Origin of the sequence: Vibrio sp. McD22-P3, from assembly GCF_021568915.1 — a bacterium.
Lineage (GTDB): Bacteria > Pseudomonadota > Gammaproteobacteria > Enterobacterales > Vibrionaceae > Vibrio > Vibrio mediterranei.
This window is the reverse complement of sequence record NZ_JAKGTN010000010.1, coordinates 115,344-173,014: the sequence shown is the minus strand read 5'-3', so window position 1 is coordinate 173,014 and position 57,671 is coordinate 115,344. Positions and strand designations below refer to the sequence as shown.

49 protein-coding genes and 3 tRNA genes (1 of these 52 only partly in view) are annotated in these 57,671 nt (G+C 43.3%); 20 read left to right on the top strand and 32 right to left on the bottom strand.

Going from position 1 to position 57,671, the window contains the following annotated elements:
* The first annotated feature begins 218 nt into the window (after window positions 1–218).
* Entirely contained in the window at window positions 219–2,234 is a 2,016-nt protein-coding gene (rnb, locus tag L2W36_RS13700; RefSeq protein WP_236110279.1) for an exoribonuclease II, read from the top strand.
* Window positions 2,235–2,316: 82 nt separating this feature from the next.
* Here the strand turns inward: rnb and L2W36_RS13695 are convergent, their stop codons facing one another.
* Window positions 2,317–2,664, bottom strand: a complete 348-nt coding sequence (locus tag L2W36_RS13695; protein ID WP_006069662.1) for a DUF3024 domain-containing protein — start codon at window positions 2,662–2,664, stop codon at window positions 2,317–2,319.
* Window positions 2,665–2,848: 184 nt separating this feature from the next.
* Here L2W36_RS13695 and L2W36_RS13690 point away from each other — a divergent pair, with 184 nt between their 5' ends.
* Window positions 2,849–3,664 (top strand): phosphate ABC transporter substrate-binding protein, encoded by an 816-nt coding sequence (locus L2W36_RS13690; RefSeq protein ID WP_236110278.1) that lies wholly within the window; start codon window positions 2,849–2,851, stop codon window positions 3,662–3,664.
* Between the two features lie 164 nt (window positions 3,665–3,828).
* Window positions 3,829–4,149, top strand: a complete 321-nt coding sequence (locus tag L2W36_RS13685) for a heavy metal-binding domain-containing protein (RefSeq protein WP_006069660.1) — start codon at window positions 3,829–3,831, stop codon at window positions 4,147–4,149.
* 53 nt (window positions 4,150–4,202) lie between these two features.
* On the opposite strand, the gene pulA is transcribed toward L2W36_RS13685, so the two are convergent.
* From pulA to L2W36_RS13640, 9 genes are all read right to left on the bottom strand, one after another.
* Window positions 4,203–7,835 carry a pullulanase-type alpha-1,6-glucosidase gene (pulA, locus tag L2W36_RS13680; RefSeq protein WP_236110311.1) on the bottom strand — a complete coding sequence of 1,211 codons (3,633 nt, stop codon included), beginning with the start codon at window positions 7,833–7,835 and terminating at the stop codon, window positions 4,203–4,205.
* A gap of 426 nt (window positions 7,836–8,261) precedes the next feature.
* Complete coding sequence (locus tag L2W36_RS13675) at window positions 8,262–8,705, bottom strand: CopD family protein (RefSeq protein ID WP_236110277.1); 444 nt, start codon at window positions 8,703–8,705, stop codon at window positions 8,262–8,264.
* Between the two features lie 189 nt (window positions 8,706–8,894).
* Window positions 8,895–8,968 (bottom strand) — tRNA-Cys (locus tag L2W36_RS13670).
* Between the two features lie 31 nt (window positions 8,969–8,999).
* Window positions 9,000–9,086: transfer RNA gene (locus L2W36_RS13665), tRNA-Leu, on the bottom strand.
* 321 nt (window positions 9,087–9,407) lie between these two features.
* Complete coding sequence (locus tag L2W36_RS13660; RefSeq protein WP_006069657.1) at window positions 9,408–9,653, bottom strand: hypothetical protein; 246 nt, start codon at window positions 9,651–9,653, stop codon at window positions 9,408–9,410.
* 204 nt (window positions 9,654–9,857) lie between these two features.
* A tRNA-Cys gene (locus L2W36_RS13655) sits at window positions 9,858–9,931 on the bottom strand.
* 181 nt (window positions 9,932–10,112) lie between these two features.
* Window positions 10,113–11,558, bottom strand: a complete 1,446-nt coding sequence (gene viaA, locus L2W36_RS13650; protein WP_171393435.1) for an ATPase RavA stimulator ViaA — start codon at window positions 11,556–11,558, stop codon at window positions 10,113–10,115.
* A 101-nt stretch (window positions 11,559–11,659) separates the two neighbouring features.
* On the bottom strand, window positions 11,660–13,321 hold the full coding sequence (locus L2W36_RS13645) for an ATPase RavA domain-containing protein (protein ID WP_236110276.1): 1,662 nt from the start codon (window positions 13,319–13,321) through the stop codon (window positions 11,660–11,662).
* Window positions 13,322–13,496: 175 nt separating this feature from the next.
* A complete protein-coding gene (locus L2W36_RS13640; RefSeq protein ID WP_236110275.1) occupies window positions 13,497–14,990 on the bottom strand; it encodes a VWA domain-containing protein in 1,494 nt (497 codons plus the stop codon).
* Window positions 14,991–15,212: 222 nt separating this feature from the next.
* On the opposite strand from L2W36_RS13640, the gene L2W36_RS13635 reads away from it, so the two are divergent.
* The 3 genes from L2W36_RS13635 (at window position 15,213) to L2W36_RS13625 (ending at window position 17,214) form a co-directional block, all read left to right on the top strand.
* Complete coding sequence (locus L2W36_RS13635) at window positions 15,213–15,731, top strand: NUDIX hydrolase (protein ID WP_236110274.1); 519 nt, start codon at window positions 15,213–15,215, stop codon at window positions 15,729–15,731.
* A gap of 10 nt (window positions 15,732–15,741) precedes the next feature.
* Complete coding sequence (ltaE, locus tag L2W36_RS13630; protein ID WP_236110273.1) at window positions 15,742–16,749, top strand: low-specificity L-threonine aldolase; 1,008 nt, start codon at window positions 15,742–15,744, stop codon at window positions 16,747–16,749.
* A 147-nt stretch (window positions 16,750–16,896) separates the two neighbouring features.
* Entirely contained in the window at window positions 16,897–17,214 is a 318-nt protein-coding gene (locus L2W36_RS13625) for a c-type cytochrome (RefSeq protein WP_236110272.1), read from the top strand.
* Here the strand turns inward: L2W36_RS13625 and L2W36_RS13620 are convergent.
* Window positions 17,200–18,057: a LysR family transcriptional regulator gene (locus L2W36_RS13620; RefSeq protein WP_236110271.1), complete on the bottom strand. Its 858-nt coding sequence runs from the start codon at window positions 18,055–18,057 to the stop codon at window positions 17,200–17,202. The two genes, L2W36_RS13625 and L2W36_RS13620, sit on opposite strands and share 15 nt — an antisense overlap.
* A gap of 118 nt (window positions 18,058–18,175) precedes the next feature.
* Here L2W36_RS13620 and L2W36_RS13615 point away from each other — a divergent pair, with 118 nt between their 5' ends.
* Window positions 18,176–18,547, top strand: a complete 372-nt coding sequence (locus L2W36_RS13615; protein WP_006069649.1) for a YybH family protein — start codon at window positions 18,176–18,178, stop codon at window positions 18,545–18,547.
* A 72-nt stretch (window positions 18,548–18,619) separates the two neighbouring features.
* Here the strand turns inward: L2W36_RS13615 and L2W36_RS13610 are convergent, their stop codons facing one another.
* Window positions 18,620–19,360 (bottom strand): sulfite exporter TauE/SafE family protein, encoded by a 741-nt coding sequence (locus L2W36_RS13610; protein ID WP_006069648.1) that lies wholly within the window; start codon window positions 19,358–19,360, stop codon window positions 18,620–18,622.
* Window positions 19,361–19,741: 381 nt separating this feature from the next.
* Here L2W36_RS13610 and hpfG point away from each other — a divergent pair, with 381 nt between their 5' ends.
* Both hpfG and hpfH read left to right on the top strand, forming a co-directional pair.
* Window positions 19,742–22,273 (top strand): (2S)-3-sulfopropanediol dehydratase, encoded by a 2,532-nt coding sequence (hpfG, locus tag L2W36_RS13605; RefSeq protein WP_236110270.1) that lies wholly within the window; start codon window positions 19,742–19,744, stop codon window positions 22,271–22,273.
* Window positions 22,274–22,344: 71 nt separating this feature from the next.
* A complete protein-coding gene (hpfH, locus tag L2W36_RS13600) occupies window positions 22,345–23,310 on the top strand; it encodes a (2S)-3-sulfopropanediol dehydratase activating enzyme (protein ID WP_236110269.1) in 966 nt (321 codons plus the stop codon).
* Here the strand turns inward: hpfH and L2W36_RS13595 are convergent.
* The 4 genes from L2W36_RS13595 to L2W36_RS13580 all read right to left on the bottom strand — a co-directional run bounded on the left by L2W36_RS13595 (window position 23,307) and on the right by L2W36_RS13580 (window position 26,217).
* The gene (locus L2W36_RS13595) at window positions 23,307–23,654 is read right to left on the bottom strand and encodes a DOPA 4,5-dioxygenase family protein (RefSeq protein WP_236110268.1); all 348 of its coding nucleotides are present in this window, start codon (window positions 23,652–23,654) and stop codon (window positions 23,307–23,309) included. The two genes, hpfH and L2W36_RS13595, sit on opposite strands and share 4 nt — an antisense overlap.
* Before the next feature lie 114 nt (window positions 23,655–23,768).
* Window positions 23,769–25,061: a DEAD/DEAH box helicase gene (locus tag L2W36_RS13590; RefSeq protein WP_236110267.1), complete on the bottom strand. Its 1,293-nt coding sequence runs from the start codon at window positions 25,059–25,061 to the stop codon at window positions 23,769–23,771.
* 162 nt (window positions 25,062–25,223) lie between these two features.
* Window positions 25,224–25,556, bottom strand: a complete 333-nt coding sequence (locus tag L2W36_RS13585; protein WP_038227010.1) for a YnfA family protein — start codon at window positions 25,554–25,556, stop codon at window positions 25,224–25,226.
* A complete protein-coding gene (locus L2W36_RS13580; RefSeq protein ID WP_236110266.1) occupies window positions 25,549–26,217 on the bottom strand; it encodes an isochorismatase family protein in 669 nt (222 codons plus the stop codon). The genes L2W36_RS13585 and L2W36_RS13580 overlap by 8 nt, the downstream gene beginning before the upstream one ends.
* A 183-nt stretch (window positions 26,218–26,400) precedes the next feature.
* On the opposite strand from L2W36_RS13580, the gene pncB reads away from it, so the two are divergent.
* Window positions 26,401–27,636: a nicotinate phosphoribosyltransferase gene (pncB, locus tag L2W36_RS13575; protein WP_236110265.1), complete on the top strand. Its 1,236-nt coding sequence runs from the start codon at window positions 26,401–26,403 to the stop codon at window positions 27,634–27,636.
* Window positions 27,637–27,658: 22 nt separating this feature from the next.
* Here pncB and L2W36_RS13570 read toward each other — a convergent pair whose 3' ends face one another.
* Together L2W36_RS13570 and L2W36_RS13565 are read right to left on the bottom strand one after the other, a co-directional pair.
* Window positions 27,659–27,874: a TIGR02450 family Trp-rich protein gene (locus L2W36_RS13570; RefSeq protein ID WP_006069640.1), complete on the bottom strand. Its 216-nt coding sequence runs from the start codon at window positions 27,872–27,874 to the stop codon at window positions 27,659–27,661.
* A 94-nt stretch (window positions 27,875–27,968) separates the two neighbouring features.
* Window positions 27,969–28,553, bottom strand: coding sequence for an acyl carrier protein phosphodiesterase (locus L2W36_RS13565; RefSeq protein WP_198558980.1), 585 nt, complete (start codon window positions 28,551–28,553; stop codon window positions 27,969–27,971).
* A gap of 250 nt (window positions 28,554–28,803) precedes the next feature.
* Here L2W36_RS13565 and L2W36_RS13560 point away from each other — a divergent pair, with 250 nt between their 5' ends.
* Window positions 28,804–29,412, top strand: coding sequence for a YitT family protein (locus tag L2W36_RS13560; protein WP_124942163.1), 609 nt, complete (start codon window positions 28,804–28,806; stop codon window positions 29,410–29,412).
* Here L2W36_RS13560 and L2W36_RS13555 read toward each other — a convergent pair.
* From L2W36_RS13555 to L2W36_RS13540, 4 genes are all read right to left on the bottom strand, one after another.
* Window positions 29,409–30,443 (bottom strand): HlyD family secretion protein, encoded by a 1,035-nt coding sequence (locus L2W36_RS13555; protein ID WP_198558982.1) that lies wholly within the window; start codon window positions 30,441–30,443, stop codon window positions 29,409–29,411. The genes L2W36_RS13560 and L2W36_RS13555 overlap by 4 nt on opposite strands.
* Before the next feature lie 14 nt (window positions 30,444–30,457).
* Entirely contained in the window at window positions 30,458–31,774 is a 1,317-nt protein-coding gene (locus tag L2W36_RS13550) for a glycosyltransferase family 2 protein (protein ID WP_198558983.1), read from the bottom strand.
* Entirely contained in the window at window positions 31,767–33,101 is a 1,335-nt protein-coding gene (locus tag L2W36_RS13545; protein ID WP_236110264.1) for a diguanylate cyclase domain-containing protein, read from the bottom strand. The genes L2W36_RS13550 and L2W36_RS13545 overlap by 8 nt, the downstream gene beginning before the upstream one ends.
* Before the next feature lie 107 nt (window positions 33,102–33,208).
* A complete protein-coding gene (locus L2W36_RS13540) occupies window positions 33,209–33,778 on the bottom strand; it encodes a dioxygenase family protein (RefSeq protein ID WP_124942167.1) in 570 nt (189 codons plus the stop codon).
* A gap of 171 nt (window positions 33,779–33,949) precedes the next feature.
* On the opposite strand from L2W36_RS13540, the gene L2W36_RS13535 reads away from it, so the two are divergent.
* Window positions 33,950–34,675 (top strand): HAD-IIB family hydrolase, encoded by a 726-nt coding sequence (locus tag L2W36_RS13535; protein WP_062461329.1) that lies wholly within the window; start codon window positions 33,950–33,952, stop codon window positions 34,673–34,675.
* Between the two features lie 71 nt (window positions 34,676–34,746).
* Here the strand turns inward: L2W36_RS13535 and ptsP are convergent, their stop codons facing one another.
* From ptsP to dhaK, 3 genes are read right to left on the bottom strand one after another with little or no spacing between them, the layout of a single operon-like run.
* Window positions 34,747–37,143 carry a phosphoenolpyruvate--protein phosphotransferase gene (gene ptsP, locus L2W36_RS13530; protein WP_236110263.1) on the bottom strand — a complete coding sequence of 799 codons (2,397 nt, stop codon included), beginning with the start codon at window positions 37,141–37,143 and terminating at the stop codon, window positions 34,747–34,749.
* Between the two features lie 2 nt (window positions 37,144–37,145).
* Window positions 37,146–37,781 carry a dihydroxyacetone kinase subunit DhaL gene (dhaL, locus tag L2W36_RS13525; protein WP_006069634.1) on the bottom strand — a complete coding sequence of 212 codons (636 nt, stop codon included), beginning with the start codon at window positions 37,779–37,781 and terminating at the stop codon, window positions 37,146–37,148.
* 15 nt (window positions 37,782–37,796) lie between these two features.
* Window positions 37,797–38,855, bottom strand: coding sequence for a dihydroxyacetone kinase subunit DhaK (gene dhaK / locus L2W36_RS13520; RefSeq protein ID WP_236110262.1), 1,059 nt, complete (start codon window positions 38,853–38,855; stop codon window positions 37,797–37,799).
* Between the two features lie 349 nt (window positions 38,856–39,204).
* Here dhaK and L2W36_RS13515 point away from each other — a divergent pair, with 349 nt between their 5' ends.
* The 5 genes from L2W36_RS13515 (at window position 39,205) to L2W36_RS13495 (ending at window position 44,758) form a co-directional block, all read left to right on the top strand.
* Window positions 39,205–40,290, top strand: a complete 1,086-nt coding sequence (locus L2W36_RS13515; RefSeq protein ID WP_236110261.1) for a glycerol dehydrogenase — start codon at window positions 39,205–39,207, stop codon at window positions 40,288–40,290.
* Window positions 40,291–40,413: 123 nt separating this feature from the next.
* The gene (locus L2W36_RS13510; RefSeq protein WP_236110260.1) at window positions 40,414–40,977 is read left to right on the top strand and encodes a TetR/AcrR family transcriptional regulator; all 564 of its coding nucleotides are present in this window, start codon (window positions 40,414–40,416) and stop codon (window positions 40,975–40,977) included.
* Between the two features lie 233 nt (window positions 40,978–41,210).
* Window positions 41,211–43,175 (top strand): hypothetical protein, encoded by a 1,965-nt coding sequence (locus L2W36_RS13505; RefSeq protein WP_236110259.1) that lies wholly within the window; start codon window positions 41,211–41,213, stop codon window positions 43,173–43,175.
* 254 nt (window positions 43,176–43,429) lie between these two features.
* Window positions 43,430–44,059 (top strand): heme-binding beta-barrel domain-containing protein, encoded by a 630-nt coding sequence (locus L2W36_RS13500; protein ID WP_236110258.1) that lies wholly within the window; start codon window positions 43,430–43,432, stop codon window positions 44,057–44,059.
* 327 nt (window positions 44,060–44,386) lie between these two features.
* Window positions 44,387–44,758, top strand: a complete 372-nt coding sequence (locus tag L2W36_RS13495; protein WP_006069628.1) for a hypothetical protein — start codon at window positions 44,387–44,389, stop codon at window positions 44,756–44,758.
* Window positions 44,759–44,853: 95 nt separating this feature from the next.
* Here L2W36_RS13495 and L2W36_RS13490 read toward each other — a convergent pair whose 3' ends face one another.
* On the bottom strand, window positions 44,854–46,038 hold the full coding sequence (locus L2W36_RS13490; RefSeq protein ID WP_236110257.1) for a MalY/PatB family protein: 1,185 nt from the start codon (window positions 46,036–46,038) through the stop codon (window positions 44,854–44,856).
* 68 nt (window positions 46,039–46,106) lie between these two features.
* Window positions 46,107–47,681 carry a maltose/glucose-specific PTS transporter subunit IIBC gene (gene malX / locus L2W36_RS13485; protein WP_062461303.1) on the bottom strand — a complete coding sequence of 525 codons (1,575 nt, stop codon included), beginning with the start codon at window positions 47,679–47,681 and terminating at the stop codon, window positions 46,107–46,109.
* A 236-nt stretch (window positions 47,682–47,917) separates the two neighbouring features.
* Between malX and malI the strand changes: the two genes are divergently transcribed.
* Both malI and L2W36_RS13475 read left to right on the top strand, forming a co-directional pair.
* Window positions 47,918–48,940 (top strand): Mal regulon transcriptional regulator MalI, encoded by a 1,023-nt coding sequence (gene malI, locus L2W36_RS13480; RefSeq protein WP_107306422.1) that lies wholly within the window; start codon window positions 47,918–47,920, stop codon window positions 48,938–48,940.
* A gap of 136 nt (window positions 48,941–49,076) precedes the next feature.
* Entirely contained in the window at window positions 49,077–50,747 is a 1,671-nt protein-coding gene (locus L2W36_RS13475; protein ID WP_236110256.1) for an amidohydrolase, read from the top strand.
* Window positions 50,748–50,755: 8 nt separating this feature from the next.
* On the opposite strand, the gene L2W36_RS13470 is transcribed toward L2W36_RS13475, so the two are convergent.
* Window positions 50,756–51,364 (bottom strand): LysE family translocator, encoded by a 609-nt coding sequence (locus tag L2W36_RS13470; RefSeq protein WP_107306423.1) that lies wholly within the window; start codon window positions 51,362–51,364, stop codon window positions 50,756–50,758.
* A gap of 119 nt (window positions 51,365–51,483) precedes the next feature.
* On the opposite strand from L2W36_RS13470, the gene L2W36_RS13465 reads away from it, so the two are divergent.
* Window positions 51,484–52,497, top strand: a complete 1,014-nt coding sequence (locus L2W36_RS13465; protein WP_236110255.1) for a GlxA family transcriptional regulator — start codon at window positions 51,484–51,486, stop codon at window positions 52,495–52,497.
* Here the strand turns inward: L2W36_RS13465 and dhaR are convergent.
* From dhaR to L2W36_RS13445, 4 genes are all read right to left on the bottom strand, one after another.
* Entirely contained in the window at window positions 52,489–54,423 is a 1,935-nt protein-coding gene (gene dhaR / locus L2W36_RS13460) for a dihydroxyacetone kinase operon transcriptional regulator DhaR (protein ID WP_236110254.1), read from the bottom strand. The genes L2W36_RS13465 and dhaR overlap by 9 nt on opposite strands.
* 320 nt (window positions 54,424–54,743) lie before the next feature.
* On the bottom strand, window positions 54,744–54,893 hold the full coding sequence (locus L2W36_RS13455) for a hypothetical protein (RefSeq protein WP_167360951.1): 150 nt from the start codon (window positions 54,891–54,893) through the stop codon (window positions 54,744–54,746).
* A gap of 187 nt (window positions 54,894–55,080) precedes the next feature.
* Window positions 55,081–57,099: an alpha-glucosidase gene (locus L2W36_RS13450; protein WP_236110253.1), complete on the bottom strand. Its 2,019-nt coding sequence runs from the start codon at window positions 57,097–57,099 to the stop codon at window positions 55,081–55,083.
* A gap of 106 nt (window positions 57,100–57,205) precedes the next feature.
* Window positions 57,206–57,671, bottom strand: the final stretch of a protein-coding gene (locus tag L2W36_RS13445; RefSeq protein ID WP_062461282.1) for a TRAP transporter substrate-binding protein. 584 nt of this gene lie beyond the right edge of the window; only the last 466 of its 1,050 coding nucleotides appear in the window; its start codon lies beyond the right edge, outside the window; the stop codon is at window positions 57,206–57,208.

The window sequence follows — 57,671 nt, the reverse complement described above, 5'->3', positions numbered from 1 at the left end:
GTAAACAAGGAGGCGGATTATTCCCTAAAAGCACAAAAAAAGCCAGAAAAAATTGAAATACATCACAATTTTCTTCTCGATGACAAAATTCTGTATAAAGCGTCATCAAATTTACATCTAATACGCTTAAAACCTAGCCTTTCCTGACTTATTTCGGCTAGGCATATTCCGGGCATTTGGGTATAGTGTCGGCACTTTCATCGTTAAGAAGTAGATACATGTTCCAAGACAATCCGTTACTTGCACAACTTAAGCAACAAATCCAAGAAACCCTTCCAAAAAAAGAAGGGACGATTAAAGCAACTGAGAAAGGGTTTGGCTTCCTAGAAGTTGACGCGAAAAACAGTTTCTTTATTCCACCTCCATACATGAAGAAATGTATGCATGGAGATAAAGTTGTTGCAATTATCCGTACTGAAAAAGACCGAGAAGTAGCGGAACCACAAGAACTTATCGAACAGGCTGTCACGCGATTCATTGGCCGAGTCAAACTTATCAAAGGAAAACTGAACGTTGTTCCTGATAGCCCTACTCTTAAAAAGCTCACACTTAAAGCCAAAACTAAGAAAGGCATTAAGTCAGATGATCTAAATGACGGTGACTGGGTCGTAGCACACGTAATTCGTCACCCATTAAAAGATGATGGCGGTTTCTTTGTTGAAATCACAGAAAAGATCACAGACACCAATGACAAAATCGCACCTTGGTGGGTAACATTGGCTCAAAACGATTTACCAAAGACTGAACCAGCCGGCCTTGAAAACTGGGAAATTAACGATCATTCCGATTTAGAGCGTATCGACCTAACAGACGTTCCATTTGTCACTATCGATGGCGAATCAACAAAAGACATGGACGATGCACTTTATGCAAAGAAAAATGACAATGGCAGTTTTGAACTCACCATTGCTATTGCCGATCCAACCGCTTATATCACACCAGAAGACGATATGGATAAAGTCGCCAGAGAGCGCGGCTTCACTATCTACCTTCCGGGACGTAATATCCCAATGCTACCTCGCGATTTAGCGGACGATCTCTGTTCGTTAATTGAGAATGAAGTACGCCCAGCGATTTGTTGCAAAGTCACTGTAAGTGCTGACGGCGTGATTCAAGATGATATTCAATTCTTTGCTGCTAACATAAAATCTCATGCACGTCTGGCTTACGACAATGTGTCTGATTGGTTAGAAACCGGAACATGTGACAAATGGCAACCAAGTAAAGAAATCGCTCAAGTAGTTACTGAACTAAATGAGTTTGCCAATGCTCGCGCGCAATGGCGTGAGGCACACGCCGTTGTGTTCCCTGACCGTCCAGACTATCGCTTTGAGCTTAGTGAAGACAATGACGTCGTGGCTATCCACGCAGATATGCGCCGTGTAGCCAACCGCTTGGTAGAAGAGTCCATGATTACCGCCAACATTTGTGCTGGCCGTGTTCTGAGTAAAACGTACGGCTATGGCGTTTTCAATACTCATCTTGGCTTTAAAGCGGACAAGCTGAAAGATGTTGTAGAGCTGGTCAACCAAGGTAAAGAAGACAACCTTTATACTGAAGAAAGCCTGTCAACTCTTGAGGGATTTGCTCTACTCCGCCGTAATCTTGGTGGTTTAGATTCAAGCTACCTAGATAACCGGATTCGCAAGTACCAAGCGTACAGTGAAATCAGCAACCAGCCAGATGCTCATTATGCAATGGGCTTGGACGTGTACGCGACGTGGACATCTCCTATTCGTAAATATGGCGATATGGTCAACCATCGTCTGTTGAAAGCCTACATTCTTGGCTCTGAACCATCACAACAGCCAGATGATGCTTTAGGTGAAGAGCTTGCTCTACATCGTAAACACCATAAGATTGCTGAGCGTACTGTAGGTGATTGGTTATATGCTCGTACACTTGCTGACGAACCTAAGAAACAAACACAGTTCACCGCAGAAATCTTTGATATCAATCGCGCCGGTATCCGTGCCCGTTTGCTAGAAAATGGCGCTTCTGTGTTTATTCCAAACCCACTCATCGTTGACAACAAAGAGCGCATTGAAGGAAACAACGAGAACGGCACGGTTTCTATTGATAAAGAAGTCGTATATCGTCTAGGGGACACGTTTAAAGTAACACTGAACGATGTGAATCAAGAAACACGTAGCCTAATCGCTAAGCCTGTTGAAGTATTTGCTGATGCACCTAAAGATGCATCAACAGAGCAAAGCGATGAAACGGCTAAATAGCCAATAGCATCTCGCTAGATAACACAAAAAGGGAGCCATCGGGCTCCCTTTTTAATATGAATGATGTTTTGTCGTTCATGCGTCACCAAAAGTACGCTTTAGGATCTTTCTCAATCTCCCTCATCACCGCGGTAAGGTCCGTACTTTTACCCAGAAATGGATACGGCATCCAGTTGTCCCCTTCATCTTCATCGGGAACGAAAATCGACCATTCTCTGGTATTGGAATCGAATAGGACTTTAACGACGACACTGGTGTAACTGGAAGAGCTTGAGTCCAATAGATAATGAGCTTTAGAAAACAAGACGCCATGCTCAACCATTTCAAACAAGGATTTACCCAATTCAACAGGCATGCTCTTGTTACGGTTGCTGCAAACAATTTCGGCACATCTTTCTAGGCGACATTGTGACATTTCGATAAGTGTCATATACCCCACCTTTTGGCTGACTATGTGTTTAATATAACTGCTTTTTGGATAATTTGTTAGCGCTCGACGCCACACAGTAACCATTTTTATCCTCTAATTTATTGGCTATGCAACTCCACTTCACAAAAGTGTCACACAAACGAAATATGATGTGGCAAATTCTCACTTTAATTGGAGTTTCTCTATGCTTCGCGTCGCTTTAGCCGCTCTACTCTCCTTCTCTGCTATAAACACTGTAGCAGCACAAGAAGTTAATATTTCTGGTTCTACATCTGTTGCTCGTGTTATGGATGTCTTGGCAGAACAATACAACACGTCACACAGCGACACGTTCATAGCCGTTCAAGGAATCGGTAGTACAGCAGGTATCACCCTAGTAGAAAAAGGGGCGGCGGATATCGGCATGAGCAGCCGTTATCTTACAGAACGTGAAAGCAGTGAAAGTCTAGACGTTTTTCCTATTGCTTACGATGGTCTAGCTATTGTGGTCAACCTGGCAAACCCGGTTCAAGACCTCACTCGAGAACAGTTGTTTGACATCTATAAAGGAAAAATTAATAACTGGAAGCAAGTTGGTGGCCCAGATCAGAAGATTGCAGTTGTGACACGTGAGGCCTCTTCAGGCACGCGTTCAAGTTTCGAAAGTCTGTTGGGCTTGACCCAAATCATCAATGACAGACTAGTCTCTGATATCAATCCAACGAACCTCGTTGTAAATAGCAACAGTATGGTAAAGACCATTGTTAACAACAACCCACACGCCGTAGGTTACATTTCTGAAGGTTCTGTCGACCGTTCAGTTAAGGCTATTAAGTTTGAAGGTGTGGAAGCAACCACCAAGAATATCTCCGAAGGGAAATACAAGCTCGCACGTCCTTTCCTTTTGCTACACAAGAAAGATGACATTGATGATGACGCGGATAAATTTATTTCTTTCGTGCTATCTAATGAGGGACAATCCCTCATCCAAGAATATGGCTACACGCCTATTAAAAAGTAGTAAAGTCATCGCTACATTAGGGAAAGCATTTGCTTTCCCTTTTTCGTCTCTACCAAGATTGGAATCGTTGAATACATAATTACGACACTTCTGTCATTTCCCATGTTATCGCAACCTGCTATGTTGTTAATCAGAAATGGTTTATCCCCAATAGGAGTCTATTCATGATTGTCACCACTACTCAAACCGTTGAAGGAAAGCGTATAGTTGCTTACAAAGGCGTGATCGCCGGCGAAGCGATCTTAGGTGCCAATGTCTTTAAAGACATGTTTGCTGGCCTGCGAGATATTGTAGGCGGACGCTCGGGCACCTATGAGAGAGAGCTACAACGTGCGCGTGAAATCGCACTAAAAGAATTAGAACAAAAAGCCGCTGATGCTGGCGCGAACGCTGTTGTGGGTGTCGACCTTGACTATGAAGTACTAGGGACTGGCAACGGCATGTTAATGGTGTCGGCGAGCGGCACTGCAGTCGTTGTTGATTAAAGACGAATAAATAAGGCAGCGAATGCTGCCTTATTTGATCACTCTAAAAAATATCAAAGTTTGGTTACAGTCAGCGTTGGATTGGCTTTATTTGTTGCATCCAACTTGAAACGATAGTTTCCCTCTTCAGCAATATTTATAGTGACATTATCATTGCTACCTGCAGTAAGAGTGCTTGCCTCACCCAAAGTAACACTCACTTCGCCACCAAAGTTTGTCTCTGCGTTCCAAGATGCATCGGCGACCTTCATATTAAAACTTCCCGTTTGCACTTCTATATCTAACTGGTAAATATTATTGGCAATATAGCTAAACTTGGCATTGGAATTTTCCGCAGGGGCATCCCATGTCGTGATCGATCCACGTAAGTAGAGTTCAGTACTTCCGAATGGTGCGATACTAGATACATCTTTATTACTGTTGTCTATCGGCAAGCCTACACCCTGGCTCTCACCTTGAGGAAGTACAAAGACAGCGGTTGTCAATGCTGGTACAGAGAAGATTTCATTACTAAATGAGGCTGTTTTCACTTCACTATCATAAGACGATTTTTGAACCGGATGTAGTTCAAAACCGCTAGCTCCTTCAATCTTGAACTCCTTAGTAACTGCCGTCGAGTTAACCACAACCACCACCGCATCATATGCAGAATCAAGATCAGCACCCGCACTGGTTCCATCATCAATCGTCATGACAATTAAACCTTGTGTTTGACCCTGACCAACGTTGCGGAAATCGACTCGTTTCATGACCTCCTCAGCACTATCTAAGCGGAACAGCTCACTACTACTTCTAATTTTAAGTAACTCTAAGAATTGTTGTTTGGTTAGTTCAATGTCCGTTTGAGACGGTTTGACACTAGGATCGGCTATGATTTTTCTGATCAAATCCCAGTTAGCACCATCTTTGTCTTCTCGAGGTAAACCAACATTCCAGTTATTGTCTGAACCATCGAAGCGAACGCGATTATACCAATCTCCTGAGTCGTAGGAATCTCGCTGCATCGACTTAGACCGCAATAGCTCTGAGCCCATGTGAATAAATGGAATACCCTGCCCCAACATTACGGTTGAAAGCGATACAGTCTGCATTCTAGCTCGCTTCGCCGAATCTATCCCTGTCGCAATCTTGTAGGCGTTGTTGTCCCAAAGTGTTTGGTTATCATGCTTCGATACGTAAGAGATATTCTCCGATGGGAACTTAGTATAGCCTGCCGGGGCGCCATTATAATCCACATCTTTGCCGCGTTTAGTCTCACCAGTGTAATCCAAGAGAACATAGTCAGCTAAATTGCCCGCCATACCTAAACGGACGATATCTTGGTTGTGAAGTCTATCGTTTGTTGTTTCAACTGATTCGATTACCTCTTCATTAGGATAAGCCGCATTACCAAACCCTTGATTAAACCTTAGTGCATGGCGGCCATCGCTGTTAACGCCGCCATCAAAAGGACTACCACCACGTACTGCGTCACGCAATCGATCAGAAAACGTACCAATTTCAGTACCAGCCATAGCTAGCTGTGTGGCTTGCTCGAATCGAGCGTGATTAGAAACTTCACCGAAATCCCAACCTTCACCATAGAAAATAGTATCAGGATCAATCGTTTTCACTTTCTCTAACGCATAAACCATCAAGTCTTTAGGTTGGTGCCCCATAAGGTCAAAACGGAAACCATCGACTTTGTAGTCATCAGCCCAAACTAATAGTGAATCAACCATTAGCTTACCCATCATCAAGTTTTCCGTCGCAGTATTGTCACAACAGGTCGAGTTTTCTACGCCTCCGGAATTGGCATTGAGCCTGTGATAATACCCAGGAACAATTTTATCCAACACTGACTTATCATTTACGCCAGAGGCATTGGTGTGGTTATATACGACATCCATGACGAACTTTAGTCCCATATCATGAGTCGCTTTTACCATTTGGCGGAACTCTTTGATTCTTAGTGAACCTTCAGCGTCAGTAGCATAACTACCTTCAGGAACCGTGTAATGGAATGGATCATAGCCCCAGTTAAAACTGTCATACATGCGTAGGTCATTCATCAAAGACTGTGCATTAGCGCTCGCCGGGTCATAGCTTTGCAATAAACCTTCAATGACCTGCCCACTATCTGCTGTAGAACAAACCGCAGCTTTAGCATTAAGAGCACATAGATCACCGACCGTATCGGTAATATCAACTCTATTGACCTCATCAACCGTAGCAATATCAAACACAGGTAATACATGCAACGTTGTTAAGCCCGCTTGTTGCAATGACTTCAGATGTGTTACTGACTCTCGAGTATCTTCGGTTAGTGCTAAATACTTACCATTCAATGCTTCCGTCCCTCTAGAATCACTGAAGCTAAAATCACGTATGTGAGATTCGTAAAGGACATGATCCTCAGCTTTAGATAATTGAGGACGAGAATATGCTTCGTCATTCCAACCTTCAGGCATTAATAACGTATCATCGAGATCTACAACTTGAGAATATAGAGAATTTGCAGACACGCTAAGTGAATATGGGTCGGTTACCAATCGCTGCTCCACTTTACCCGTCGTAGGATGGTACACCTTAACGTCGTAACGATAGAACTGGTTCAGCGCTCCACTTACGCCATCCGAGGACCATATGCCAGTATCTGTATCTTCAGTCATTGGATATACACTATCTAGGGTCTTATCTTCATTATAAACTTCTACCGACACTGACATTGCCGTTGGTGCCCAGAGTTTAAACGTCACATCGTTTCCTTCAACAATAGCACCGAGTGTTTGAGCTATTGCATTACCCCCATCTTTTGAGGCAAACACAGAGTCAAGAACCCCGGCTGTTTGAAGCTCAGTGGCGGTAATAATTTCTTTGCTCTTGTTATATGCGACTATCACAAGTTGTTTTTTTAAAAGTGTATGTCGTGTCTCCGCATTCACATCAATGTTGAGGGCAGTCAAGCTCGCTAGGTGCTTATAACGAGCTTTGAGTTCCTCAGGCAGCTCACCAAAAATGGTGAGTTCAACGTGTCCATCTTGTCCACGAATAGACCTATCATCATTCATTGTGATGCTGCCGTCTTCGCTGTAGAACAAAACCACTGTATCTGCTGTCGAGGCAGCCTCCCAACCAATTGTGGTGCCATCTAACCAATGAGCGGCGCGCCCATCGATCGCAACAGGTCTCTCTACAGTAGGGACGTAATAAATTTGGCTACTGCCATGGAAACCAAATAATCCCTTGCTGTCATCAAGTTGACGTAGTTGAACCTTGTGATTTCCACTCCCAAAGGCTTTCTCATCTCCTTTGTGAAGTATAAAGTTCATACATTCATGAGGGTCTGACGCATCTGGGTCCACTTTCAAAACATAATAAGCGCCATAAGTAGAGCTGACCCCTGTATAACCATATGGAGCATCCCAGCTCGTGCCACTATCACCAATATTCATTGCTTCTAGGTCAGTACTTTCACACCCTTCGCCATTCCACAGGTGTAACCCCCAACCAGCGTACGGGTCACCAGATTGAGCCGCTGAGTCACGTTTGTAATAGATGACGACTTCATTCTCGCCAGCCTTATACAAGCCATCCACATCGCCACTATTGCCACCAGCCTCTGTTCCAGACTCACTATTCGTATTGCATCCTGCGAGTAATACAATTGAAATCAGTGGTATAAGCGTTTTAGCTACCACTGTCATCTTCGGTTTATTATCGTCCACTTTTCAACCTTTTATTATTGAGGGTAAATCGGTTAGTTCACCCTCTATGCTATGAAAAGTGATGCTCAACAAAATGTGAACAATGCATGTTAAGTTTTTGTATCGGATAAAATAACAGAGCGTTTGAAGCACTATCACATACTGGGAAGTCTTAGCACCATATTATGCAACACAGTGCTCATTTTGATCTTACAGATTTTAAAGGCTTAGATACTGGGGCGTAGAGTTTGAGGATGATAACTCAACCTGCAATTGGCGACTTGGATCAGATTTTGTTATGACCTTATTTTCAACTCAAAAATATTAAGCTGCTACAAGCGGCGTTGTTTTGGAAACATCAACCAATAATGAAGTTCGCAGGCAATATGGGAAAGTAATTTATTGTTTGATTGACAGATGTATCAGCTACGACAGCCACCCCACTCTAAATGACACACCTACGAAGACAAATACAACAGAAATTATGGTTACTGGAATAATATGAAGTGCCATGTCTACAAGATTGTCCTTTGACAGCTTTGGGATTACTCGAAAACGCGCATCGAGAGCCAAAGTAACCGTTAGAGCAAGCAAAACCAATTTCGCCGCAATACCATGAGCTAGTGGAATTGACATATCGAACCATAAACTAACATCAGGAAGGATCTGATAAGACATCATCAATCCCGTAGTCACTTGAATAACTAACGCTGGCATTCCTATCTTTTCATAGTTCTGCTCGAACTCAAGTAGCATTTCAGGTGACTTGTATTTCAATACTTTAGGTAGAACTACAACACTCAAAATTAGATGACCACCCGTCCAGATTGACGCACCTAAAATATGCAGCACTAAAAGCCAAGCAAACATGTGCCTTCCCTTTTCATGTTCTGTTAAATTAATCTTAATTATTAACATATTGAACAATAAAGATATGACGAGGATCATACAATTGTAATGATATTTATTATCGTTTATTTGAGTATTAGAGGTAAGGCAATTAATAGAGCTACAGAACTGTGCGTAATTTATGACTACGCAGAGATAGGTTAGAGGGAGTGGAGGCGCCTCCCGGAGTCGAACCGAGGTCCACGGATTTGCAATCCGCTGCATAGCCACTCTGCCAAGGCGCCATAATTTGTGTGCTAACAATTAGCGAATAGATGGTGCCCCGGGCCGGACTTGAACCGGCACAGCGCGAACGCCGAGGGATTTTAAATCCCTTGTGTCTACCAATTCCACCACCAGGGCACGCAATTACTTGCGATGCCGATTACTGAATAGTAAAACACCATCTTTTTCTTACCGCAGTTGCCGTAAGACTTTAATTTTGAGCGACTCACTAGGTTTCCGTTCTTCAACGCTCTTGGTGTGACGTTAATCTTGGCAAGGTTGCCTATAACAGTCTCGCTAGTCTCGCATACGTTTTCATCGGGGTTTCCCGTGAGAACGAGGTGTACTTTAACGGATTAAGTTTTTGCGTCAACAGTAAATTTTAACTTTATGAATCAACTGACTAAATATCGAGCCAAGCAGTATGAAGGCCATACAAATCGACTAATTCAGCACCACTTACAAGTTGGCGATCTTGCGATCCAATTGATATTTTTCGTCTGTAATGATTTTCTCAAGTACTTCAACGCGCTCAGATAAGCTTTTTATTTGTTGTACCAACTCGCTATTTAAACCTTCCGCCCCTTCCATGGCTTTCTCTAGTTCAATCGCCCTCATTTTTTCGCGATGAGCGAAAAATGTTCGCAGCATACCTCGACCAAAAATAGCGCCAAAAATGATGAGAACAACCAAGACTTCAGACATAAACACCTCCACGAATATAGTGATAACTCACCATAGTCGTCGACTAACTTAAACGCAAACTGTTAACAATGCTGAAAATGGATTTCGAGGCTTAGGTCTCAGACAAGGTGAATTAGCTGTCCAAAACGTTAGTGAGTACAGTGAGGGAGAATTCTTAGAGCCAGAAAGAACGAAACCCCGACGATTGTCGAGGTTTCTGAATAATGGAGGCGCCTCCCGGAGTCGAACCGAGGTCCACGGATTTGCAATCCGCTGCATAGCCACTCTGCCAAGGCGCCTTTCTATTAACACACTGAGCTGCTGCTCCGTCGTGTTCGGAGCGTACTTTACGGATTACTCAACATTAGTCAAACAAAAACCGATTTTATCTCTTCGTTTGTCCAGATTAACGGCAATATGCTCAATCAAGCAGCGATCTAATGGACTAAGCGTTCTCACAGTCACATCTCTTAGTGTGTTTTACCACTTTTTCATCAAGCGTCCCACCAAGTTTGGATGATAGGACCAGCAATGATCAAACATACTCATCAGTGCGGGGTTGCCATACTTAGAAAGGTTGATGGCGTGAAAGCGGTTTTTACGCTCTTTTAGTTGGTCGACTTTTTGTATCATCTCTTCGGATTGTTCCGGCGCGATAAAGTCGGAAATCACAACCATGTCTGCGTTTTTATAAGTATCAGTACCCATCAAATCGATAGACTGAACTAATACTGGCTCTAAGTCAGTTCCACCATGAAATGAATAGCTAAGAAAATCAGCAGCTTCTCGCAAACCATCTTGCTTAGTCAGTTCATACGTAATATGTGTAGTAGAAAACAGAATCACATAGCATTCGCGATCTTCAGCCAAAGCAATTTGCATCAGTGCGTAAGCCATTGCTTTGGCACACTGCTCAGGAAATCCACTCATCGAACCAGATGCATCGATACAAACAATAAATGGGCCCTTCTCTATTTCCACCTTACTGTTATCCGGTTTACTAGTTCGTACTTTTTTGAGCGTGCGTGATTTTCCTTGAGTTTTGTAGTTCATTAAGCGTTTATCAGCGAGATGTTTGTAAAACACCACTTCCAATTCGGGATAAGCGAGAAACATGGTTTCATTAGGAAGCAGTTTATTCAGATCGTCGGACTCGTGAATGCCTACTATATCATCCGTCGCCTCATCACTTTGCTCTTCAACCATCTCAACATCATCAGCTTGTGCTTTATTAAGTTCGGGATCATCCTGATCATTTGCCATTCGTCCAAGCTGTTCTGCTATCTCTTGTAGTCCCTTATTCTTCTTAAGAAACTCGGCATGGTTGTGCATCACTTTTAGATCAGTCTTGGTGAGTTTCGCTGAGGCCATATCCCACAAACGGCCCATAGCAGCTTCATCACCCTGCTCCGTCACGGTATCCATGTTTTGCATGGTTTCCATTCGTTGATACAAATCGGCGAGAAACTTCTCTTTACTTGCTTCTAACTCAGAGACCTCGGCTTGTTTAATCGCATCCGCTAGGCTCTTGTACCAAAGATCGCAAAAGAAACGGGGAAACATGGGATTATTAACTGACTTGTTTTTTTCTAGCAGACGCCTCGCCTGCATGTAGAATGCAGAATGCCACTCAAGTTGCTTGACGACATCATTAATGCGTTCAAAAAATGTCGCTTCATCCCAGTGGATGACCTCTTGATAGAGTGCAAGTTCCTTTTGGAAACGTTCAGTCTCACAAACACGAGTCATACGTTTTTTTACCGAGCCACGCCACTTCAACAAATGGCCTTTGACTGCAGAACGAACGCCGCGCTTTTCTGTGAGCGCAACAACTTGAGAGCGAGCCATCAAATCATTAACTGCCGAATCAATTAGACCTGAATCGGCAATCATTAGCGCCAAGTTTAATCCGTCTGCTCCGAGCATCCATGCCTCCGGTGTTTTATCTTACGATGTCACTCAACCAAGTCAGCTAGCCATCTAATTAAGCAAAGCTCCTAGTCAAGTAATGTTCCTAAGCGAGCTTTCTAGGCAAAAAAGTCATTTAATCCTTTGATTCTGGTGACTGCTTTCTCAGCTTCAGCATTAGTCGTTTCAAGTGTTTGCGTGACTGTTTGTAAGCTCACTTCCATCTCTGTTGGTATCTCTTGCTGAATAAAGCCGTGTGGTAGAGCACCATGGAAGTTAGAGCGTACTTGTCTAAGGTGATATTCTGCATGAGTAAGCTGCGTTAATACCTGATCAGCTCTTGTCGTCCACCCTTGAAGTAAATTGGGGTCAATACCAGAAGTGGTCACAAGCGTAGTTAGAACAGAGCGATTAGCGATATCTTTAATAACGAGGTTATTGGCAGCGTCAATATCAAGCTTCAAGCGGCACAAATGCGTATTTTGGTTTACATAACCATACACCTCACTGCCACCTTCTTTGATGGCTCGGCTAAGCTCATCTTTTGCTACATAGACCCAGCGGCTATCGCCTTTTTCACTCTCAGATACTGACATGTTGCTTTGCAGCAAGACCAATTTGACTAGGTCCGTAGCCGGACCAACTTTGTATGATTTGGCGTTGCTAATATCGTATTGGTATACATCTTTTCGAAGCAGCCCCGTCGTGGATTCCATAGAAAGAGGCATCGCAAACTCAGCTTCGATTTCATCTTGAATATCAGCCAATTGCTCCTTACCTTCTTCGATCTGTTGGAATACTTCCTGTTGATCAAAGGCGTAGTTCAACGCAAAGTCACGAACAACATCGCGAACAATTTCTAGTGATTCTGGACTGTTCCACAAACAGTCTTGTAGTAGCAGTAAGTCGAGCGGGTTGACGCTATCGCGACCATTAAAGAACGCACTCGCCTTGAGGAGTTTTACCGCTTTCTTCCAACGACGGTCGGAAACATACAGATCTGACTCCGAGAGTCTGCTTTGGTTTTCTTCTGCTGCGGACTCTAGCAAGGTTTTAAGTTGATAGAGTTTTTCAAAGACGGAATCAGTCAACTTGACGTTATCAAGTTCACTTTGCCATTGATGATATTCCTGATCGGTAATCGCCAAACCTTCGGGGATCTTCGCTTCTTCACTCGTGCCAACCGTTAACATTGATTTGAAGTTCTGTTTATTCTGAATACGATTTACAAATATGCGTACCAACATACGGTCATAGAGAGCTTCCAAACCGCTGTCTTCATCAGGCAGTTCATTTGAGGCGGAAACCAGCAAGCGCATAGGCACTCTTTCAATATCACTACCGTTCTTAAATGTTTTCTCATTCACGACGGTTAGTAATGTGTTTAAGATCGCAGGACCTGCTTTCCAGATTTCATCTAAGAAAACCACTTGAGCGGTAGGTAAGTAACCTTCGGTTAATCGTAAATAACGTCCGTTGTCTTTGAGCTCTTGAATACTAAGAGGGCCAAACACCTCTTCAGGGGTAGAAAAACGTGTCATCAAGTATTCAAAATAACTACTGTTATCAAATGCTTGTATCAATCGCTTCGCAATTAGGCTCTTAGCTATTCCAGGAGGGCCAAGCAAAAAGACACTTTCTCCTGCAAGGGCGGCTAATAAGCAAAGCTTTATGGTCTCTTCTCGTTCGTAAACGCCATCGGAAAGTGCTGAGGCGAGTTTATTAATTCGTTCAGATAGCAACGCTTTATCAGCGTGGGAAACAACTGTGGGCTTTATCATGCCAATACCTCTGTGCACAAAACAGGAATGCATAAATGATTTTATACATTTGTTATTATTATGTTACAAGATTTTTCATTCATGCTTTATTTAAAGCATGACCGCAAACCTAAAATTATCAAGCTGATTTTTATAGAGTTTTGTCACTAAGAGTCGCTTCAAACACCAGAACTCATTAGCCGAAAGTATGAGAAAGCGCCTGTTTTGCTCTATTAAACTGGAACGTAGGTTTTTTAATGAACTGTCCGACGAGACTGGGGTGATAACGCCATTGTGTATCGAATAGCCCTAAAACTTCTGGGTTACCATATTTTGAGAGACATAAAGAGTGGAACCGATTGTAGCGGCCACGTAATGACTCTACTCTTTCGACAATCTCCTGTTCCTGCTTAGGTGCGATGAAATCGGAGATCACCAGCAAATCGGCATTTTTGTATTGCTCACCTTGCATCAGTTCCACAGCGTGATTCAAGACCTTTCCAAGATCGGTTCCGCCTTTAAAGGTATAAGACAAAAAGTCACTCGCTTCTTTCAGTCCAGCCGTCCCTGTTAAGTCATAACTAATGAACGTGGAGGAGAACAATATGACGTGGCACTCGCGTTGTTGTTGTGCGGCCATTTTCATTAGTGAATACGCGATAGCTTTCGCTGATTTTTCCGGAGCACCCTGCATTGAACCTGAGACGTCTATCGCGATAAGCATAGGGCCTTTCTCCTTGTCTGCTTCACCCGTCGCTGTTTTAGGTGAATGTAATTGACGAACCGTACGTTGTTTACCTTCTGATTTGTAGGTTAGCAGTCGTTTTTCCACCAAGTGTTGATAGAAAATGGTTTCCAATTCTGGGTAGGCCAAATACATGGTCTCATTAGGAAGAAGATTGTTGATGTCGTTACTTTCGTGGATACCCACAATATCATCTGTCGCAAAGTCCGTTTTCTCTTCAACGACCACTTCATCGTGGCTCAATGCTTTATTTAGCTCTGGAGCATCCACTTCTTCTGCCATACGTCCTAGTTTGTCGGCAATATGTTTCAGCTCTTGATTATTCTCAAGGTACTCTGCCGTACGTTCTATGTGTCGCCAATCCTGCTTTGTTAGTTCTGCTCCTGCCAAATCCCAAAGCCTTCCCAATTTGCCCTGTTCGCCACCTTTTTGCAGGTTCTCCATATCTTTTAACGTATCGATTTTCTGATACATCTGTTTTAAGAATTTAGACTTCTGCTGGTCAACCGTTTGTTGTTGTTTCGATTCAACGGCCTGTTTTAAGCTTTCATACCACTGCTTACAAAACTGACGGGCAAACAGTGATCGTGGAAAAGCATCGATATCGCTCGCTAACTGACGAGCTTTAGGAAGGAAATGCGAATCTTCAGGGAGCTGCTCAATCAATTGACTTAATTGATCATCAAACTCTTGCTCCGTTAGATAGACTGCACGTTGATAAAGTTCGAGTTCAGATTGCAGAGACTCGGTATCTTGACCTTTGACGAGCTTGCGTTTAACAGATTTAGACCATTTGGCCATTGATGCTGTTAAGCTTTGCTTAAGTCCCTCATCGCTTCCCATCGCCAACAGGTCTGTTTGCTGCATGATGTCTCTAACCGCAGAATCAATAATTCCTGACTCTGCTACCATCATCGCCAAATTTAGACTGTCCGCACCAAGCATTTCGTTACCTATAAATAAACTTCACAACCGTGTAGACCTCTTGATATACCTAAATTTTTCATTGCATTACAGGTAAGAAACCCTAGTTTTCATTTTCGATCGCCATTTAATAAAACGTTCCCCTTATTATCCATCGACTTTTATGTCACGTTATGGTCATATTGAACCGTGATTACGTAAACCTTCTACGTACTTTATATCTAGCCATCAACGGATGATTTTATGGCCCAAAGAACAATTCATCAGTGGAAATCCATTGCCCTCGTAGAAGAAGACATTGAATTACCAAATCAGAAAAGCATTACGCACACGACAATTAAGCACCCAGGAGCTGCGGTCATCCTTCCTGTTACCGAGTCCGGCGATATCCTGCTATTAAATCAATATCGGCCCTCACTTAAGAAGTGGCTTTTAGAGCTTCCTGCAGGGACGATGGAACTGGGTGAAAATGCTGAAAATTGCGCACACAGAGAACTGATTGAAGAAACGGGCTTCGAAGCTGGTAGTATGATTTCTCTAGGACAGGTGACACCACTCGCTGGCTTTTGCGACGAGATACAGCATCTGTATATTGCAAAATCACTCAAACCGAATCGCAGCTTAGAATGCGATGATGATGAAATTATTGAATTAGTGACAATGTCACTAACGGAATTACAACAAAAAATAATCGATGGTGGCATCACGGATGCCAAAACAATAGCGTGCTTAAGCAAAGCCACGCTATGTGGATACATTTAGGAGAGTATCAATGGATTTTCGCTCAGACACAGTGACCCAACCTACCCCAGCTATGCGTGAAGCAATGGCCAATGCACCTGTCGGTGACGATGTTTACGGGGATGACCCAACGGTCAACGAATTAGAACAATGGGCAGCAGAGCGACATGGTTTCGAAGCGGCGCTGTTCACAACATCTGGTACTCAGGCAAACCTGCTTGGTTTAATGGCACATTGCCAACGCGGCGATGAATACCTGTGTGGCCAGCAGGCTCACAACTATAAATATGAGGCTGGCGGTGCAGCAGTACTCGGCTCAATTCAGCCTCAGCCTATTGAGAATAACCCAGACGGTACACTTGATTTTTCTAAGTTGAAAGCCGCGATAAAACCGGACGATAGCCACTTCGCACGCACTAAATTGTTAAGCCTTGAAAACACTATCAACGGTAAAGTTCTACCTTTGTCATATTTGGCAGAAGCAAGGAAGTTTGTTGATGAAAACGGACTGAAACTGCATCTAGACGGCGCTCGAGTATACAACGCGGCCGTGGCATTAGATGTGGACGTAAAAGAAATTGCTCAGCATTTTGATTCTATGACAATCTGTCTTTCAAAAGGCTTAGCGGCTCCTATTGGTTCCTTACTTCTTGGTTCTAAAGCGTTTATCGAACGTGCAAGACGACTGCGTAAAATGGTTGGCGGTGGTATGCGCCAAGCTGGTATTTTAGCCGCGGCAGGAAAACTTGCGTTAACAGAACAAGTCGATCAGTTGAAACTTGATCACGCTAATGCCAAAAAACTCGCACTTGGTCTAAATGACATTTCTGGATTTAGTGTAAACGCCGATTTTGTCCAAACGAACATTGTTTTTGCTAAGCTCGATGAATCGGTAAAGATTGATGCTATTGCAGAATCGTTAGCTAAAGACGGCATTACAATTACCCCAGGTAATCCGATTCGATTCGTAACTCACAAGGATATTTCGAGTGATGACATTGACACATTGCTTCAGAAAGTTAGAGAGTTAGTTGGATAATTGTTTCGACCCATCCAACATTAGTTAGGAGAACGTCAGGTTCTCCTTTTTTTGTGTCACAAATTCAGCTTGGGAAGTAATAATTTCTTGAGGTTAACCTAAGGTGAAGCATTACGATTTTGCTAAACGGAGCTAGAGTACATTCTTATGAAAAACAATATACTTACCGTGATAGCTTTGATGGCTATTTCATCGGTTGCTGATGCTAACGAATTCGGAAATCCAGAACTAGGTGAAATGAAAGCGCCAAGCTGTGTGTTCTGTCATAACCCTAATGGAGCTCCCTCTCAAGCTAACTACCCAAACCTCAACGGGCAAAACTCGCTTTATCTGTTTAATGCTATGAAAGCGTATCAAAATGACGAGCGCCAAGGCGAGATGGCAGAACTTATGAAGGCTCAGCTTCAAAACTTAACGGAAGAAGACTTGAAAGATATTGCTGCGTTCTATTCAACTATCGATTAGCAGAGTATTTATCCTCTGTTCAATCGCACTTATAGCCATAGACACTGTAAGAGGCACATGTGCTTGATAAGGGTGTAAGGAGTAAATAGGATTAGGTTTCGTCTTCTCTATTTCAGCAACTGGTTTTATTGCCATGCTTTCACCAAGTAGAAATTCAGGAACCAAGCCTATACCAAACCCTCTCTCGATTAGGCGAATAGCATCGTAGATCGTGTTGACACGGTGTGCTGGAACAAACGTTAACTCTTGTTCCGTATTTAATTCTCGATGATGTATTTGCGCTGGTTGCCAATGTTGAGCCACATATTGGCACGATGTTATATCTACTTCATTGTTTTTCGATTGGCATAGGACGTCAGAAAACTGACCAAGTTTCCTTTGTTTTAGATTGGAATCTCCAGATGCGCCTACACGAATCGCTAGATCAATATCCTGCTGAATTATGTCCACGTGGTCATCGTCACTTACTAAGTTCAGCGTCACATCAGAAAAATCATTAAAAGTATCAGCGAGCGCAGGTATGACAATACTCTGCATCAACGCGTGTGGCGCTGTCACCGATAGTCTTCCTGATGGCGTGTTCATCGACTCTGATGCCTCAATCCACGCAGATTCTGCATGCTCTTGCATGAGAGCGCATTGATGGTAAAAACGCTCTCCGGTAGAAGTCAGCATCTGCTTGCGCGTCGTGCGTTTTAGTAAGCTCGTATTCAACTCATTTTCTAACTGTTTTAGCGCTGAACTAACTACAGATTTAGACACACCGAGTTTATCAGCCGCTTTGGTTATTGAGCCACTTTCAATGATTTGTACATAGATAGACATTAAACGTAGTTTATTCACAATAAGCTCTCTTAATTGTTCTCTTTAACAGAACATACCTTTCCAATTAGTTTGTTTTTCATCGTCAATACTATCTCTATGATTAACTCAAACACAACCCAAATTAAAAGGTATGACGATGACTCAATCAGCTTTAGAACGCTCAAAAACTGGAATTTCCGCATGGCAAGTTGCATTTAACAATCAGGATGCCGCTGGCTGCGCGGCACAATACGCCGAAGACGCTGTAATGGTAGCGAAACCTTTTGGTACATTTGAAGGTCGAGAGGCAATACAGGCATTCTGGCAAAACATTATTGATCAAGGATTTAAAGACGTTGATTACACCAATACTAAATGGGAAAAGGCTGGAGAAACGTCATACATTTTGACCTCAGACTGGACAATGAATAACGCCTTCGGAGTTGTTCATAAAGAACTATGGGAAATTCAAACCGATGGTGCGTCTCGGTTAACTTATGATGAGTTTGAAGTGCTTGGTGAGAGGTAGACTATCCTGCTTTAGTCATTTATTAGTACGCCCCGTTATACACGGGGCTTAGTATTAAATTGACTTAGATAATCAAAAATGGACATTTTTAGCCACTAACATACACCCAATGACTAATAAAAAGATATGTACGATTCGGTGATAGTCAATTTTGTATTTGTGTAAAAGATGATAGCCGATCATCCCGCCAGTTAAACCAATGACAAACGCTGGCATTGCCGACATCACCAAAGACAACACTTCTTCAGTTATCAAACCTTCATTCCAAAAACTCACGTTGGCACCAATCATTTGCAACATAAAGAAGAAAGCCAATGTCGATTTGGTTTGATCGGCCGTCCAAGGCTGCATCGATGTATACGCAATCACAGGAGGACCCGATTCACCTACGCTAGCACCTAAAACACCTGAAGTGAAACCTGCCCCTACTGTTACCGGAACAGAAGTCTTTTTAAACAAAGGCTTAGTTGAGCGTAGAGAATGTAAACTTGAAGCAACTAACACAATTCCCATAGTCAAAAGAATGTACTGGGAAGGCATCGTTGCCAGTAACTTAGCACCAACAAAAGACGCAGGTACCGAACCGGCAAATAGAATCAATCCTGTTTGGCGTTGTATTGAATGGCGCATTTTCCAAACGATTGGCAAGGTAACTAACCAGCCAAAAATACCAGCAATTGGGACTGCTGTTTGAGCTCCAACAATGAATGAAAGCAACGGAACCGACACTAACGCTGAGCCGAATCCCGTTAACCCCTGTGTGAAACCCGCTAATGCAATGATCAACGAAACGAGTATTAAAGTGGTGTCCATATGTCCTGTTATTCAGCCGTTAAAAGTTCTTCACACTATAGACTCATGAAATTTAATAACCATTACTCGTGTCACATTTTGTTGTTTTATGTACATTTAGATTCGTTAGTGTGACTATTTTCTCAGAACAAGACGTCCATCTCCTTATAATGACCATATCCATACAGTTTTGAACAAAATGCTCACTCAAAAGCGTCTATAAGACTGAAGGTGTTTTTAAGAGGCTCTCATCCGAATCAGCCTTCCCTTCAGATCCTTGTAGATAAACCGTGGTAGCGGATAAACACGAGCAATCATCGACCTTCAACAGGGACGCCTTCAAAGAAGTATCGATTTGAAACTGTTAACGAATTCATCGTATTTAAATTTATGAGGTAAACAATGGATCACTTCCAGTTAGAGTCGGAGCAGTTATTTGAAACGCAGGCTCATCAGCACACGTCAGCAAGGGGAATCGAAGAGTTTGATAAGGTTTATGGGTTAGGATACCAAGTGGATCATGCCGATTGGTCCCCTTTCCCGCGAGTTAATCAATTAAGACAAACCTTCCTAGATAGGTCGTATGACATCGACGTTGAACGTCTTCGTCTTGTAACCGAATCATATCGAGAGAATGAAACCTTACCACGTATCCTGCAGACTGCTTTCGCTTTCCAGAACATACTCCATAACTGCACACTGCACGTTTATGATGACGAACTAATCCTAGGAGAGATTGCTGCTCCAGCAAAAGCCTCACCTATTTATCCTGAATTCTCCGTTGACTGGATCATTGACGAAATCCTTCACTCTCCTTTTGAAGAACGAAGTAACGACCAATTTTATATACGCAATGAGCAGGATAAAAACGAAATTTTGGAGTTATGCGCATACTGGAAAGGCAAAACGGCCAATGAGATCATTACGGCCCACCTTGATGACGACCAAAAGAAAGGCTCACATATGGGTGAAAAAGTCTTCCAGACCAACAATTACCATTTTGCAGGCATTGGACATTTTGCTATGGACTTCACCAAGCTAATGACGCTTGGTTATGACGGGGTTATCTTGCAGGCCAATTCCGCATTAAAGAAATTGTCGAAACAAGACCCCGACTATAGCGATAAACGAGATTATTACAAAGCGACCATTGTATGTTTAGAAGCGGCTAAGCACTATATTACAAGGTACGCGCAGTTAACGTCTAAAATGGCGGAACATGAAACTGACGCTAAACGCAAACAAGAACTGTACACCATGTCTCTCAACTGTCAGCAAATCGCAGGTGGTGCTCCAAAGTCTTTCTGGCAAGCTATTCAGTTATTCAATTTTGCCGTTACTTTGACCCAAATTGAGGGAAATGGTCACTCTATCTCTTATGGTCGTATGGACCAATGGTTACTTCCCTTCTACCAAAAAGATGTCAATGAACGTGCCGTATCAAAGTCGTTTATCCTAGAGCTCATTGAAGTGCTTTACGTCAAAATGAACAACCCAACTAAGCTCAAAGATAAAGGCACAGTAAAAGTTCGCAATGGTCGAGGTTTTGGTGGAGAAAGCTTAACTCTGGGTGGAGTAGACTCAGAAGGTGAAGACGCCACCAACGACCTAACAATGTTAATGTTGGAAGCATCAGCCCATACTCGAATGATGAACCCTTGGGTCTGCGTTCGAATGCACGAGAAAACACCGTACGAACTCAAGATTAAGACGATTGAATGCATTAGAGCCGGTTACGGTCACCCTAAATTGTTCAATGATACCCCAGCGATAAAAGCCATGTTAGGTAAAGGGGTGTCTTTAGCTGAGGCGAGAAATTACGCTGTAGTTGGCTGCGTTGAACCTACAATCCCCGGCAAAGAGTATGGTTGGTTGGACGCCGGCTACGTGAATACCGCAAAAATGATGGAAATGGTCATCAATGGTGGACGAATTCTTTCAGGACCAAATGCCGGCCAGCAATTGGGGCCAGATACTGGCAGTTTAGAAACTTACGCAACATTTGAACAAGTTCTCGAAAGTGTCGATAAGCAGTTTGCGTACTGGTGCGATCAATTATGTAGCTGCTTAAATGTCACCGACAAAATTCATCGTATGGTCAAACCCACTCCCTATATCTCAGCGTTTTTTGAAGGTTGTATCGAAACCGGACGAGATATGACATTTGGTGGTGTGAAATATAATGGTACTGCTCCGCAGGCTGCTGGAGTAGCCACTTGCGCCGATTCTCTCTCTACCATTAAGAAGTTAGTATTTGATGACAAGAAGTACACGGGTAAACAACTGCTTGATGCTGTGAAGAATAATTGGGTTGGTTATGAAAAGCTGTACGCACTCGTCAATAGCTCCAAGATCCCCCATTATGGCAACGACAACGATGAAGCCGATGAGCTATTCACCTTTATGTTTGAATGCTATTGCCGTCATATCAAAGGACGCATCAACCCTAGAGGCGGAAAGTTTAGTCCAGGCGTATACACCGTCAATGCGAATGTTGGTATGGGCTTATACACCAATGCGTCGTTAGATGGTCGCAAAAATGAAGAACCTATCTCTGATAACATGGGACCTGTCCATACCGCAGGCGGTTCGCACGATACGCAAGGCCCGACCGCTATCGTCAACTCCGTCACTAAGGTAGACCACAGCTTGGCAACCAATGGCACTCTACTCAATTTACGTTTTCCAGAAGACGCCGTTTCAGGTATTGAAGGAAGAGATATTCTTGTCAGTTTTATCGACGAATACATCTCCAAACAAGGCATGCACGTGCAGTTTAATATTATGAGTTCGGACAAAATGCGCGCCGCTCAGAAAAATCCTGAGCTATACAGAGACATGTTAGTGCGAGTAGCAGGATACAGTGCGTATTTCGTGGAACTTGGGAAACCTTTGCAAGACGACTTAATTCAACGCACCGAGCTTAGGTTCTAACAAATAACCTAATACAACTACTGTCAAGCTGGGCATTCAACGCCCAGCTTCTAACTTAATTGAGGTTATTTGTGTCAAACCAAGCCACCGTATTGAATGTACAGCGTTTCACACTCCACGACGGTCCAGGGATCCGAACTGAATTCTTCCTTAAAGGATGTCCTCTACGATGTGATTGGTGTGGAAACCCGGAGAGTTTTAATCGCAGAATAGAAGTTGGGGTCTACCATAACCAGTGCATCTCACGTGAGCACTGCGGAACGTGTTTAGAGGTTTGTCCATCGCCCAATATGTTGACGTTTTCCGATGATTATCTGTTTGAGGTCAAACGTGATCTTTGCTCTTCCTGTATGGCTTGCTCTGACGACTGTCCTGCAGAAGCAATCAAACAATGGGGCAGTTTCATGACTTTGGATGAGTGTATGAAGACTATCCGCAAAGACATAGGCTTTTATCAACGATCAGGCGGAGGTGTAACTGTGTCTGGTGGAGAGCCCCTTTTACAGAGCAACTTTGTATTGGAGATGTTTAGGTTATGCAAACAAGAAAACATCCACACTTGTTTAGAGTCGAGTTTCTTTGCTAACTGGAACCGAATAGAAAAGCTCCTTCCCTATACCGATCTATTTATCTCCGATATTAAGCTACTAGATAGCCAGCGCCACAAAGCGCACACCGGAGTTGATAATCGCAAAATCCTCAATAATCTTAGAGCATTGAGTAAAACTGAAAAGCCCATCATATTGAGAATCCCAGTTATCCCGTCCATCAACGATGACGATGAGAATATTGCCGCGACCGCCGATTTCATTATTAATGAGCTCAACGGACGCGTACAAACGCTGCAGTTACTTAGCTTTATGCGCTTAGGGGAAGAGAAATACCGCTCATTAGGGTTGCCATACAAGATGGCCGACCTAGTCTTTGACCGTGACAGCTTTCAACTAAGGGTAAATCAAATTGCCGACTACTTTAATCGCCTAGGCATCCATTGTACGGTTGGAACCAAAAACGCCAGCCTGAAATGCGCAAATTAGAATCCATCAAGATTAAGAGGCACTTCTTTACCTAGCCAATATGCATAAGTGGTGTGATCAATAAGGTCATCGCCAGTGTCGGCGTGTACTAAAACACTGAGTTCGCCTCTAACACTATCAAGCCAAGGGATAAGTGCATCAAAGTCTTCACGAAAGAACAAAATCTGGAAGCTCCATTTCGTATGAGGCCCAACAGGCTTTTGATGTACTCTTCCGACATGCAGACCAAATTTTTCTGTAATGGTTTCACTTAACACGGTAGCCATTTCTAAAGAAGATTGATCAAAGTAGACGTGTGCATGGTATTTATCGTGAAGGTTTTTGGGGGGTTGAGGTGATGTCATGGGGTTACTTTGCGATAAAATTGCGTGAGGAAATAGTGGCGGGATTGTAACTGATATCTATCTGAAAAATAAGGGAAGAAGTTAAATTCTTACCCTTATTTTCTTTGAAGTAAATTAGCGCTTTTTACCACGATTGGCATGAATCTTAAGCTTGGCTTTCATCTTACGTTTATCCGCCCCTCGACCTTTACGGCGAGGTGCACGATCAGGTTCGACTTCAGAGGCCGGACTTGGTTCAAAGCCTGCCAACCACTCTTGTGGTAATCGCGTATCTAGCAAACGCTCTATTGCTTCTAGAAGATACTGCTCATCGTGACTCATTAACGATACTGCAAAACCTGCATGCCCCGCTCGACCTGTTCGTCCAATACGATGGATATAGTCTTCCGCTTTATACGGCAGCTCAAAGTTCACAACTTGCTCCAGCTGCTGAATATCTAGTCCACGAGCCGCAACATCCGTTGCAATCAATGCTCGTACTTTTCCGGATTTAAAATCATCCAACGCTTTTTGACGCGCTCCTTGGCTCTTATCACCATTGATCGAAACCGCATTGATGCCATCGAGCTTAAGCTCTTTTGCGAGTGCATCACTACCCTGTTTTGTTTTGGTAAACACCAATACCTGTTGCCAATTGCGGGAACCAATTAAGTACGCCAGCAGCTCGTGTTTACGTTTTTTGTCGACGGGATAAACCATCTGTTTTACGGTATCTGCCGTCGAGTTCGCTGGGGTGACTTGAACTTCGATGGGCTCATTCATAATACGATGCGCTAGCGTTTTGATACGCTGTTCAAATGTTGCTGAGAACATCATATTTTGGCGCTCTTTTGGTAAGCGCTTGAGAATACGATTCAAGTCTGGCATGAATCCCATATCTAACATACGGTCAGCTTCGTCCAAGATTAGATATTCGCATTCAGATAAAGTGATATTGCGGTTATGTTGGTGATCCAAAAGGCGTCCTGGTGTTGCTACCAAGATATCAGCACCACCAATTAGGTTTTTAGTTTGTACGCCCATACTTGTGCCACCGTAAGCAACAACTACTTTAAGTCCAGTGTCTTTTGCTAACGGTACTAAGCTATCAAACACCTGTTGTGCAAGTTCTCTTGTTGGTGTGAGTACTAAAGAGCGAATAACTTTTGAGTTAGACTCTCGAACCTTAGGTTCTTGAGCAATTTTGTGAATCAAAGGAAGCCCAAACGCCGCAGTTTTTCCCGTGCCTGTTTGTGCTCCGGCTAAGATATCTTTGCCATCAAGAACATGTGGAATAGCACGTGCTTGAATAGGTGTTGGCGACTCATAGTTCAAGGCAGCTAGGTTTTGATGAATTGTTCTACTAAAAGCAAAAGAATCAAACGAAGTCACGTCTTCGGAAGCATCAAGTAAAGTCTTGTCTGTCATAAATTCGCCAACAGGTATTATTTAGGGGTCGCGAGTGTATCAGATAACACGACATTGGTTAACGCCATTATTAACTTAGTTCATCAATCATTACTTGAACGGTGTACAACTGCTACTACCGAGCAGATATACCAAAGCTTTGCTTTCAGCTTGCTACTTAGACTAAATGTTTCTTGGGGCAAACATGATAATTGCCATACCAAGTAATGCGACTGATACGCCGACAATATCCCACATAGTTGGACGAATGCCGTCTACAAGCCAAAGCCACAAGATTGCAACGAAAATATAAACGCCACCGTACGCGGCGTACACCCTGCCAGCCGCTGTAGGGTGCAAGGAAAGAAGCCAGGCGAACAAACCAAGGCAAATCGCAGCAGGGACAAGCAACCAAATCGACTTCCCTTCTTTTAACCACAAGTAAGGCAGATAGCAACCTAATATCTCCGCCACTGCAGTGACGAAGAACAGCCCCATTGTTTTTAGTTCAGGCATGTAAAGTATCCAATAACTGGATGGAGGCAGCGTTTTCCACAACTGTCACACCCTGACTAACAAGATGCTCAATGACTTCCTGCACATTGTCAGGAAATACGGCACGCGTCGAAGCCGAATTCAGAATAACGTCAAAGCCTGCATCGACGAGCTGTTCAACAGACTTTTTCACACAGAAGTCTAGAGCCAAGCCACCAACAATCACATTCTTAACCCGTTTAGATTGTAAAAACTCAATCCCTCCCGTTGATAATGTATCAGCTTGGTCGTGATAAAATGCACCATAAGGATGAGCATCTGGGTCGATGCCTTTATTAATTTGAAAATCATAGTCACGAATCGCTGGCAGTCCAGGCAGCAACTCCACGCCTTCCGTTCCCACCACACAGTGAGGATTCCATTTGATGTCGACCTCAGGCAGTCCAACGGGTTCCAGCATACGCTCCGGCGTTTCCGCCTCCCAAGCGGCACCAGGAGGGTGCATATCTCGAGAAACCAGTTTTAACGCAGCTTTACTATGATTGTTTACCAACTCTGCAACAATCTCTAACGCGCCTTGCACTGGCAATTCATCAGGACACAGCTCGCTAAATCCTTTTTGAGGGTCCACATCAATGGACGCAGTTTGGGATTTAAAGAGTTGTATAGTGGTCAAAGACATGGTGACTTCCTTCACGATTCGTCTAGGGTTTAATCGGTAATACTCTCTATCATACTTAAGTAAATAGATAACACACGTCCTTTACGAATAGCGTCTTCACCCAACAGGGTATTTGACAATTTTCTCAGCCTTATCTAGAGTGCCACTTCTTTATCAATCCTAGTAACACAGTAGGAATGCCGGATGTCAGGCTCACTTTTCAACGATCGTATTATTCAAAGCGCACTCGACCTAGACGTATACAAAATCAATATGATGTTTGCAGCGTTCACGCATTATCCGCAGACTCGCGTGCGTTACGAACTTATTGTTCGATCGAATGAAGATTTATCAGACCTCCAACCCCTTATTGAAAAAGAGATAAACGCTCTTTCAGGCTGTCGATTTACGACCGAAGATATTGCTTATTTAACAACCCAAGCGCCCTATCTCAATGACAACTTCCTCACTTATCTGTCTGACTTCGCATTTGCTCCTAAGCACCAAGTGAAGGTATCTAAGACTGATGAGCAGCTTAGTGTTTCCATTACCGGCATTTGGCACGAAACCATTCTTTACGAAACCTTGGTGATGAGCATTATCTCAGAGCTGCGCAGTCGCCAACGTTGGAACGCAATACCTTACTCTCAGTTCACGACTACGCTTGAACAAAAAGTCGATGCAATAAAATCCGAACTGAAGAAACGTTCCATTGAAAATTTTCAGTTTTCTGAAATGGGTAGCCGTCGTCGATTTAGCGCGCCGGTTCAACGCGAGGTGGTGAACTACTTCCAGCAACATGCTCCTGCACTAATGAGTGGCACAAGCAACTATCAATTAGCAAAAGATCTAGACCTTACGCCAATTGGTACCGTGGCACATGAATGGTTTATGGCGCATCAAGCACTAGTGGAACCAGAGAAGTCGCAACAAGTTGCTCTAGACCTTTGGCAGTCTACGTTTAATGGAAAACTTGGTATTGCGCTTACTGATACGATTGGTATTGATGCCTTTCTAAAGGACTTCAATGTAGAGCGAGCCAATGACTACGCTGGCGTGCGTCATGATTCAGGCAATCCTTTTGAATGGGGTGACAAGATGATCGCGCATTACCAATCCCTTGGTATCGATCCAATGTCAAAAATCTTAATTTTCACCGACGGACTAAACTTTTCGGATGCACTCGACATATGTGAGTACTTCGCTGGCCGTGCAAATATCAGCTTTGGCATAGGTACATTTCTAGCCAATGACATGGGCAAATGGCAACAAGACTCTGTGCAATACCAACCCCTGTCTATTGTCGTCAAAATGGCTGAATGCAACGGTCGTCCTGTTGCTAAAATCAGTGACGAGCCAGAAAAAGCTATGTGCGAAGATGAAGAATTTTTAGCTGAATTAAAGAAAAGCTTCGGTGTACAAAGCAAATATGCGGCGTAAGCTCACACGTTCAACCACGCCGCTATTTCCATCCTTGAAGCCACTTTTCGCTGTCTTTTAACTCTGTCCAATCAATCGGATATTCGTTACGAGACAGCACGGCTTCAAGCTTGCACGACATGACTGTCCCATCCTCTTCAAACTCGACTTCTGACACCAGAAAGTGCTTTTCTCTATTAAGCGGTTTAATCGCCGTCCATTTGCTGTTTCGTAACTTAGCTGGATTAATACGATTCATTTCAAACCCATAACCATCTGTTTATCATTAGAATTTCTTCTACGCGTCAGGTATAGATTAAGTTCAAACAAGACAAACATAGTTCGCCAAATCGTCAGAAAATCTTCCCGATCTTAATCGCTTGCTCAAGAACCTCGGGATAGAGTTCAGCGAAAAAGTCTGAAAACTCTTGATAATTCTGTTCTAGTTGCACTCCACAATCAGCAAGAGGTGTCATGCGCATACTTCTAAGTGACATTCGCTCTAAGGCGTACTGTATGTTTTCTAGTTCACTGTATGACTCTAACCAACGTCCTTGCCACATATGAGAAGTCATATTGATAAAACGCTCTGGTAATACTTCTTCAGTAGACGTAATCTTTGCTTCTGCACTATCAACAAATTCTTGCAGGGTTTGATGGTGGTAATCATGCCATCGCTTAGCTAGACAATGGTCCCAAAACATATCCATGGCGATAGGCGCAAATCGTTTTAGGTCTGGATCGAAACGCTGTTTACACAGTTTGATGATGGCATGGTTGTCGGTATAAGAGTCGACAAAACGGTGCAGCCTGATCCCTTGGCTAACATCAGAATTATAGAGCTTTGAGGGGTCCCCCTTAACAAAGTCTCCAAGTAAGTTGCCTAGTAGACTGCTCTGACAGTGATCCGCAATGTGCAGGTGTGCTAAGAAATTCATAACTCTCCATTATTAGTCGTTTGCTACATTGTGGTGACTGTTATCCAAACGGTCAGATCCCACACTCACTCATAGCATCGTATGCGCCAAGTGTAAATCTGACGAAACACTCAATAAAAATCTTATATCAGCCATCAACTCGACACCACCCTGCCGTCACAATTAAACTCGCGCCTCTTACATTTGTGAAGTTCCACGAAGGATCGTTTGCACTGTAGATATCATTTTTATTTTCAAAGGAAGTGTCTTTATGGACAAAGATCATAGCCTTAGAGAGAACCTACTCGCTCTCACTCTTGGCAGCGCACTGGTATCACTTGGCGTTATTTTTTTCAACCAAGTGGGGCTACTGACCGGTGGCACTGCGGGACTCGCGCTGTTTATCACTAAAGTGACCGCTCTCAGTTTTGGTCAAGTGTTCTTTATGCTTAACCTACCGTTCTACATTCTTTCGGTAACCCGAATGGGATGGCAGTTCACCATCAATACTTTTATTGCCGTGAGTATCGTTTCATTCGCGGTAGACCATCTTCACCACGTCATTCAGATCGCACACATTGAACCAATCTATGCTGCGTTGATTGGTGGTGGACTCATTGGAATGGGCATGTTGGTCATTTTCCGTCATAAAATGAGTTTAGGTGGGTTTAATATTCTCGCTCTGTTCTTGCAAGAGCGCTTCGGCATACGAGCAGGCAAAGTTCAAATGGCACTAGACTGCACTATTGTGGTTCTGTCACTGTTTGTAGTCGATTTCTACCTCATCGCTCTATCCGTTGTCGGAGCCATTGCAACTAACCTAATTTTAGCGATGAATCACAAGCCAGGACGTTATCAGCCTGTCGCAGCCAACTCTTAAAAGTAGACCTCTACAGGCATACCTTGAATCAGTTCTTCTCTAGGTGGAACTGGTTCATCGATGGTCAATACTACTTCCAACAGAGCTTGCTGGCCCTCAAAAGGCTTGGATAATTGAATCGGTAGTTTTGAGGCAAGTTCTGTAGGGCTAGATACGTGAGCATTAAGTCTCTCTCCGTTCGGTAATTTAACGGTTACTTTGCTCGAAACCTTCGCCTTATCAATGTGTTTTGAATCTAAGTAAGCGATGACTTTAACCTGATCAGTATCTGGCGCAATCGTGATTAACTCCATATGCGCTTCAAACCGCTCCCCTCTTTTTGCAATAACGTCTATCACATGTCCATCAAATGGTGCAGAAATAAGTAGAGCGCGTTTTTGACTCTGTTTGCGATTTAACTCTTGTTTAAGTTGACGAATAATATTGGTAATCGAACCAACATATTGTTCGTCAGCTTCCTCCAACTTCGCGAGAGCCAGTTCTAGCGAAGCTTTGGATTTAAGTGACTGTGCTGAATAATAATTGTTTAAAACAGAAGCATAATCCCCGGTACTGACTAATCCTTCATTATTAAACTTCTGAAATTCACTCTTTATTTTTTCAATTTCGTTTAGGTTTTTCTGTGCTTCCATTTCCGATAAAGCATACATACTCGAAAGGTCTTTTCCTCTGCGTTGAGCATAGCTCTCTAACTCATCAATCTGCCCTTGTAAAAAACTGATTTCATCGTCCAACACTCTATTTTGTAACTGAAGTAAAAACTGTCCCTGCGAAAAACTATCACCAACTTCAAAGAATAGACTCTCAACTACGCTCTCTTGCGGCGCGCTAATAGAAACCGGCTCATAGCTCACGACACCTTGAGCTATAGTAAAAACCTGCGGCTTCACTAGATAATACAGAGCCACCGCAACGGGGAAAATAACTATCGCCAGCAACGCAAACCAGCGAAGCCTATAACCCGTTCGCTTAGCTTCTCCATAGGCAACGTTCATCCCACGTTCTTTTTGTGGCGATTTTTGTTTATTCATTTGAAATGTAACTTTCAAAATCTCTTACCTCTCTTTAGTACCCACCAAGGTGCCATACTCGACTCCTCGTGAGAGCGTCGCACTGTTTCGTTGATAATTGAAAAAGCTGTCACAAATCGAGAAAAGACAGCGTATATCGGATAGAAGACTAGCCAACCAGCAAGGCTAACATCACTTTTTTTTCTCTCGGATATTAAGCATAGGTAAACCGTAAATTTAACTACGACAAAGCCTAGATAAATCCCGTACACGATAAAGGATACTGACGCAAAAAATAAAATTGGGTAGCTAGCAAAAATGTAGCTTGTGAATAGCACGATGAAAATAGGTAACAGGACGTTTTGAAGAACACCATAAACCATCGTATAAAGAAATACAGGCCAGCCGAGTAACCGTGGTGTTAATCCCTTGATATGTTTTCGAAGATACAGAAATAACAAGTCACCATCCCAACGCAGTCGTTGCAGTACAAAGTCCCTTAATGTATCGGGAGCATCTGTGTGCCCAACTGCATGAGGCGTAAAAGCGAGCTTTGACTGTTGGTAACGACGTTTGTACTGTTTGAGGCGCATGGTCAAATCTAAATCTTCAGCAGTATGAGTGTCCCACCCACCAACACGTTTTAACTGCTTCTTCCTAAACGCACCAAATGCTCCTGAGATATTATTTAATAACCCAAATTGACTGGTGCCGGTTTTTCCTCCTTGCATTGACATCATATACTCGAGGGCTTGCATCCTAGTCAGCACGTTCTTGTCCCAATTTCTAACTCTCAATGCCCCACCACTTGCTATGACATTAGAATCGGTAAACTGACGCATCATTTTGAACGTCATATCATTATCAAAAGAGGTGTCGCCATCAACGTTGATCACAATGTCATGTTTCGCTTTATATAAGCCGGTGTTTAAGGTTGAGACTCTGCCTCCTCTCTGCCATTTAGGAATAACCCGAACTACTCTATCTTTACGCGAAGCATATTTTTCTTGAAGCTTCATTGCAGTTTGGTAGGTTTCTACATTCTGAACTGCTCCATCGACAACAGCGAGTATCTCTATATTACCTGGGTATATTTGCTCCACCAGCGTATCCACTGTGACCTCTATTCCCTTTCCTTCACCGTAGCAAGTGATGATGAAGCTAACATTGGGTGTGTGCGTGTTAACTGGCACTTTATTTTTCCAATGCCATTTAAAAATGCCTATTAATACTAAAAGTATCAAAGGCAACTCCACCATCAGAATGACAGGCAAAAACGTAATCAATAATTCTGTATTAGTGAATACTTGAGTAGAGGTTGTTTTTGCGACTGTGATTATGCCCTCAATCATTTAATTCTGACTTCCTTTCACTTAACCATTCGGAAGCAACACTTAGTTCTATGCTTGGCAATAACCAACTTTTGACTATCAAAGAAAGTAATTCTGAATCTACTTTGCCAGCAAACTCTGAAATTCTTGTTTCAATAACGGATAAAAAACTCGACTCACAATGAGGGAGAAGTATAAAGAATACATCGTCTGTGTACTGGCAACTCAAGTCCGTAGTTCTGAACAATGATTCTAACTGTTCTGAAAACGCACTGATAAACTCGATATAAGCGACATCCCCAAACTTCAAAATATAGTCATCTATGTTTTGAACTTTTATTCCAATTAAAAGATCTTGATGTTTATGTCGAAGGGAAAGTTGATTCTTCCAAGCTAAAGTTGCTTCAAAAACCGACGTCGTTACAGAGCCAGAAAGTATGATGTTACGCTTTGATTCAAGCTGATCATCTAAAAGATAGCGTTGCGCACTTTCCCCTACTGAGTAGTGATAATAGCTTCGTGATGTTAGCTCATTGATCGAATTGGTATGGTCACATGTCATACATTTTGCTACCACATCAGATTCTACAAACTCTTGATGACAGTTATTACAATCATACAGCTCTAATGGTCGGTCGTAGTCTACTCCAATATGTTTAAGCTCAGTATGACACTTTGGGCAACTCATTGTTCTTCTTGATAAGAACAGCTTGGCATCATCTACATGGCCACATGTAAAACAGTGCAATGCGTCAAAAGTTTTGATATCAATTGAATGGCACGAAGGGCAAGTATCGACAAAATTCAAGTGTCCAGACTGACAAGAGTGACAATAACGCACTCTGTCGACACATCGGTCAGCTTCTATTAAGTCAGCATCAACTAACCTATGAAGGTAGCGAAAAGGGGTTCGAACTTGGTTATGATAAATATCCAACAAGGGATAACGGTAGATGGCCGTCTCACTGATAACTTTCATCGGAGATAGTGTTCTCGCTTCATCCAGCCATAAATAAGCTAATAATTTGTCGCTCGGCTCATTGATGATTCGATTAAGCTTCTCAAAAGGCAAATGCTTTTCTTTACTAGATAACCAATCACTATCCACTAATCCATCAGACAAATAATCACTCAGGAAACTCGGCTGACAAGTAAATACTCTCCAGCTCCAACCGTAGTTAGAACGGTGTATTTGACTTAACATGCGATCTTGTTCCTCATTGTTCAGGTTTAACACACAAACAACGCCTGATTGCGCTAACAATGTTTCGTTTAGAGCAACACTCTTTAGCTCTAGAGCACTATTGCTGAGCAATTGGGGAACTTTACCTAGTACACATATCGTCATTGAATCTTATCCACATATCAGTAGCTGGCAAACTACTGTTAAAGCTAGCACAAGATTCCTATATTAATACCTTTAACAATCGCTTTAGGAATATCACTTATTTCTATTTAAACAACAAATTGGAAATAGGTTTCCAACTGTTCCCCATTCGAAGTAACATCTAACTGAAGCTGATCTCGTTCACTTCCTCCCCACCATTCTTCGCCTGTTTGATTCCTCAGATATAATTGTGTCGTCAATAACTCACTGTCTCCCTTTTTTAACTTTACGTGAATATGGGGAGGTCTAGTCGCATAAGGGACGGGGAACAAAGTGGAAAAGTTAAAGCGTCCGTTAATATCGGATTCAACAGCTCCAAAGCCGGCAAATGCTCGGTTGAACTGCTCGACATTGGGTTGTTTGGGGTGATCATAGTAACCATCACCATCACACTGCCAAATCTCTACTCGAATTCCAGCTAAAGGCTCACCTTTTGAATTTTGCACTTTACCACTCAGTTGAAAGGGCTTACCAATCAACATTGTTGAATCTAGGATAAGATTCGAACGAATGGGTATGTTCGCTACTGGATAAAACGGACCTTCAGCTTGTGATGGTGTTTTGGGGAGTGGAGTCTTAGCCAATACAGGCCAAGCAAACCATATTGAACAGACTGTTATAAATTGCCTTCTTTGCATCTCAATTCCCTCCACAATCTATAAAACAAGTGTGGCTCACATCCCACGTATTTCTAGTTTTCAGGCTAGTCGCGTTTTTTCTTGTCGCTAGTAAGGAAAAATTCCGTAGAAATATCACTCTGTCTTTTTCCGTTGATATACACTTAAATCAAGAAAAAAGGAGTTTATTCAATGATAAAGATGTTGGTATGCGATTTTGATGGAACAATCAGTGGTGGGCCTACCGATGAGTTATCAGAGTTTACTTCCTACGTTGAAGCTCAAACAGGTATGCAGTTCGTAGTCGCTACGGGGAGAACCTTTCATTCAATTAACGATGGATTAGCTCAGCATACGTTACCTAGACCTAACACTATTGTCAGTGACGTCGGTACTCAGATTCATCATAAACGTACGCTAACCCCTGACTATGACTGGCACACAAAAATGGATTGTCTATGGGATGAAGGACGAGTTTCTGCCGCGTTACATGATTGTGGCTTTTTGGGGAAACAGACACCTGAACATCAGGGCAGCTATAAGCTGACTTATGAAGGGAGATTAGACGGTAAGCAATTACAATACCTACAAGCTCTGTTTCAAGAAAATGAGCTGTATGTCGACCTCACTTACTCGCACGATTGGTTTTTAGACATCACACCAAAAGGTATAAATAAAGCAACAGCCATCCACCACTTAATGAATAAGCATAAGCTCTGTCCTTCAGAAGTTGTCGTTGCAGGCGACTCCGGCAACGATACCGCTATGCTGACCATAGCAGGGATTAACGCAATATTGGTGGCGAATCACTATCAAGAGGTCGCGCACCTTTCTTCTTTATCTCATGTCTATACGGCGAAAAATACCCATGCGCTTGGTGTACTCGAAGGGTTAAAACACTGGCAAAACAATCGATGAATGTGTAGATCCAAACAACAAAAAAGCCAGTAGTGTTAACTACTGGCCATGTTTAGCTATATTAAAGATGATTATACGTTTGCAAAATCTAGGGAACGTACTTTTTGTTTAAGTTCTGGAATCAGTGTAGAACTCGCGCTGAATTTTCTCAGCCCTAGATTCATCAATAGCTCTGTCGCTTTAACATCCCCTGCCATTTCACCACACATACTAACCGAAATACCGGCTTTGTTTGCAGATTGAATGGTCAGTTCGATAGCTTTAATAACCGCTGGTTCGAAGTAATTTACTAGCTCAGCAACTTCAGTGTTTCCTCGATCAGCCGCCATAACATATTGTGTTAGGTCATTGGTGCCAATCGAGAAGAAGTCGACCTCTGCCGCTAAGGCATCCGCGTTGAATACCGCAGCTGGTACTTCAATCATTATGCCAACAGGCAGAGTGGATTCAGGCAACCCCAACTTATCACACTGTTTAGCGATCAATGCTTTCACTGCTTTTACTTCAGCAACCGTTGCAATCATTGGAATCATCAATTGAATGTTAGGTTGTTCTGCGTAAGCTCTTAAAACTGCACGTAACTGCGTTTCAAAAAGCGCTTCATGCTTCAAACACAGACGCACGCCACGTTGACCCAAGAAAGGGTTTTCCTCTTCTGGCATCGGATATGCGGCAAGCGGCTTGTCACCACCAACATCAAGACTGCGGATCGTGATTGGCTTGTCGCCAAACGCAGCTGCAATCTCTTTGTAGACCGTATATTGTTCATCTTCTGTTGGTAGTTCTGCGCTTTCTTGGAACAAAAATTCGGTACGGAACAGGCCAACCCCTTCAGCGCCATTGGCTAACGCCGCTTCTATATCTTCAGGACCACCGATGTTAGCCAAAGCGTGAATCGAGGTACCATCTTGGGTTACTGCTTGTGATTGAGCGTTTTGTAACGCGACCTCCTGAGCCGCAAGCCATTCATGACGCTTGCTCTTTAGCTCTTCCTGTACCGCTTGAGTTGGGGCAAACCACAATAATCCACTGAAGCCATCTACTGTGATGTTATCACCTGCTTTAACCTGTTCAAGGCAACCTTGAACTTTTACTATTGCAGGAATTCCCATAGCTCTTGCCAAGATAGCACTGTGAGAGGTTTTACCGCCTTCACTTAGACAAATAGCTACCACTTTTGATTTATCAAGACCCGCCACATCCGAAGGCATTAAGTCACGAGCGAGTAAAACGCTTGGCTGCTCGATGGTTATCGCCTTCGGCTTCTCACCCGTCAATGACAGCATCACTTGACGACAAATATCATAAACGTCTGCTTCACGCTCACGCATGTATTGGCTTTCCGCAGCTTGATATTGTGCCGCTAGCGCCAACATCACGTCCATCCACGCTTGCTCAGCGATTAACTCCGCTGCAACTTTTGCTTCTGCTTGAGTCGCAATTTCAGGGTCAGCCAACATCATCGCATGCGCAGCAAAGATTTCACCATGAGGCAATTTTGCTTGAGCTTCTAAATGTTGCTTAACCTCTGCGATAGCGTGTTTAAGCTTCGCAAATTCTTGCTCTGCATTGGTAAATGTGCGTATCGGAACATTGGGCATTTCTTGGGTAAAGATGACTGCGGGAGCCGTCACGATACCGCCATTGACACTAATACCGGCCAAGGCGCCTTCAATATCGTTAGTAAGCTCGGGAGCTTGCTCCAATACCTCTTCTACTACTTCACCTTTAGCGACTTGTTCCGCTTCACCAAAGTGCTCATTGGCAAGGCTAACAAAAGCATCTAATGCGTTTTGGGCATCATCACCACTGACATAGAACGTAATCTGTTCATCACAACGAACCCCTAATTTAGCAATGCTATTTAGACTCTTCGCACTGACTTTTTGTCCTGCTTTTTCTAGATACACATCGCTAGAAAACGGCGCTAGACAACCTACGATCGCCGCAGCTGGTCGTGCGTGAATACCATGAGGGTTTTTAACCATCCATTGAAAGCTTAACGCATTCGCATCGTCGGCAGACTCGCCCACAGCGTCAGGAGTCTGCACAGTAAGCTCCTCACCTAGATGTTCTTTTTTCACATCTAAAGCACTGGAGGCTTCAGCGATTACCGCTTCAATAGATAAGCCAGCCGCCGCCGCTACGGACGCTGCCATTGTGCCTTCTACTATTGGCGCAGACACCAGCGCGACTTTGTCACGGGTCTCATCATCTAACAGTTCTAATGCCATTTCAGTACTAAGTAGCGCACTACCTAAGTCCATTAAAACTACAGCACCATCTTGGTCACATACTTCTTCAATCGCCCCCATAACGGCAATTGCATCTGTGCCGATTGGGTTCTCAGGATCATCAACTCCCGCTGCGATCGCAATATTAGCTTTGCCTTGCGTCATTTGAGTGGCCAGTTCGGCCACTCCTTCTGCTAATAGGCGGCTATGCGATACTACTACAATGCCTACCATGCTTACTTTCCTGCTATCGCCTGTCTTAGTGCTTTGATCATTAGAAGTGATGACGTCGCACCAGGATCTTGGTGACCGATGCTGCGCTCACCTAAATAGCTTGCACGGCCTTTCTTCGCTTGCATTTCAATCGTTGACGTTGCACTTTTCTCTGCAACTTCCACCATTTCATCAAGTAAATGATCAGGACTAGTACCGCCTTCTAGAGACGTTTTCATCTCGTTTAGTACAGGTAACCAAACATCACACATGGTCTTGTCGCCCTGCTCTGCTTTACCGCGAGAGATAACACCATCAACACCACTCTTAAGATCGTCAATTAACTCTTGGAAAGTCAAAGATTCACGGCTTCCTACGGACGCAGCTGTACGAATAAATAACGTGCCGTACAATGGACCACTCGCCCCGCCAACGCTAGACAGCAATGTCATACCAGTATTCTTCAAAATGGTTGAGATATTTTGTTTCTCAACTTTTGGCAAGGTTTCTTTTACTTTCTTGAAACCACGATTCATGTTTAGACCATGGTCAGCATCACCGATGTCACGGTCAAGATCAGTTAGAAAATCTTGGTTTTCTTCGTACGATACTGCGCAAAGCTCAAGCCAATTAATGATGTGTTGTTTTTCAATTTGCATATGTTATTCCTCGGCTTACCACTTCATCGCTGCTGTATCTACCGGAGCATCAAATAGCTCTAGCATCTCTGTGTCTGCTTTTAATAGCGTGATAGACACACCTTCCATATTCAGAGACGTACAGTAGTTACCCACTAGGTTACGAGCAAGACGGAAACCTTCTTTCTCACAGTTATGTACCAAACGGTTGTATACACCGTAAAGTTCCGACTCTGGAGTTGCACCAAGACCGTTCACAATAGCGATATAGTCATGATCTGTTTCAAAGTTCTCAATCGTTGACTCTACTTCGTCCCATTCACCTTCGACACGATTCCAAATACGCAGCGTGCGGCTATAAGCGATGTTTTCTTTTAGCTCAAGGAACATCTTGTCAACCAACTCGTCAGCGTTGGTGTATTTAATGCGCTCGATACCCGGTTCACCGTGGATACCAACACCAAATTCAACTTCGTCATCTGCAAGTTGGAAAGATGGTTTGCCCGCTGCTGGTACTACACATGCATCTAAAGCAACACCGAACGAACGGCAGTTATTGTTAATTCGGCGAGCGAGTTCTTCACACTGTTCTAATGAGTAACCTTTATCTGCTGCTGCACCCACGATTTTCTCGACAAGTACTGTGCCAGCAACGCCACGGCGTCCTGCGGTATATAGACTATCTTTTACCGCTACGTCATCATCAATCAACACCGAGCCAACCTTGATGCCGTCAGAATGAAGAAGCTCCACCGCTGTCTCAAAGTTCAAGACATCACCAGTATAGTTTTTAATGAAGAATAAAACGCCTTCGCCCGTGTTCACTTGGTTACCGCACTCGTACATTTGGTCAGGTGTTGGTGAGGTAAATACTTCACCTGGGCAAGCACCCGTCAACATACCCTTACCAATGAAGCCCGCATGCAATGGTTCGTGACCCGCGCCGCCACCGGAAACTAACGCCACTTGTCCTGGCGTTTCCTCATGCCACATATAACGTGGCTCGTAGTTAGCTTTTAATTGTGGGCGAGAGGCAGCAAGACCTTCCATTTGCTCTTTTACAACGTCTTCAACACTATTTATTAGCTTTTTCATACCTTGTTTCTCTTTTGTAATTTTTAATGTTCGTTTAATTGGATTTGTGTAGGTTTAGGTCCATAATATGAACAAATCCTCCCCCGACAACGAAAAGAATTTGCGTTTCATAATGAAACGTTTCCGTTTATTTATCGTTTCATTTTGAAACGCCAACGTCGCTATTTTGTCCTTTTAGTGATCTACTCCAAGATATGAGCATACTCTCCATTCTTCGCAAATCTGGCTTTGCTAGCCATGTCATAAAAACAACAAGCGCAGTGGAGAATGACTTAGTAAACGCAGCCTTGATATCTATGATGAATCCAACGTTGAAACAAAGATAACCATTAACAGAAGGTCTGAAAAAATGGACAAAATTATTATTAGCCCAAGTAAGTATGTTCAAGGTGAAAACGTATTAGGCTCTATCGCTAGCTATGTAAAAGCACTTGGTGCTAACCCACTTGCTATTGCTGATGAATTTGTAACTGGCCTTGTAGGCGACACAGTTAAAGAAAGCTTCTCTAAAGAAGATATGCCGTTGGCAATGGACCTATTTAACGGTGAATGTTCACGTGTCGAAATCGACCGCCTTACTGACATCTGCGCAACTCAAAAGAACGATGTCATCATCGGTATCGGTGGCGGTAAAACGCTAGACACCGCTAAATCAGTAGCGTTTTACACTAAGATCCCAGTTGTTGTGGTACCAACTATCGCTTCAACTGACGCACCAACAAGTGCACTAGCGGTCATCTATACACCAGAAGGTGAATTCGCTGAGTATCTGCTATTTCCTAAAAACCCAGATATGGTCGTTATGGACACCAAAGTTATCGCTGGCGCACCAGTTCGTCTTCTTGTAGCTGGTATGGGTGATGCTCTATCTACTTACTTCGAAGCACGCGCCAACATGACATCTGGCAAAGCAACAATGGCTGGTGGCGCACCAACACGCTCTGCCCAAGCACTGGCAAAACTTTGCTACGAAACGCTGCTTGAAGATGGCCTAAAAGCAAAAGTTGCCGTTGAAAATGGCGTCAGCACTACGGCTGTTGAAAACATCATCGAAGCAAACACATACCTAAGCGGTATCGGCTTTGAAAGCTCAGGTTTGGCGGCTGCGCACGCTATTCACAATGGCTTAACGAAACTTGAAGAATGTCACCACCTGTATCACGGCGAAAAAGTAGCATTTGGTACGTTGGTTCAACTTGTTCTAGAAAACGCACCAATGGAAGAGATTAACACTGTAATCAACTTCTCCCGCGAAGTAGGTCTACCAACTAACCTGTTTGAAATGGGCGTAAAAGAAATCAACAAAGACAAGCTATTTGAAGTAGCAGAAGGCGCAACGGCTGAAGGTGAGACCATTCACAACATGCCATTCCCTGTTACTGCAGACAGTGTGTTCGCGGCGATCCTTACTGCACACCAACTTGGTCAAAAGTAATCTCGCTGTCGTTATGAGAATCAAGAGCCAGCTTTAAGCTGGCTCTTTTTTTTGGTCGATGTTCCCTACTGCCAATTTACTATCTATACTCAAAAAGGTTCTTAAAAAGAGAGAGTTAGGACAGTGACAGCCAAAAGGCAACGTATCTTAGAAGTGGCTCTTGAGCTAGCAACAACGACAGGCATCGATTCCTTATCCACCATTGAGGTAGCGAAACAGGCAGAGGTTGCAAAAGCAACGCTATTCCATCATTTCAAATCTAAACAGGCTCTCACAAATGCAATTTATGAATCGATCAAGACAGATTACGACTTTTTTACTGGCCATGAGACCCTAGATATCAATGCTCGATTAGAGCTTTTATGGCGAGAAAGCCTATCTTGGGCAATTGTAAATCCAGAGAAAGTAGCATTTTTGAGCATGTATTACACATCTCGCTCTGTTCCTAGAGAAGCTCGTCAGCGAGCTAAACAGCAATCACTTGATGGACTGCACCGTCTTATTCAGGAAGCCCAACACCGTAATGGTTTACAAAATGAGAGTACAGAAGTGCTAGTTGAGTCTGTCTATTCAATGTTTATGTCTACAGCGCAGAACCTAGTTTACGAAGAGCATCAACGACAAGCATTGTTTGTTGATGGAAGTACTTTAGTGTTCAAACGTTTACTAAACTGCCCTGTTACCTAACACTACTCTCTTCCTTCCTCACCTCTGTGCATGTGTTAGTTGTTAACTAACATACATTTATCTGAGTTTAACTTTAAGTGAACCAAACTTAATCCACATCTTAGTGCTGTTGATTGTTCTCGACCGACCGGATGGTTAGTATTACCCCATCAACTGAGGCGAGACAGCAAATTAGGAAGTTTCTTCTCTTTATGTCTAAGAACAACTTACTGAATTTACACATGAGGATTACCATGAAAGCTTCTAAACTCGCGACTATTCTTCCTGCTGCTCTTGCGCTATCCGCTAGCGTCCATGCAAGTGACACACTGTCGTTTGATGTGACGGTAGAATCTGACCACCAACAAATTAGCGATGCTCAAGTATCATTGTGGTATACACAAGCTGGTCAATCACCAGTGCTTATGGCTGAAGGTAAAAGTGGACACGATGGCCTGGTATCATTTTCTGAGAATACACGACAAGACGACGGGGTCTATTACCTAACGGCAAAAGGCGGCACTATCCAAGGCAAGTCCGTCGAAAAATACCGAAGCTTGGCAATTTTAAATAGCCAGCAGCAAGGTGACATTGTACTGAATGAACTCTCTACTATCGGTTCACTTTGGCCAAATGCCCAACAATACGTTCAAAACTATGGTTTAAGTGGCTCTAAAAACGGGTTACTTATCGGCTCAGAGCAAGTTCAAAACTTAGTTGATGTGCAAACAGGCCAGTTTGGCTCCACAGTAATCAACGGAGTTAACTCAGCAGACTCCGAGACCGTCGCTCGAATGAATACGCTTGCAGCATTAACTACGCTTTGTGGTGCAGAGCAAGCACGCGGCTTATGTGACCAATACTTAGCGATCACAAATAGTGATGATACTTTGGAAGCACTATCCAAGATTGCCCAACAGCCCTATTTACACACTAAGGCTTTGTTTGATCAGTTTGCTAATGCCTATGTCTATCCAAAGGGGGAGCAGCGTCGAGATACAGACTTTTTACCATACTTGAGCTACAGGCCAGATGATTTTGCACTTATGGTTCGTTTCACTGGTGGCGGTATTTATTCTCCGGGTCGCCTGATGTTTGATAACGAAGGTCAGCTTTGGAGCGGACAAAACTGGATGCCAGGTTCTCAGTCGGGCTTAAGTACAGCGATTGGCGGTGGCGTAGTAAAAATGGCGCCGAGTGGCAAGCCACTATCCCCTCCTCTAGTTGGGTATAACAGTCAAGGACTCGATGGCAGCGGCTGGGGTACTACTGTGTCAAAAGACAAGGTTTGGATTAGTACATTCAATGCAAAAGTTGGTGTATTCGATCTGACAGGTAAAGCACTCGGCCCTGCAACTATTAATGGTCAGCACGGCCAATTACAGGGTCTAGCAACTGCTCCAAATGGCGATGTATGGGTTTGTGATAACCAGTACAATCATATGATACGTTTCCCTAAAGGCGATTACACTAAAGGCGAGATCGTTGATGTACCGGGACTTAAACGACCATTTGCGGTCGCTGTTGACAACAATAACGTGGTTTGGGTAACAAATAACGGCTCAATGACAGTCACACGTTTTGAGGCAGATAACCCGGCTAATGCGAAACAAATTAAAACTGGTATTGCTCCACGTGGTCTCGCTATTGATTCGAAAGGCAACGTATGGGTAGGCGCTAACTTGTCTCCAGGTTACCCGTTACCTAACATTCCAAAAGGAACAAGCATTATTGATGAATTCCGTATCTCAATTGAGAACATATTTGCGCACCAAGCTGATATACCAAAAACAGGCAACGTAACTATGATTTCTCCAGATGGTGAAGTGGTAAAATCTAACTTACTTGATAAAGAAATCTATGCAGCATGGGGGGTTAGTATTGACGGTGCTGACAATGTCTTTGTGGGTAACTTCTTAGGTACAGGTTTTGCTCAAGTGTGCGGTGAAGATACTTCTAGCTGCCCTGCGGATACCAAAACGGGTGACCTTATTCACTCATACAAAAGTGGTGTTATGCAAGAAGCAACCGACACAATGGTGGACGACGCAGGTAACGTATGGGTAGCCAATAACTGGAACGTTATTACTGCTTTAACTGATAAAAATCCTGAGCGCAGAACATCAACCATGGGAGGAGGAAACGGTATTGTCGTGGTTTACGGTATAGCTCAACCAGTGAAAAATCCGTTAATCGGTCAAGTACGAACAAACAAATAGAGTAATTAAAATACCTTTATAAGTTGACACTTAGAAAGGCCTACTATGTAGGCCTTTCGTCGTTTCTTTGCCCAAACAAACCCACAGAATTGAAACTTCATAAGCGTAATTCACATCTAGAAACAGATACTAACCTTATGAATCAGTTGAATTTATTTTGCGGAAGCAAACATGATTTAGATTAATTTTTACACATCAATATGCACTTAGTATCTCTTGTGAAAAATAACTCTAATATCAATAAGGAAGCAGTAATGAAATCAACAGCTGTACTAAGTTTATCGGCGATACTTTTAGCTCCAATTTCAGCAATGGCAGATCACACGGTAATCGACGGTATGGACTTCGGTCCTCTAGCTCAACTTGTCGGAACATGGAAATCAGTAGAAAGCGGCGGTGTCGATATCTCTCCAGCTCAGGCAGGTACCGAACAAGGTAAAGGTGCACCTGCCATTACGCCGTTCTACGAGACCATGACGTTTGAAGTCGCAGCAGATGCGGTTAATGCCAGTGAGCAAACGCTTGTTGCGCTGTACTACAAGCAAGAAGTTTTCCGCAAAGCAGACGATACTAAGTTCCACGACCAACGCGGTTACTTTATCTATGATCAAGAGAACCAAATCGTTTACAACTCGTTCTGCGTACCGAGAACCACTTGTGTCACTGCAGAAGGTGCTGCTGGTAATGACATGACATTAGTGATGTCAGAAAGAGGTGTCGCTGAATCTAACTTTATGAAAGAAAAAGCAAGCACAACCGGTTTCACAATGAATATCAAAGTTGACGGTGACACGCTGACTTATTCTCAATCGACAATACTGAGCATCTATGATGGTGAATTTGCTCACACAGATTCGTCCGTACTTGAACGCGTAACGAACTAATACAATACGCAAAAATAACTCTTCTCAGCTGAAGCCCCGCGCTTCAGCTGTTTCTCTTTATTTTCCTACCACACTCGCCTTACTAAATCCGCAGTAACCGCTAGACTTTCAAGCCAATAGTTAATCCACCGTAATTGATTGACCAATTCAACAGCAAATAGAGCCAAATTGCGCGTTCGTGACTATTAAGCATGCTCTGCGTATGGCAGAATGATTAAACAACAACGAAAGCTCGATCCTCCATTATTTACAGAATGAATATAATGGTTGAAATAATCAGTAGCTACGTACAAGCAGCGGTTAATCCCATGTAGAGGAGATTCAATAATGACCCATGAAACAAAAACAATGGAAGTACCTGTCGCTATCGCTGATAGAGTACAAGCATTGATTGATGGCTTTATAGCGAAAGAGAAGTTCAATGCTGAGCGAAAAGAAGTGGTCAACAACTTTCTTGCAATGGATGGTTTAAGCTGTGAAATGGCTGTTTATAGCCTTCCTCAAGACGAGTTAATCAGCACACTCAGTTATGTATATGAACTCTCTGGTACCAACAGCCGTTTCGTCAAAAACATTATTACTCAAACCAGAGACAATCCTAAGAAAGTGCTTTCTGATTCTCAGCGCTCTTCAGCTAAGAGTCTATTATTTAACTTGCTTAATGATCCGTCGGTAATATCGGCAATGAAAGAGAATTGATCGTCCTAATCGACAATTAACTTCCTGAATAACCTAAAAGCGAGCATCTTTACATGCTCGCTTTTGTTTTACTTCTAGCCAATAGAATTAATCAGTTAACTCTTTAATTGGCATTGAATTGCTTGAATCAATGACTGGACCCCTGCCTTCACTTTCTCGAGTGAACAACCAAGGTTCAGTCTCAAATAACCAAGCCCAGACTCTCCATATACCTCGCCCGACATGATTGCTACACCATAATCATCAATTAATGTCCTATTAAGGATATCCATATCTAGCGCTAACGGTGAAAGATCTATCCACGCCAGATAGGTTGCTTCTGGTATAACGTACTGAAGGTCTTTAAACGCAGCATTGAGCGATTCTCGTACATAACTATGGTTTTGGTAAACGTAGTTATTGAGTGCTTCTAACCAATCTTCACAATGATTATACGCTTCCATCGTGGCAATAACGCCAAGAATTGAAGGGGATGACAATCCATCTACTTGCTTCAATTTAAATAAGTAATCTTCTCTCGTTTGAGCATTAGGAATCAATGCATACGCGCCGTTTAACGCAGGGACATTGAACGACTTCGATGCTGAGGTTACTAACGCCCATTCCATTGATTGATCAAATCCAGTAAATGGGAAATGAGTGCTAAAGCTGACATCCATATGAATCTCATCCGAGATAACTCGCACACCATGCTTGGCACAGAGCTCAGCCATTTTTGTCAGCTCTTCATGAGTCCAAACTCTTCCTGTAGGGTTATGCGGGCTGCAAAGTAGTAAAATCGTATTTTCAGGCTGAGCAATTAGACATTCAAAACTCTGCCAATCTATTTGATAGCGGCCCTCAACTTTTAGCAGTGTACTCCTTGCGCAAAAGCGACCTTGCCCTTCAATCATTTTGTCGAACGCGTCATAAGCCGGTGTGTGAAAGACTACCCCTTCTCCTACTTTCGACCAACGTTCAATGAGCTTAGAGATGATATAGATAACGGATGGTCCATAAACAATGTCACCTTTGTCGATCGTTGTACGGAATCTTTTTGAAAACCAGTGAGATATCGAGGCTTTGAAATCATCATGATTCCATCGGCTATAACCAAAAACAGGGTGTTCAATTCGGCTTTTCAACGCACTTTGAATCGCTGGAGGAGAGGCAAAATCCATATCGGAAATCGTAAACGGCAGCAAGCCTGCTTTCCCAAACCTGTCTTGAACATAATCCCACTGAGTGCAATAAGTGCCTTTTCGATCTATTACGGTGTCAAAATCAAACTCTTGAGTCATTACTGTCTCCAAAAATGAATAAACCTCAGTGTCAGACAATCGACACTGAGGCAGAGCAAAACACTGGACTAGCTTGCGCTCATTAAAGCCTGCATTTCGTTTTTAACTAAGTGCACTTGAGTGCCAATGACCACCTGTAAGTTATGTTCATCAAGCTTAATAACACCCAGAGCACCGTTGGCTTTTAGCTTCGCATCATCCACTAAACTCATGTCATTAACAGACATGCGAAGGCGCGTAATACAGTTATCGAGAGAGGTGATATTCTCTTTTCCACCTAACGCAGCCAACACCGCAGCCCCTTTGCCAGATTCATTTACAAACGCTGCTTCAAGTTGGCTATCGACTTCAGCCGTATCAACGTCACGCCCCGGCGTTTTCAAGTTAAAACGAGTGATGGCAAATTTGAACACTGAGTAGTAGACGATAAACCAAACACCCGCGACTAGTGGTACCAAATACCATTTGGTCGCTGTTCCTTGGAGAATACCAAAGACGAAGAAGTCGATAATATTACCGTCGGTGTTACCAATCGTGACGTCTAACAGTCCCATGATCATGAAGCCAAGCCCAGTCAGGATTGCGTGAACAAAATACAAAACTGGTGCCACGAATAAGAACAAGAACTCTAGAGGCTCAGTAATACCCCCTACCACGCACGCTACAACACCGGAGATCAAAAGTGCTTTAATCTTTGAACGATTTTCTGGACGCGCACAGTGGTACATAGCCAATGCTGCACCTGGTAAACCACCTAGGAAAGTCGGCATTTTACCTTGAGAAAGGAAAGCGGTAACTTCAGGTGTGAATCCTTGAGTATCAGGACAAGACAGCTCAGAGTAAAAAATATTCAATGCACCAGAAACCGTTTGACCACACACTTCCATTGTACCGCCTGCTTCAGTGAAACGAATCAGAGCAACTAAGATGTGGTGTAAACCAATAGGTAATAACAAACGCTCGCCGGTACCAAATAGCATCGGACCAAACTCGCCAGCACCTTCGATAACATGACCAATACCGTTGATACCCGCTGCGAAATATGGCCAAACAAATGGGATAAATACACCAACCACACCTAGCACAATCGCAGATATAATCGGGACAAAACGCGCACCACCAAAGAAGGCTAATGCATCAGGCATTTTAAAGGTGTAATAGCGCTGGTGCAGTTTTGCGACGATAATACCCACAACGACTGCGCCTAAGATGCCTGTATCTATCGACTCAATACCGATAATACTTTTTACACCATACGCTTTTTCTTGGGCGCTATCACCTAGCACGCCAGCCACGGTTAGGAAGAAGTTGATTGCGAGATTAAACGCGGCATAACCAACAAAACCCGCAAAGGCCGCCACACCCTTTTCTTCGCGAGCTAGACCAAGAGGAATGGCGATAGCGAACATTACTGGAAGATAAATAAACGCAACAAGACCTATTTTTGTCATCCACATGAATAGGTATTGCAACAAGGTATTATCTAGTAAAGGGATCGCTTCTTTAATTGCCGCGCTCGACAGTGAACTCCCCACCCCAAGTAAGATACCTGAGAAAGCAAGAAGTGCGACAGGCAACATGAAAGTCTTGCCGAGGCTTTGCAGAAACTCCCACATGGTCGATTTGTTATTGCGTGTAGACATAGTACGTCTCCAAAAGATTAAGAGCTTGTAGGGCTCATACTCACCACTGCTGATGGGCATGATATTTTGTATTTATGACGCAAATATAAGCTGATAAAACTTTTGATAAAACGTTTTATCAGCAAATCTGTGATCCACTTAAACAACAAATCCCATAGCCAAAGTAAGGCTTTAAAAAACAACACAATGAAGGTAAAGTAATTTGATAAAACGTTTTTCCTACATTAAGTGAAACTATGTCATCAAAAAAAGTGACCATTACAGAAGTCGCTAAATATGCGGGAGTCTCCGTCACAACTGTTTCCATGGTATTGGGAAACAAAGGACGTATTTCTCCCGACACTATAGACAAGGTTAACCAAGCTGTTGAAGAGCTTGGCTACATTCGTAATCGCGCTGCAGCAAACTTACGCTCAAATTCGAGCGAAATAATCGGTCTGATCCTTAAAGACATTAGTGACCCTTATTACTCCGAAGTCGCATCTGGAATTAGCGAAGAGATTGAACGCCAAGGCTATATGTTGATTCTGGCTCAAAGTGGCGATAGTCAGGAACGATTTGAAAAGTGCATGATGACAATGTCACGGCAAGGTGTCGGTGGTATCGCTTTCTGCCCTATCGCTGACAACCAGCAATTTAATATCGAAAAAATGAAGGAACAAAACCTGCCTTTGGTCTGCGTCTCTCGTGCATCGCTCGACAAGCAAATAGATTTTGTCGGCCCTGATAATAACTATGCGGCGAAGCTTGCAACCGAACATCTAATAAAACAAGGACATCGCCGAATCGCATACGTTGGTGGTGCAAGCAGTTCGTTGTGCAGAGCCGAGCGAATCGGTGGATACTGTTCCACCCTCATGCAATTTGGTTTGCCATTTAAACCAGAGTGGGTGGTGGAATGCGAAAAAGGTCAAAAGGCGGCCGCTAACGCAGTACAAACGCTACTGTCTGAACACCCGCAAATAACCGCAATTCTTTGCCACCACTCTTCCACTGCGCTTGGTGCTGTATATGGCATTCATCGTTCTGGTCGACAAATTGGCAAAGATCAGTTTATTGGTGAACAAGTATCACTTATCGGTTTTGATGACGTAGAAGAAGCAGAGTTAACCGAGCCTCCGCTTACTTTCGTCAACTTCAACGCAAGAGAAATGGGTAGACAGGCTGCGAAACGTCTTATTAGCCAACTAGAACAAGAATATTCTCAACCGTATAGTCTTATTCAACCACCTCAACTGATCATTCGTGAGTCGGCTTAGCTGCCGACTTTATGGCTATTATTACAGTTACCGTACGCAGAGCTCATTTTCAATTTCTTCCACAAATCAATCACTTTGAGTGGTAGTTATTTTCTACAATCCCTTTCATAATGAGTGAGGGACAGAAGGAATGATCATGAAAAACACCTACGCTCTACTCACTGTTTTTGGGTTCACTATTAGTAGTTTCGCCAATGCTACCAGTAGTGCGGATACTCTGTTGATTAATGCCAAGATATACGGCTACGACGATGCAACGGCCATTGCCATTCAAGATGGCAAAATCCAGTCTATCGGTGACCTCTTACATATTAAGTCTTACCAAAATAAGCACACTGAGATTATCGATCTTAAAGAAGCTTATGTCTTGCCTGGTTTTATTGATAATCACAATCACGTATTTGAAGCAGCTTCAGAGGCTGGCGGAAACTGTGCGCTGGGATTGGATGCAACGTTGGAACAGCAAATCCCTTACTTAAAAGCCTGTACACGATACTCTTCTGACAACTCATGGTTGATTGGATACGGTTTTTCGCTAGAGGCTATTTTAAGTGACGACAACGAGAACAGCCCGTTGCAAGTTCTAGACGAGATATTCCCTAACCGTCCGGTTATCCTAATGGAGCAAACTTCGCACTCTATGTGGGTCAACTCCGTGGCTTTGGAGCTCGCAGCAATTTCTAACAATACGCCTGATCCTCAAGGCGGAAAAATCCTCAAAGATCAAGAGAGCGAAGAGCTCAACGGTATCCTTTTGGATAACGCTGGCGACATCGTTATGGAGTTGGCATGGAATAGCATGAACAACCAGTTCGACCAAAGTTACTATGGTTTAATGGTTGGGCTAGAAGAAGCGGCCGCTCATGGTATTACCACGATTGGTGATGGACGCCTGTATTGGAAGCGAGGTTGGTTTGATGTGTGGAAAGAAGCCGAGCGCAACGGCGATTTAACCGCTCGTGTATCTTTGCGTCCTTGGATTTACCCCACTGACACTATGAAACCCCAATTAGGTTATCTGAAGAAAATACACACTAGCGACTCCTCACAACGACTGATTGTAGACCAAGTCAAAATGTACAGCGATGGCATCTTTATCAACGGAACTGCGAAAACGTTAGCACCCTACTTGGATACTTATGTTCCAGACCAACCTTACGGCCTAAATTACATCCCACCAGTCGATATGGAGAAATGGCTGACGGCACTTGATGCAATTGGCTACAGTGCGCACATCCACGCTATCGGTGATGGCGCAATCAGAGAGTCACTCAACGCGATAGCAAAAGTTCGTCGCCATGGTTCTACTAAACCCTACACCCTGACTCATGTGGAGTTGATCGACAACGATGATATTCCTCGTTTTGCCGAGTTAAATGCCACCGCCGACTTTCAAGTTGGTTCCGACTACGTCGCCAACAATGACCATCAATGGGCACAAGCATTTCTTGGCGCAAGACGTGCTCACGCTTTGATGAACTTGCGCGCCATATTTACTAGCGGTGCAAACTTAACCTTAAGTAGTGACTGGAATGTGCATGACATCAACCCGTTAGTTGGCATAGCTAATAGTATTCATATGGGTAGTAGAGGACTTCCCAATGTAAGTACGGCGATCGATGCCTATTCAATTAATGCCGCAAAGAGTCTAGGTATTAGTGATATTACTGGCAGCATTAGCGTTGGAAAATCTGCTGACTTTGTTGTTCTTGATCGTGATATCACGAAGGTTGCAGTAGAGGATATTCCTTCAGCAAAGTTTATGATGACCATGCTACAAGGCGAAATCGTCTACAGTCAGCCGTAATACTTCGTTTAAGAGGCGATGAAGCTGCCACCCAATATCACAAATATAGAACCGCATCCTTTGTTGAAACGCTTTCCATGCCGAGCCAACCAAGGACGCAACCTATTTGCCAGACGAGCAATGAGATACTCAACAGCAAATTCCACTACAGCAAAGGTTACAGCAATAACCACAAATTGCTGCATCAACGGTGTGGTGGAATTCATAAACTGAGGTAGAAACGCACCAAAGAACAACAACACCTTTGGATTAGATACCGCCGCCAAAAAGCCTTGTATAAACAAACCACGTTTTCTGGCGTTAACAGTTTTCTCGACACTTGTCTGTTCTGGACTCGGGCTATTCCATAGCTTATAACCCAAATAGATAAGATAAGCGCCACCCACCCACTTTAAGATCGTAAGTGCTTCCGAAGTCGCTAACATGACGGCACCTACACCAAACATCGCCAATGCAATCAACAACACAAAACCAATCACGCCCCCGGTAATCGTCGCCAACACTTTTGTCTTGCCGTAGACGACCCCATGACTCAATGCAAGCATGCCATTCGGACCAGGAGCCAAAGACAGACACACCACACTAAACAGATACACTAACCAAACATCAAACGTCATCGTTAACCATTAAATTGAATTACTTATGACGTCAGTATACGAATCACTAGCGTTTCATTTGGGTAATATATAGACTTAATGCGGTAATTTTTGGACATTAAATCATCAACGGAGCTCTCATGACTGCCTCACCTGACCATACGGATGTTCGCTTTCTTTTAGTCGTCCTAGACCAATTCAACATGCTACCTTTTGGCGGTTTTTTGGATAAATTACGTTTTTCAGCCGACGAAGAAGATTACAGCCAGCAGCGCTATTGTCAGTGGAACATCTCCTCTCTAAAACATGGCACGATCACCTCAAGCAGTGGCGTTGCGGTTGAAACTGAATTTGCGTTAAAAGACGCACAATTTGAGCATTACGATTATGTTGTTGTTTTCGGCTCACGAGGCGCTACGCAAAGTATGGAGAACGCGACAGAATATAAGCCGCTATTAAAAAAAGCAGTGACACGGAGTGCAACTTTAGTTGCTATCGATAATGCTAGCTTCCTATTCGCCGCATGTCGGTTGCTGAATGGACACCGTGCTGTCGTCCATTGGCGTCACGAGCAAGAGTTTGCTAGTGAATTTCCTGATATTCCTTTGCTCTCTGATCAGCTCTATTGCGTTGATAAAAATCGAATAACTTGTGTAGGAGGTACCGCCGCGATTGAGTTAGCCGTTGAGTTAATCAGTCGACATTGTGGCCGACAAAAGGCACTAAAAGGACTCGCCGATATGTTCGTCGATGAGGCAAGGCAGAGTCAGCATGGAGTAAAATCCCTCTCTTTTGGGCAGGATGGCAATGCTGCTTCTCCTACGCAGACCAAACGTGCAATAGCGTTAATGCGTCAAATGCTATCGAAGAGACAAACTATCGATGTTATCGCGAGCGAGATTGGTATAAGCCGACGCCAGTTAGATCGTTTGTTCATGGAAGCACACGATATTACAGCAAAAGGCTACTGGTTAAAGATGCGTCTTGGGCATGCACATTGGCGAATAAACAACTCAAGCCTACCGCTTGGTCAAATTGCCGAAGAAATCGGCATCGGTGATGTCAGTTATTTCTGCAAACAATTCAAACGCCACTACGGTATTAATCCGGCAGAATTGCGCCGTACAAAACATGCTCTTAGTACATCAGCTTAATGCTTGATCATCCAAACCATATTTTTGGATCTTGCGCCACAAGGTTGTTCTACCAATGTTAAGCGCTTTTGCCATATCTTGCATCTTGCCATCAAACATATTCCAAGCTTGGATAATGGCTTTCTTCTCTACTTCTTCGAGTGTCAGTATTTGCTTACCACTCTTTCCCATCGCGTCGTTAGAATTATGTTTAATCTCTTCTGGGATATCTTCGAGCGAAATCATATTGGAACTGCGGTTGAGTAGAATTCGTTCCATACGACTTTTCAACTCTGAATTGTTACCTTGCCAGCTAAACTGTACCAGAGCTTCCATTACTGTGCGCTCAATCGACACCGCCACATTATGACGCTTTTCATAGTTGGTAATAATCATCATCACTAATTGCTCGATATCTTCCTTGCGCTTTCTCAATGGTGGGATATTGAGTTCGTTGGACGAGATTTCGTAATAGAGCTGACGACCAAAGGAGCGCTGCGCCACATATTCACTAATGTCAGATGTGGTACTGGTAATAAGCTGAAATGCTACTGGAATCAAGCGCTGACTGTCACTACGACTCACCAAGCCAGTCTTGAGTAACTTCAAAATCACAGTTTGTAGTTCAGGGCTTAAATACTCGATCTTCTCCAGATACAAGCTACCGTTGTGCGCCAATTCGAACTTAGAAGGCAAGCCATGACCATCTTCATCGTCGTAACCCAACATTTCTCGAATCATTGCTTCTGAAGTGAGTGAGCGACAATTGATACTAATGAACGGTCCATCTTTGAAGTCACTTTCGTTGTGTATCGCCATAGCTAAGTCAGACTTACCCACGCCTTCTTCGCCAGTAATTAAGATTGGTGCCTTAGATTTGATCGCTCGCTTCGCCACAGTAATAACATGCTTCATGCCCTTTGACTGCGCGTTGAGATTAGCAAAAGTGTATTTCGCACTGCCGCCGATTTGCTGCTGTGCTAACTCACGAATCTTATCGATTGGATGGATAAAGAGCAGTTTAGAACCATCCACTAATGGTCTGAGTGTGATGATCGATTCAATAAACTCACCACCAATCTCTACCGTGGTTTGCTTACGGCGGATCGTGCTGTTTTCTTCAATACTTCTCAAGATAGAAGGCGCAAAACGAACAATAGAAAAGATATCCTTTTCAATAACATCTAACGTCTTAAATTTAAGTAATCGTTCTGCCTGATGGTTTGCCATCGTGATACGGTTTTCATCATTCCATGCTAGTAAACCGTCATCCATACACTCTAATGTCGCATTGTGCGCATTCAGCAATCGGTTCATATTCTCTTGCTCGTTTTGCACATGGATTTGCAACGCAATTTCCTTAGCACAGGACGAAATAATCACATGGTTTTCTTTAGTGTATTCCTTAGCGCGTTTTAGCAAAGAAATAGTGCCCCTCAAGCGTCCGAACGTATCAAAAATAGGCGCCGCGGTTGTGGCATAAGGATGCAAATGTCGATTAAAATGCTCAGCCGCAAATACTTCCGCTGGCATATGGGTATTCAAAGTCAAACTGATGGCATTAGTGCCTACTTTGCCCTCAGAAAAAAAGCAGCCTTTTTTTAAACCAAGTTCATTCACTTCGCGCAGCAAATCATCATGCCCTACGGTAAATAAGACACAACCACTATCATCTGTCACAAATAAAATGACAGCTTCATCACGCAGCAAATCGTAAGTATCTTCAATAACTGTAGTCGCACAGGTAATCACTCGCTCATTACGCTTGATGAGTGATTTGAGGGTGTAACCTGAGGCAATGTGGGGCTTGGACCAATTATACGGGCTAGATTGCTTTGAGCAGCGCTCCCACGACTCTAGAATTGGCGACAACATGAATTCCGGGGAAACCCAATGATGCTTCTGGAAAAAATCCCATTTCTTTTTGTTATCTTCTATGGACAGCATTGATAAACCAGAGTTGTTCGTTTTTGAGCGAAACGGATACGAATTGACGAGTAGGCTTACTACATCGTGCAGACCCTGTATTTTACTGACTTACACTATTAGTGAGAGTGATCGTATTCACAACACGAATGGACATTAATGACTAATTCGAATAACACTGATCTTAGTCAGAATTGGTTAGAATTAACTGAAAATTGACTCTTTAGTATTAGGCCTTGCCTGATCGGCAATAGGCTAATCTGTAGAAAGTATTGGGATATGTTGAGAAAGTTAGAGGATAAGGTTAGTAATGCACTTCCATGTGTGCATAACGAATCGTATTAGATCCAAGCAAGAGAAAGTAGCAAAAGAGGTACTGCAATAGATGCAGCCATTTTTGTTAAGGATAGCGCTTCACGAAGTATGACTTTAGATTTTGAATCAATAAGTTCAACCGGCTGTTCAAGAGCAATAGTTGCTGTGTTGTTCATGTGTTTTCCTTTTAAAAGCAGCGAACTGCAATCCAGCTCACATTGTGATTTATGTCGCAATTTTGCACTCTTTTGTGAACCACGTCAATGTCAATTTGTAATTATTTGTCCATTTATGTTGAAAACAACAAGAGCAAAAAGCCCTGTGCTAACACAGGGCTTTAACTAGTTCTATAACTATCTGAATTTACGCGTTTTTAATGCCATCTAATAAAGTACGATAACTCGATGCTTCGCGGTAGAATACCGCAGGTTTTCCAATTGGCGCCTCCACGTCTATCCATCCACCATCAAATACCTCACCAGTCCAAGCATGAATCCACTTGTCTTTAGGGAGATAGACACGTTTTACGGTTTCGCCTTGATTGTATACTGGCGCAACTAGGATATCGCGGCCGAATAAGTACTGATATTTAATGTCGTAGGATTCGTCGTCAGACTCATAATGCATGAATAATGGACGTTGAACCGGCATACCTTCCTTAGCATTAAGTGCAACTGCATCCTTAATGTATGGCTTAAGGTGGACAAATATCTTAGTCATCTTAGCCAAATGACTCATGGTTTCCTCATCAGAGTCATATTGGTGGTTATCTCCAGGACGGTTACCCTCATGGCTGCGCATAATTGGCGTAAATGCAGCCATTTCTGCCCAGCGTTGGAATAACTCTTTAGTACGCTTCATACCATGCAACGTAGTGTAACCACCGATGTCGCTATGGTGAATACCGTTACCCATTAAGCCTGACGACAGAGCTGCTGGAATAACAGAAGCCAGACCATCATCAAGACACCAATCTACTGACTGGTCGCCACCCCATAAGGTGTGACAATATCCTTGAATGCCGGTACCACCAGCGCGCATAAAGAACAAAATATCATCGGTTTTGCCCGCTTCTTCAATCGCTTCATGCTGTACTTTTGCCCAACGATAAGGCCATTTGTTGTGTTCAATTTCCGCACTTACGCCATTGCTTAGAGAGCAGTCTGTAGGGAGGTATTCGCCAAAGTCCCCCATCCAACCGTCAAGGCCGAAATCAATCATGTTGCTTTTGATGACACCTTTGTACCACTCACAAGCTTCTGGGTTCGTGAAGTCAACAACACCACAATAAAACTCGCCAAAGTCGACAACGTATTTAGAACCATCTTCCTTTGTCGCTAGGTAGCCCTTTTGTTGTGCTTCGTCATACAGAGGAAAATCTTCAAGCACATATGGGTTGATGTAACCCAAGAAACGTACGCCCTGCTCTTTCAGTTCATGAATCTTAGTATCTAGCTCTGGGTATAGGTCTTTGTTCCACTGCCAATCCCATTGAAGTCGTTTACCAAACGACGTCATCTTGATACCTTGCCAATCCTGACACCATGCACCCGCTACCTGAATTCCCGCTTTCTTAGCAGCTTCCACTTTCTCGATGGTAATTTCAGTACCGCCTTGAATACCCAAGATCACACCGTCATGCACCCAGTCTGGCATTTCTGGCTGACGACCAAAGACACCGGTGATATTGGTCATGAGTTCTGGGTAGCTGTCTTCTGCATCAAACAGAATGTATTGAGGGATATCCCAAGCTTGCAGCTCATGAAACTCTGAATTGGTAAAATCAAAGTCTGCGTAAGCCGTAGTCTCTAAATGGCAGAAATACTTTTTGTCTGAAACGAAGGTTGGTTGCGGATAGTTAGTGTTGTAGTAATCGCCTCCTGCTTTATCAAGCACGTCCGCTTGCCATGTCACATAAGTGTTTTTGTTGCGGCCAACACCTGGTTCTGATGACCAAAGCGGGAAATTTTTACCACGTAAATTTAGATACGTTAGCTGCTCACCACAACCGAAAACTCGTTCTTCTTCAGTTGCTGAGATGCGCATCCAGAAACGGTTGAAGCTCTTATCAATCGCCTCAAATTCTGCTTTTAAGCGAGACTCAGCTGTCTCACCAACAATCATTTTAATGACTTCTTTACCATCAAAATAGAAACTGATGGTATGAAAGTCTTGGCCTTCACGAGTAAAACTGTCCACTTTGAATTGACGTAGTGGCAGGCGCTCAGTCACGTAATCCGTGATATCAAAATTACCACGATACATGTCGAAGTTGCCTTCACCAATACCCAAATAAAGAGCAGGCTTAGACACGCTATGCTCGACAACCGTGCGGCCTTTATGTTGCAAGGTAAAGCCTTGCTCTGTAACGACTAAGTTCATCTTATTAACCCTAAAGAATTCAGAAATCTGAATCGAAAAATCATTTGAAGAAGGCGCTAAAGTCTGTGCCCTAGCGCCTTACTATCGTTAATCAAAAGCTGGCGTATTACTTGAACTGAACTTTGTATTCAGCATCAATCTTCGCTTCACACGTTTTGATCTCATTTTCAAAACGCTGTAGCCATTGCTCGCCTTCTTTACCAGCAGTACTTAGGAAGTAATCTTTCACTGGACCAGCCACTTTTTGGAACTCAGCACGTTCCTCTGCAGATGGGTTATAGATAGTCCCTTTCGCTTTGCGGAACTCTTCGTAAGCTTCAAACTCTTTGTGCTTCGGATAAGCACGTAGGTATTGGTTTTGTGCTGCAACACCATCAATGAGCACTGCTTTCAACTCATCAGGCATAGACTTGAATTTCATGTCGTTGAACACCCAAGCACCGCCCATGTACGCGTGACCGTCAAGGATGATGTAGTCCAAGCTTTCGTGGAACTTGTTTTGAACGATATCAACGATGCCGTTCTTAGTACCATCTACCACACCCGTTGATAGAGCGGTATACACTTCAGGC

What these genes read in the sequence shown, in the direction of transcription:
- L2W36_RS13690 (WP_236110278.1), top strand. Translation starts at nt 2,849, where the DNA reads ATGCTTCGCGTCGCTTTAGCCGCTCTACTCTCCTTCTCTGCTATAAAC.
- L2W36_RS13640 (WP_236110275.1), bottom strand. Translation starts at nt 14,990, where the DNA reads ATGCTTGGTGCGGACAGTCTAAATTTGGCGATGATGGTAGCAGAGTCA.
- L2W36_RS13470 (WP_107306423.1), bottom strand. Translation starts at nt 51,364, where the DNA reads ATGACGTTTGATGTTTGGTTAGTGTATCTGTTTAGTGTGGTGTGTCTG.
- dhaR (WP_236110254.1), bottom strand. Translation starts at nt 54,423, where the DNA reads ATGCTGTCCATAGAAGATAACAAAAAGAAATGGGATTTTTTCCAGAAG.
- L2W36_RS13565 (WP_198558980.1), bottom strand. Translation starts at nt 28,553, where the DNA reads ATGAATTTCTTAGCACACCTGCACATTGCGGATCACTGTCAGAGCAGT.
- dhaL (WP_006069634.1), bottom strand. Translation starts at nt 37,781, where the DNA reads ATGCAAATTGAAAAACAACACATCATTAATTGGCTTGAGCTTTGCGCA.
- L2W36_RS13625 (WP_236110272.1), top strand. Translation starts at nt 16,897, where the DNA reads ATGAAAAACAATATACTTACCGTGATAGCTTTGATGGCTATTTCATCG.
- L2W36_RS13560 (WP_124942163.1), top strand. Translation starts at nt 28,804, where the DNA reads ATGGACAAAGATCATAGCCTTAGAGAGAACCTACTCGCTCTCACTCTT.
- ltaE (WP_236110273.1), top strand. Translation starts at nt 15,742, where the DNA reads ATGGATTTTCGCTCAGACACAGTGACCCAACCTACCCCAGCTATGCGT.
- L2W36_RS13660 (WP_006069657.1), bottom strand. Translation starts at nt 9,653, where the DNA reads ATGTCTGAAGTCTTGGTTGTTCTCATCATTTTTGGCGCTATTTTTGGT.
- L2W36_RS13675 (WP_236110277.1), bottom strand. Translation starts at nt 8,705, where the DNA reads ATGTTTGCTTGGCTTTTAGTGCTGCATATTTTAGGTGCGTCAATCTGG.
- L2W36_RS13695 (WP_006069662.1), bottom strand. Translation starts at nt 2,664, where the DNA reads ATGACACTTATCGAAATGTCACAATGTCGCCTAGAAAGATGTGCCGAA.
- L2W36_RS13590 (WP_236110267.1), bottom strand. Translation starts at nt 25,061, where the DNA reads ATGACAGACAAGACTTTACTTGATGCTTCCGAAGACGTGACTTCGTTT.
- L2W36_RS13540 (WP_124942167.1), bottom strand. Translation starts at nt 33,778, where the DNA reads ATGCAAAGAAGGCAATTTATAACAGTCTGTTCAATATGGTTTGCTTGG.
- pulA (WP_236110311.1), bottom strand. Translation starts at nt 7,835, where the DNA reads ATGACAGTGGTAGCTAAAACGCTTATACCACTGATTTCAATTGTATTA.
- L2W36_RS13585 (WP_038227010.1), bottom strand. Translation starts at nt 25,556, where the DNA reads ATGCCTGAACTAAAAACAATGGGGCTGTTCTTCGTCACTGCAGTGGCG.
- L2W36_RS13610 (WP_006069648.1), bottom strand. Translation starts at nt 19,360, where the DNA reads ATGGACACCACTTTAATACTCGTTTCGTTGATCATTGCATTAGCGGGT.
- hpfG (WP_236110270.1), top strand. Translation starts at nt 19,742, where the DNA reads ATGGATCACTTCCAGTTAGAGTCGGAGCAGTTATTTGAAACGCAGGCT.
- L2W36_RS13685 (WP_006069660.1), top strand. Translation starts at nt 3,829, where the DNA reads ATGATTGTCACCACTACTCAAACCGTTGAAGGAAAGCGTATAGTTGCT.
- L2W36_RS13455 (WP_167360951.1), bottom strand. Translation starts at nt 54,893, where the DNA reads ATGAACAACACAGCAACTATTGCTCTTGAACAGCCGGTTGAACTTATT.
- L2W36_RS13555 (WP_198558982.1), bottom strand. Translation starts at nt 30,443, where the DNA reads ATGAATAAACAAAAATCGCCACAAAAAGAACGTGGGATGAACGTTGCC.
- pncB (WP_236110265.1), top strand. Translation starts at nt 26,401, where the DNA reads ATGTCAGGCTCACTTTTCAACGATCGTATTATTCAAAGCGCACTCGAC.
- L2W36_RS13475 (WP_236110256.1), top strand. Translation starts at nt 49,077, where the DNA reads ATGAAAAACACCTACGCTCTACTCACTGTTTTTGGGTTCACTATTAGT.
- L2W36_RS13645 (WP_236110276.1), bottom strand. Translation starts at nt 13,321, where the DNA reads ATGATAAAGCCCACAGTTGTTTCCCACGCTGATAAAGCGTTGCTATCT.
- L2W36_RS13635 (WP_236110274.1), top strand. Translation starts at nt 15,213, where the DNA reads ATGGCCCAAAGAACAATTCATCAGTGGAAATCCATTGCCCTCGTAGAA.
- malI (WP_107306422.1), top strand. Translation starts at nt 47,918, where the DNA reads ATGTCATCAAAAAAAGTGACCATTACAGAAGTCGCTAAATATGCGGGA.
- viaA (WP_171393435.1), bottom strand. Translation starts at nt 11,558, where the DNA reads ATGCTCGGAGCAGACGGATTAAACTTGGCGCTAATGATTGCCGATTCA.
- malX (WP_062461303.1), bottom strand. Translation starts at nt 47,681, where the DNA reads ATGTCTACACGCAATAACAAATCGACCATGTGGGAGTTTCTGCAAAGC.
- L2W36_RS13595 (WP_236110268.1), bottom strand. Translation starts at nt 23,654, where the DNA reads ATGACATCACCTCAACCCCCCAAAAACCTTCACGATAAATACCATGCA.
- ptsP (WP_236110263.1), bottom strand. Translation starts at nt 37,143, where the DNA reads ATGGTAGGCATTGTAGTAGTATCGCATAGCCGCCTATTAGCAGAAGGA.
- dhaK (WP_236110262.1), bottom strand. Translation starts at nt 38,855, where the DNA reads ATGAAAAAGCTAATAAATAGTGTTGAAGACGTTGTAAAAGAGCAAATG.
- L2W36_RS13545 (WP_236110264.1), bottom strand. Translation starts at nt 33,101, where the DNA reads ATGACGATATGTGTACTAGGTAAAGTTCCCCAATTGCTCAGCAATAGT.
- L2W36_RS13550 (WP_198558983.1), bottom strand. Translation starts at nt 31,774, where the DNA reads ATGATTGAGGGCATAATCACAGTCGCAAAAACAACCTCTACTCAAGTA.
- L2W36_RS13535 (WP_062461329.1), top strand. Translation starts at nt 33,950, where the DNA reads ATGATAAAGATGTTGGTATGCGATTTTGATGGAACAATCAGTGGTGGG.
- L2W36_RS13495 (WP_006069628.1), top strand. Translation starts at nt 44,387, where the DNA reads ATGACCCATGAAACAAAAACAATGGAAGTACCTGTCGCTATCGCTGAT.
- L2W36_RS13490 (WP_236110257.1), bottom strand. Translation starts at nt 46,038, where the DNA reads ATGACTCAAGAGTTTGATTTTGACACCGTAATAGATCGAAAAGGCACT.
- L2W36_RS13580 (WP_236110266.1), bottom strand. Translation starts at nt 26,217, where the DNA reads ATGTCTTTGACCACTATACAACTCTTTAAATCCCAAACTGCGTCCATT.
- L2W36_RS13500 (WP_236110258.1), top strand. Translation starts at nt 43,430, where the DNA reads ATGAAATCAACAGCTGTACTAAGTTTATCGGCGATACTTTTAGCTCCA.
- L2W36_RS13570 (WP_006069640.1), bottom strand. Translation starts at nt 27,874, where the DNA reads ATGAATCGTATTAATCCAGCTAAGTTACGAAACAGCAAATGGACGGCG.
- L2W36_RS13505 (WP_236110259.1), top strand. Translation starts at nt 41,211, where the DNA reads ATGAAAGCTTCTAAACTCGCGACTATTCTTCCTGCTGCTCTTGCGCTA.
- L2W36_RS13515 (WP_236110261.1), top strand. Translation starts at nt 39,205, where the DNA reads ATGGACAAAATTATTATTAGCCCAAGTAAGTATGTTCAAGGTGAAAAC.
- rnb (WP_236110279.1), top strand. Translation starts at nt 219, where the DNA reads ATGTTCCAAGACAATCCGTTACTTGCACAACTTAAGCAACAAATCCAA.
- L2W36_RS13615 (WP_006069649.1), top strand. Translation starts at nt 18,176, where the DNA reads ATGACTCAATCAGCTTTAGAACGCTCAAAAACTGGAATTTCCGCATGG.
- L2W36_RS13450 (WP_236110253.1), bottom strand. Translation starts at nt 57,099, where the DNA reads ATGAACTTAGTCGTTACAGAGCAAGGCTTTACCTTGCAACATAAAGGC.
- L2W36_RS13465 (WP_236110255.1), top strand. Translation starts at nt 51,484, where the DNA reads ATGACTGCCTCACCTGACCATACGGATGTTCGCTTTCTTTTAGTCGTC.